The organism is Streptomyces sp. NPDC088733 (assembly GCF_044751185.1).
GTDB lineage: Bacteria > Actinomycetota > Actinomycetes > Streptomycetales > Streptomycetaceae > Actinacidiphila.
On record NZ_JBIVLH010000019.1, the window covers coordinates 1 to 57,671 of the forward strand.

Sequence of the window (57,671 nt, forward strand, 5' to 3'; positions counted from 1 at the left end):
AACCCGCTACGAGAAGACCGCCACCTCCTACGAAGCAGCGGTCACACTCGCGTCGTTCCTGCTTTGGGCAAGATCCGTTTGAAGACGGACCCTAGCGTCGGGGCGCCCGGACTTCCTGGGGCACACGGGCGGGAGGGCGGGGAGGAAACGCGGTACAGCGAAGCGCCGCGTTGGGTCACGGCCTCCGACGGCATCCGGTTGGCGGTGTACGAACACGGCGACCCCGCCGCCCCCACGGTCCTGTGCGTGCACGGCTTTCCCGACGACCACCGGGTGTGGGACGCCGTGGCGGCACGCCTGGCCGCACATGGTTTCCACGTGGTGACCTACGACGTGCGCGGCTCGGGCTCGTCCGGCGCGCCGCGCCGCACCCGCGCGTACCGGCTGCCGCAGCTCGCCGCCGACACCACGGCGGTGGCGGACGCAGTGAGCCCGCACGCGCCGGTGCACCTGCTGACGCACGACTGGGGGTCCGTGCAGAGCTGGCACACCGTCAGTACGCCGGAGCTGGCGCACCGTTACGCCTCGATGACGTCGATCTCGGGCCCGGATCTGGACCACACCGGCCGCTGGTACCGGGCCCAGGTGCGCCGGCCCACCCCCGCACGGCTGGGCAAGCTACTGCGCCAGGCGCTGGCCTCGCAGTATGTGGCCTTCTTCCATCTGCCCGGCGTCGCCGAACTGGCCTGCCGCAGCGGCTTACTGGACGGGGTGATCAAGGGCCTGCTCCGCCTGGAGACCGGTGAGCCCCCGCAGGGGTACGGGTCGGGGCGGGCCGCCCGCAACCGGGCCGGGCTGAAGCTCTACCGGGCCAATGTGCTGCCCCGTATGCTCCGCCCGCGGGTCCGGCACGCCGCCCTGCCGGCGCAGGTACTGGCCCCGTCCAAGGACGTGTTCGTGCTGCCGCCGTGGCAGACGGAGATCACCGACTGGGCCCCCGGTGCCGAGATCCACCACGTGGACGGCGGCCACTGGCTGCCCGGCTTCCGCCCCGTACTCGTCGCCGAGTACGTCGTGCGCCTGGTCGAGCGCGTCGGGAGGGAGGGGGCCGCCCGGTGACCGCCGGGCGCGGGCCGCGTGGGCCGTCACGGCAGTGCGGCGGCCCGCCGCCCGGGCGTTACGCCGACATCGAGTCCATCGGCATGGGCAGCACCTGCCCCTCCATCATCGCGCCGAGGCCGCGTACCGCGCAGACGTCCGGCCGGTCGGCGATCGTGACGGGCATCCCGGTCGCCTGGCGGAGCATCATGTCCAGGCCGGGCAGCAGCGCGCTGCCCCCGGCGAGCATGATGCCGCGGTCGGTGAGGTCGGCGACGAGGTCGGGCGGGCAGCGCCGCAGGACGGTGCCGATGCCGTCGATGAGGGCCCCCATCGGCATGCGGATGGCCCGGCGGACGCTCTCGATGTCGACGGTGACGGTGCGGGCGATGCCGCTGGCCACGTCCCGGCCCTGGACCTCCGTGCTCGGCGCGATGGGCCCGGGGGCGGACAGGATCTCGTGCAGCGGCCGCACCGACTGGGTGGGCAGCACCAGTTCGTGCGCGTTGCGGACGTGCTGCACCACCACGTGGTCGATGGCGTCGCCGCCGACGGGGATGGTCTCGGCCGCGACGATCGCGCCGAGCGACAGCACCGCGATCTGCGTCGTGCCGGCCCCGCTGAGCATGATCATCGTCGCTTCGGGCTGCTCGACCGGCAGTCCGCAGCCGACGGCGGCGGCGATGACGGAGTCGACGAGTTCGACCCGCCGGGAACCGAGCCCGTAGAGCGTCTCGATCGCCGCGCGCTGGGCCAGCGGCTTGCTGCTGTTGGGGGTGCACACCGCGGCGCGCAGCATGGGCTTGCGCCGCCACGCCTTGCGGAGCCGGCCGCCGAGCAGGTGCCGGAGCATGCGCTGGGCCATGTCGATGTCGACGACCATGCCGGCCTGGATGGGCCGGACGACGCGGATGTGGTCGGGGGTCCGTCCGGTCATCTGCTCGGCCAGTGACCCGACGGCGATGAGGGCCCCGCTGTGGGCGTTGACGGCGGCCACGCTGGGCTCGTCCACGACGAGTCCCTGTCCCTTGATGTAGACGCGGGTCCGTGAGGCGCCGAGGTCGACGGCTACGGAGCAACGGCGCAACTGCGCGAGGCTGACGGTCACGGCAGGTCCTCCCCGAGGGAGCCGGTTCCCGGGACCGCCCCGGTGGCAGTCCCGTATGATCATCGTGACGGTATTGCCCCGATTTCGCCCGTAGTGTTGCGCTGCCCGGGGGAGGCGTCCCTCCTGCGGCCTAGCGGACGATGCGCGCCGCGAGGACCGCGATGTCGTCGTCGGCGGGCTCGCAGACCAGCAGGGACAGGATCCGGTCGACCAGACCGCCCAGATCCCCGTCCGGGTGCAACCGCAACCTGGCGAGCCGGTCGAGGGACACGTCGATGTCCTCGCCGCGGCGTTCGACCAGGCCGTCGGTGTAGAGCAGCAGGACGTCGCCGCGCCCGCACGCGCCCGAGACGATCTCGTAGCCGCCGTGCCCGGTCCCCAGCGGCGGCCCGACCGGCACCTCGACGAGCTCGACGGAGCCGTCCGGGCGAATCATGGCGGGCGGCAGGTGCCCGGCGCTGGAGTACGCGCACTTGCCGCGCGTCGGGTCCACCAGCGCCAGCAGGCAGCTGGCCGGGCGCCCCGACTCCGTCTCCGAGATCAGGGTGTCCAGCCGGCGCAGGATGCGGTGCGGCGGCAGGTCGGCGCCGGCCACGAAGCGCAGCATCGAGCGGTACTGGCTCATGTCGACCGAGGCCTCCACCCCGTGCCCCATGACGTCGCCCATGGCCAGCAGGGTGCGCCCGAAGGACAGCCGCACGGTGTCGTACCAGTCGCCGCCCACCAGGGCACTGCTGCCGGCCGGCTGGTAGCGGAAGGCGGCCTCGACGGTGGGGTGCGGCGAGCCCGGCTCGGACATCAGCGCCCGCTGGAGTTCGAGGGTGATGCCGTGCTCATGGGTGTAGCGGCGGGCGTTGTCCAGGCTGATCGCCGCGCGGCCCACCACGTCCTGGGCGATCTCCACGTCCCGTTCGGTGAAGGCCGGCGACTCCCCGCCGCGGACCATGCTGACCGTCCCGATGGGGTGCCCGCGCGCGGTCAGCGGCACGACCAGCGCGGAGTGGATGCCGGCCGCCCGGTAGGCGGCGATCCGCTCCAGGCCGCTCGCGGAGCGAGCGAGCGCGCCGTCGTGGCACAGGTCCTCCAGCACCGGGCGGCCCGACTGGAGGCAGCGCGGGATGGTCGAACCCTCCTGGTAGTCCAGGTACTGCCCGGGCTCGCCGAAGATCCTCACCTGGTCCCGCAGATTGGGCAGTGCCGCCATCGCCGCGCGGCGCAGCCGCAGCAGGCCGCGGGTGTGCGCGGTCGTGCCCTCCGGGGGCAGGACGTCCACGCTGGCGATGTCGGCGAGCAGCGGAACGAGGAAACGGGCCAGCTCGGAGCAGGTGGCCTCCATCTCCAGCGTGGTGCCGATCAAGGTGGCCGCCCGGTCCAGCAGGGCCAGCCGCTCGCGGGCCCGCTCCAGTTCGTGCTGCTCGTGCCGGGAGCTGCTGACCTCCAGCGTGATGCCGACCAGGCCGACCGCCGTGCCGTCCGGGCCGCTCAGCCGGTGGTACGCGCCCTGCCAGTAGCGCCGGGTCAGCCCCGAGGGCGCCCGGGTGTGGCCGCTGGACGGCACCTCGCGGGACGTGCCGTCGGCCAGGACCTGCTGCATCGTGTCCTCGCCGGTGTCGTCGAGGTCGGGCAGCACCTCGGTGATCGTGCGGCCCACGTGGGCCGCGGCGGAGACGCCGTTCATCCGGGCCAGGGCGGGGTTGACGTAGACGTAGCGCAGCCGCGCGTCGAGGATGCTCACGCCCGCCGGTGTGCCGTCCAGCACCTGCCGCAGGACCTCGTGGTCCAGTGGTGACCAGTCGCCGGGCCCCCTGTCACCGCTCACCCGGGTCATCCTCCCGTCCGCCGAGTGCGCCCGTACCCATGATCTGGCGGTCGGCCGTTCGGCGCACGCCCGGATGCGATCACCCCGGCGGGTGGCTATGGGCCCCGGCGGGGCGTGTCGCCGGACCGCCGCACGCGGGCGGCCGTCACGATCGGCCCGATGCGATGCAAGGCGGTGGCCGTGGTGCTGTGCCTGCTGCTGGCGGTGCCCTTCGCGCTGCGGGGGACGGCGACGGCGGCGGTGGCGACGGCGGCCGGACCGCCCGCGGGCGGCCCCGGCGTGGAGCGGCTGTACGCGGAGGCCGAACGCGCCGTGGAGCGGTACCAGGCGGCGGAGCTGGCGGCCGGGCGCAAGCGGGCCGAGCTGCGCGCGTTGCGGGTGACGGCGGACGGGGAGCGGCGCCGGCTGCGCGTGCTGCGGGACCGGGTCGGCGCCATGGCGCGCACGGAGTACCGCAACGCGGGACTCAGCCCGTCGGCCCGGGTGCTGCTGTCGGGGCGCCCGGACCGCCTGCTGGAGGACGTGACCCTGGTCCGCCAGGGCGAGCACGCCGAGGCCGCGCTGCTGACCGCGCACCGGGTGGCGCAACGCCGGCTGGCCGCGGACACGGCGGCCGTGGACGCCGCGCTGGACGACCTGGACGACCGGGTACGGCGGCAGGCCGAGCTCCGGCGGGACATCGAGGAGAAGCTGCTGCGCGCCGGGGCCGGGCTCGCCGCCCGCTACCTCGCCCTGCTGGGCGGCGGCATCCCGGCCCGCTGCCCGCACGCCGACCCCGTCGACGGCCCTGCCCCCGGCGCCTTCCGCCGCGGCGCCCCGCACTGGGTGAGCCCGGTGGCCCGCTACCGGCTCTCCGCCGGTTTCGACGACGCCGGCTCCCACTGGGCGCACCGGCACACCGGCCAGGACTTCGCCGTCCCCTCCGGCACACCGGTCCGCGCGGTCGGCGACGGCACCGTGGTGGCGGCCGGCTGCGGCGACGGCTTCGGCAACCAGATCGTCCTCCGGCACGACGACGGCTACTGCACGCACTACGCGCATCTGTCCGTCATCGAGACCTCGCCGGGCCGCCGGGTGCGTGCCGGGCAGCGCATCGGGCTGTCCGGCAGCTCGGGCAACTCCACCGGCCCCCACCTGCACTTCGAGGTCCGCGTCACCCCGCAGATGGGCTCGGCCGTCCCCCCGCTCCCCTGGCTCGCCCGGCACGGCGTCCGCGTGGCCGACCCGGGCGACTGAGGCGCCGCGGCCCCACCCGTCACAGCTGTCGCACAGGTCCGTTACTGTTCGGCTTCCGGCGTGCGATCTTGCCGCCGCCGGCTTTTCTGACCTGTGGGGGGTCCTGCATGCGCATATCGCGCGCACCCAGACCTGCCGTTCTGCACGCGGCAGCCCTTCTTCTGACCATCACCGGCGTCGCGGCCTCGACCGCCGCGCCCGCCTTCGCCGACAGCGGTGCCACCGTGCAGCGGGTGACGACCGGCGACGACGGCACACTGGCCGTGGTGTTGGACGACCCGAGTGCGCTCTGGGTCAAGATCAGCGTCCGTGCCTCGACGGCGCCGGACGCGCCCGTGCTCGCCTCCACCGACGAGGTGGAGTACAGCGAGTCGCGCGGCTGGTACACCCGGCAGCCGGTGCGGCTGCCCGAGGGCACCGCGTACGGCGACTACCCGGTGGACGTCGACTACCGCATGCCCGGCGGCACCACGCAGCACTGGTCCGGGAACAGCCTCGACTACCGCAAGCACACGGTCGTCGCCACCGCGGCGTTCGACCGCGGCACCACCGACTACGACCACCGCACGCTCGGCGTCAGCGGCACGGTCACGACCTTCGACCCGGCCACCGGGACGACCGTCCCCGCCGCGCCCGGCGTGGCCGTCCTGGTCTACTGGCTGGAGCAGGACGGTTACCTGCGGTCCAAGGGACTCACCGCGACCACCGCCGCGGACGGCACCTTCCGTCAGTCGGTGACCGTCAACGGCGCCCTGTCCGAGGTCAGTACGTACGTCCGGGGCGGCCAGTCGGCCGACGCCGCGCCCGACAGCCCGATGCCCCTGCCGAACGTGCCCGCGGAGCAGTTGACCTACCGGATCAGTGCTGATCCGTCGGCCGCCCGGGTGCACAAAGGTGTGGCCTTCGGCATCAGGGGCACGGTCCAGCGGCTGACGGCGGACGGCTGGAAGCCCTTCGCCGGCGCGAGCGTCCTCACGGGCTCCCGGCCGGTGAACACCTCGTCGCACGTCCCTTCCGGCGTGATGGGCTCGGGCACCGCGAACGCCTCGGGGGCGTTCGCCTACAGCGCGACGGCGTCCGTGACCACGACGCACTACACGTACGTCAAGCCGAACGGCTACTTCAGCTCCTTCCCGCAGGTGCAGCACCAGCTCTCCGTGCCCACCTCGGGGTCGTTCTCCGGCATGAAGATGTCGATCGACGCGTACGGCAAGGTGAAGGCCACCGGCAGGCTGTCCGGGTCCTGTTCCGCCGAGAAGCTGGCGTTGCAGTACTCCAAGAACGGCAGCACCGGCTGGTCCACCTTCAAGACCGCCGCCGCGGCCCAGAAGTCCGGCAGTACCTGCTCCTTCTCGATCAGCGAGTACGGCTGGCTCGACGGCTACTACCGCGTCCACCACGACGAGTCGAACGCGATGCTCGCCGCCGACTCCGGCAAGTCGCGGCTGCGCCGCACCGACACCCGCTTCGCCGCCTTCGACATGACGCCCAACAGCCCGCGTCTGGGCGGGGCGCTCACGGCCAAGGGCACCGTGCAGTACAAGTCGGGCAGCACCTGGAAGGCGTACAAGGGCGCGAGGATCGTCATCGTCTTCAAGCCGAAGGGCGAGAGCACCTGGTACTGGGCGGTGAAGGGGAAGACCGACTCCTCGGGCCGCTTCAGCCTCAGGACCAAGGCGTACGGCGACGGCACGTGGGGCGCCTACCTGGAGGCCGACTCCACCCACTTCTACAGCGAGTCGAAGGACGAGTACGTCAATGCGCGTTGATTCCTCCCGGCGCGCCCTGGCGCTGATCGTCTCCGTCGCCGCCCTGTCGGGCGGACTGGCTGTCACCCCTGCCCTCGCCGACGGCGCCGGGCCGGTGGTCGTCGGCGTGGCCCGCACGGTCGACGCCCAGCGGGGCACTTTCACCGTGCCGGCCTGGACCGACGCCTCCGGCGCCGACCTCACCTCGGTCACGGCGACCGTGCGCGAGGGCGACACCGTCGTGGCGGACGATCTGGCGCTGGCCCCGTCCGGCGGACTCTGGGCCGTGCCGTCCGACGCACCGCTGAAGCTGACCGAGGACGGCGGCGTTGTGCCGCATCTGGGTCGCTACGCCATCGACGTCACCGCCACCGACGACCAGGGCCACAGCACGACCCGCGCCGATGCGGGCACGCTGGACTTCACCCTGCGGCCGGTGCTGCGGACCAAGGGCTTCACCACTCCGCTCCTGGACTTCGCCCACCCCACGACGGCTGCGACCGGCCGGATCGAGGGCATCCAGCCGGGCAGCGGTGACTTGGTCCCTGTCGAGGGCCGTAAGGTCACCGTCGCCATGGTGTACAACGCAGTGGAAACGGCGCCGCTGCAGACGCTGACGGCAACCACCGACGCCGAGGGCGACTTCACCACGCCGGACTTCACCGTTCCTGGCAGCCGCGGGTTCCTCACCACGTTCACCGAGGACGGCGACGAGGTCCACGGCTCGGTCCGGGAGTTCTCCGCTCCCGCCTCCCACGGGCTGTGGGTGAGGATCGCCGCGAAGGCGGACCGCACGCGGGCGCTGCCGGGCCAGAAGATCACCATCAGCGGCACGGTCAAGGACGACGCGACGGGGCTTCCGGTGCCCGGTGCCGAGGTCGTCCTGGGCCTGGACTCCGTGCCCGAGGGCCGGATCGTGGTGACCACCGACAGCACGGGGGCGTTCTCCGGAGCTGTCGCCGCCGTGCCGCGGCTGTGGACCAGTTGGTACGCCTCCACGGCCCCGAACGGTTACCTGGACGGCAACGCCGTCTCCGGGCCGATCGCGCTCCCCGAGGACGGGACCTTCACCAACGTCAGCGCCAGGATCGACGCGGAGACCGAGGTGACGGTCTCCGCGAAGCTGTGGGCGGCGTACAACCGCGAGCAGTCCCTCCCGGCGCAGTTCGTCCACCTGGAGTACTCCCCGGACGGCAGGACCGGCTGGAAGGACCTCGGCACTGGGTACGCGAGGTGGAACGGCGGCACGGTCACGATCACCAAGTACGGCCGCCTCGACGGCTGGTACCGGCTGCACCACTACACCTCGGACCAGCTGGCCGAGACCGCCACCAAGCCCGTCCGGCTGACCCGCACCAACGCCCGGCTGTACTCGATGAAGGCGTCGTCCACCAAGGTGAAGAAGGCGGCCACGGTCACCTTCACCGGCACCCTGAAGGAGTACGTGTCCGGCACCTGGCGGCCGTACAAGGGCGCGCATGTCGAGCTGTTCTTCCAGAAGAAGGGCTCGACGAAGTGGACGTACATCTCCTCGGGCACCACCGCCTCGACGGGCAAGGCCACGCTCAAGGGCAAGCCCACCGCGGACGGCAAGTGGCTGATCCAGTACTTCGGTGACGCGAAGCACTTCGACAGCGACGGCACCGCCGTCTTCGTCGACGTGCGCTAGCGCACGGCACCACCCGCACGACGTGCGAGGGCGGGGACCGGCCGGGCGACCGGTCAGCCCCCGCCCTCGCGGCGTGCGGCCTCCGTGCGCAGCGACTGCCGCAGTTCGTGTGCCTCGCGGCGGTCCTCCTCGCTCGCCTCGGTGACGTCCAGGAAGATCTGGTCCAGTTCGGGGAACTCCCCGGCGAGCGTGGTCTTGATCCGGACGGCGGCCTCCTCCACCGTCTCGCTGTCGATGCCCTCCGTCAGGTCCACCCGGGCGGCCAGCAGCACCGAGTCGACGCCGAGCCGCATCGTCAGCAGCGCCGTCACCGTGTCGATCTCCGGCTGCCGGGTGAGCAGTTCGTGCGCCCGCTGCCGCAGCCGCGGGTCGGCGGCCTCGCCGATGAGGGTGTCGCGGCAGTCCTTGCCGAGCCGGTACGCCACGAACATGAGCAGCCCGGCGATGGCCAGGGACGCCCATGCCTCCCACTGCCGCCCCCCGGTCGCCCAGTGCAGCCCCACGCCCGCCAGGGCCAGCAGGACGCCGAGGACCGCCGCGCTGTCCTCGCCGATGACCGTGCGCAAGGTGGGGTCCTCGCCCTCGCGCAGTTCGGTGCGGAAGGAGCGGCCGTGCTCGCGCGCCCCGCCCCGCACCTGGAGCAGCGCCTTGGCCAGGGAGGACCCCTCGGCGAGCAGGGAGACCACCAGGACGACGGTGGCGATCAGGAAGGCCTTGAGGGTGTGCGGCTCGTGCTCGTGGAAGGCGCTGATGCCCTGGTAGAAGGAGAAGCAGCCGCCCATGACGAAGATCCCGACGGCGGCGAGCAGTGACCAGAACCAGCGCTCCTTGCCGTAGCCGAAGGGGTGCCGGGCGTCGGGACTGCGCCGGCTGCGGCGCAGCGCGGCGAGCAGGAAGATCTCGTTGAGGGTGTCGGCGACCGAGTGCGCCGCCTCCGACAGCAGTGCCGGCGACGTGCTGAGCAGGCCCCCGACGGCCTTCGCCGCGGCGATCACCAGGTTCGCGGCGAGGGCGACGAAGACGGTGCCCTTGGTCTGAGTGTCCTTGCCCATGGGGTGCGTCTGCCCGGGGCGCGGCGGCTCAGTGGTGGAAGGCCGTGGGCGCCTCGCCGGGCGGGTGCAGCGGACGCTCCTGCTCGCGCAACTGGGGCAGGTAGCGATCCAGATCGGCCAGGAAGAGGTCCGCGAGGTCCTCGGAGAATCCGTTGCGGACCACGATCCTCAGCACCGCCAGGTCCTCGCGGTCGGCGGGGAAGGTGTAGGCGGGCACCTGCCAGCCGCGCTCGCGCATCCGCCGGGAGACGTCGAAGACGTCGAACGCGGTGACGTGGTCGGCGGTGGTGAAGGCGAACACCGGCAACTGGTCGCCCCGGGTGATCAGCCGGAAGTCGCCGTACTCCTCGATCCGACCGGCCAGGTAGACGGCCACGTCGCGGGCGGTCTGCTGGACCAGGCGGTAGCCCTCGCGGCCCAGCCGCAGGAAGGTGTAGTACTGCGCGGCGACCTGCGATCCGGGCCGGGAGAAGTTGAGGGCAAAGGTCGGCATGTCGCCGCCGAGGTAGTTGACCCGGAAGACCAGTTCCTGGGGCAGGGTCACGTCGTCGCGCCACAGGGCCCACCCGACGCCCGGGTAGACGAGCCCGTACTTGTGCCCGGAGGTGTTGATCGACGCCACGCGCGGCAGCCGGAAGTCCCAGACCAGGTCCTCGTCCAGGAAGGGCGCGATCATGCCGCCGGAGGCCCCGTCGACGTGGACGGGGATGTCGAGGCCGGTGCGCTCCTGGAGCCCGTCCAGGGCCGCGCAGATCTCGGCCACCGGTTCGTAGGAGCCGTCGAAGGTGGAGCCCAGGACGGCGACGACGCCGATGGTGTTCTCGTCGCACCGGGCGAGGGCGGACTCGGCGTCCAGGTGCAGCCGGTCGCCCTCGACCGGCACGGTGCGCGCCTCGATCTCCCAGAAGTTGCAGAACTTCTCCCAGCAGACCTGGACGTTGGCGCCCATGACCAGGTTGGGGCGGGCCTGGCCCGGGTAGCGGTCGCCCTGGCGCTTCATCCAGCGCCGCTTGAGCGCCATGCCGGCGAGCATGCAGGCCTCGGAGGAGCCGGTGGTGGAGCAGCCGACGGCCTTCTCCGGGTCGGGGGCGTTCCACAGCTTGGCGAGCATCGACACGCAGCGCCGCTCCAGTTCGGCGGTGCGCGGGTACTCGTCCTTGTCGATCATGTTCTTGTCGAAGCACTCGGCCATCAGCACCTGGGCCTCGCGCTCCATCCAGGTGGTGACGAAGGTGGCCAGGTTGAGCCGGGCGTTGCCGTCGAGCATCAGTTCGTCGTGGACCAGCTGGTACGCCGTCGAGGGCGGCATCGGCCCGTCGGGGAGCTGGTGCTTGGGCGGTGCGGTGCGCATGCCCGCGACCGGATCGGCCCCCGCGTAGAAGGGGTTGACGGCGAGTTTCGGCAGCCCCTCGGCACCCTTGTGCAGCGACATAGCGCTCACATTAAGTGCGATGCGGCGCCGCGGCAGGTCGAGCCGCCGGCCCGGGACCGGGCCGGCGCGTCAGACCGACGACGCCATCGACAGCTTCGCCGCGAAGCCGAGGAACAGCGCCGCCGCCCCCGAGGTCAGCCCGGCCGCGAGGCGCCTGCGGCGGCGGAACTGGCCGGCCAGGTAGGTGCCGCCGAATATCAGCAGGGTCAGGTAGCTGAAGCTGAAGACCTGCGCGATCGCGCCCAGCGCCAGGAAGGACAGGGCCGGATGGGCGTAGCCGGGGTCGACGAACTGCACGAAGAAGGAGATGAAGAACAGGATCGCCTTCGGGTTGAGCAGGCTGATCACCAGCGCCCGCCGGAACGGCTGCTCGGCCTGCGCCGGCCCGTCGGCGGCGGCCGGCGCGACCTCGGGCTCCGGTTCGGCCCGCCCCCGCCACATCCGCCACGCGGCCCGCGCCATGCCGAACGCGATCCAAGCCAGGTAGCCGGCACCCGCGTACTTCACGATGCCGAACAGGACGGGGTTCGTGGTGAGCAGGCCCGCCACCCCGGCCGCCGAGGCGGTCATCAGGACGGTGTCACCGAGGAAGACCCCCAGGGCCGCGCGGTAGGCGGTGCGGACCCCGCGCCGCGCCGCGACGGACAGGGTGTAGAGGGAGTTGGGTCCCGGCAGCAGCACGATGAGCACGGTGCCGAGCAGATAGGTCGGCAGGTCGGTGATACCCAGCATGGGCACCAATATGACACTTGCACCTCACGTGGCGTGAGGCCGGAGGGTGTGGTCATGAACACGAGCACGGGCTACCCGGTCGGGCAGGTGGCGGGTTTCGCCGGCGTGACCGTCCGCACGCTGCACCATTACGACGAGATCGGGCTGCTCTCGCCCAGTGGGCGCAGCCACGCGGGCCACCGCCGCTACAGCGACGCCGACCTCGACCGGCTGCAGCAGATCCTCTTCTACCGGGAGCTCGGCTTTCCCCTGGACGAGGTGGCGGTCCTCCTCGACGACCCGGCCGCGGACCCGCGGCAGCACCTGCGGCGCCAGCACGAGCTGCTGACCGCGCGGATCGGGAAGCTGACGGAGATGGCCGACGCCGTCCAACGAGCCATGGAGGCACGCACGATGGGCATCAACCTCACGCCCGAGGAGAAGTTCGAGGTCTTCGGCGACCACGACCCCGAGCAGCACGCCGAGGAGACCCGGCAGCGCTGGGGCAACACCGTCGCGTACGAGCAGTCGCAGCGCCGCGCCGCCTCCTACACCAAGGAGGACTGGCTGCGGATCAAGGCCGAGCAGGACGACTGGACCGCCCGCCTGGTCGCGCTGCGCGACTCGGGTGCCCCGGCCGACGGCGCGGCCGCGATGGAGCTGGCGGAGGAGCACCGGCGGTTCATCGTGGACCACTACTACGACTGCGGCTACGAGATCCACATCGGGCTCGCCGGGATGTACCTGGCCGATCCCCGCTTCAACGCCTACTACGAGGCGATCGCGCCGGGCATCGCCCAGTACGTGCACGACGCGATCGTCGCCAACGCTAGGCGGGCTCAGGGGTGATGACCGCCGCCGTGCCGTAGGCGCACACCTCGGTGCCGACGTCGGCGGCCTCGCTCACGTCGAAGCGCATCATCAGCACGGCGTTCGCGCCGCGTGCCCGCGCCTGCTCGACCAGCCGCTCCATCGCCTGGGTGCGGGTCTGCGCCAGGGTCTTGGTGAGTCCCTTCAGCTCGCCGCCGACCAGGGATTTCAGGCCCGCGCCGATCTGGCTGCCCAGATGGCGGGAGCGGACGGTGAGGCCGAAGACCTCGCCGATCACCCGCTCCACCCGGAAGCCGGGGATGTCGTTCGTGGTCACCACCAGGACGCCGGACCCCTGCCGCTGTCCGCCGCCGTACTCGTCGATATCCATGGGTGCATCGTGCGCGGCGACCGCCGTCCCGCGCGCGATGCACGCCGGGCCGCCGCGGAAATGGCGTGCTTTCCGCGGGTTCCACCGGAAGGCGGGGTTTCGGGAGCGGCGGGGGATGTGTGCGGGTGTGCGGTGGAACGTACGGGGGGAACCGTGGCCGGACGTTCGCGCACGGGGAACCGTCCGGTCCCGAGCGCGTTGATACTTTTGGCGCGTGACGACTATCGCCCTGGGCCCGCAATGGCTCGACCCCGATTACCTCATCTCGTCCGCGGGCCTGATCGGCCTGCTGGCGATCGTGTTCGCCGAGTCGGGTCTGCTCATCGGGTTCTTCCTGCCCGGTGACTCCCTGCTGTTCACCGGTGGCCTGCTGGTGGCCGGCGGCAAGCTGGACTGGCCGATCTGGGCCGTCTGCCTGCTCGTCGTGATCGCCGCCATCGCCGGTGACCAGGTCGGCTACCTCTTCGGCCGCAAGGTCGGCCCCTCGCTCTTCCGCCGCCCGGACTCCAAGCTCTTCAAGCAGGAGAACATCGAGAAGGCGCACGAGTTCTTCGAGAAGTACGGTGCCAAGTCGATCGTCCTGGCCCGTTTCGTGCCGATCGTGCGGACGTTCACGCCCATCGTGGCCGGTGTCAGCCGGATGAACTACCGCACCTTCGTCACCTACAACATCATCGGCGGCACCCTGTGGGGCGCGGGTGTGACGCTGCTCGGCTACTGGCTCGGGCAGATCGCCTTCGTGCGCGAGCACATCGAGCTGATGCTGGTCGCGATCGTGGTGCTCTCGGTCGTCCCGATCGCCATCGAGTTCCTGCGGGCCCGCTCGGCCGCGAAGAAGGCCCCGCCGCGGCCGGAGTCCCCGGCCGACGGCGCCGGGCCGGCGCAGCCGCCGGTCCAGAGCCCCACCGCCTCCGGCGGCGGGCGCCACCGCGCGAACCGGCGTTAGCGTCCGGCGGGCGACGGGCAGTCGAACCGCTGTGCCTGGGGGAGGGTGGTGACACCCTCCCCCTGCCGCACCCGGCGGGTGGGAACACCGAGAGGCTGAGTGGAGGAACGACCGTGACGCACCAGGAGGAGCCCGGGCAGCAGACCGGCGGCTCGGAGTTCACCCCGCCGCTCGGGGTCGAGCTGCCCCGGCCCGAACCGCAGGGTTCCGCTTTCACGCGCCCGAAGACCTCCCCGCAGTTGTCGCACCCGGCGTTCACGCCTCCCGAGGGCATCCCCGTGGTCAGCCTCTCCAAGGAGGCCCCCTGGCCTGACCGCATGCGGACGATGCTGCGCATGCCGCTCGGCGAGCGGCCGGCGCCGGAGCAGCCCGGTACGCAGCCGGAGGCCGGTGCCGGGCCGCCCGTGCCGCGCGTGCTCGACCTGACCTTGCGCATCGGGGAGCTGCTGCTCGCCGGCGGCGAGGCCGCGGAGGACGTCGAGGCCGCGATGCTGGGCGTGGCCCACGCGTACGGGCTCGGCCGCGTCGAGCCGAGCGTGACCTTCACGCTGCTGGGCATCTCGTACCAGCCCTCGCTGGTGGACGCGCCCGCCACCGCCAACCGCACGGTGCGCCGCCGGGCCACCGACTACACGCGCCTCGCGGCCGTCTTCCGGCTGATCAACGACATCACGGCGGCCGACCTCACCCTGGAGGACGCCTACCGCCGTCTCGCGCTGATCCGCCGCAACCGCCACCCCTACCCCGGCTGGCTGCTGACGGCGGCCGCCGGGCTGCTCGCGGGCGCGGCGAGCCTCCTGGTGGGCGGCGGCGGCCCGGTGGTCTTCGCGGTCGCGGCGCTCGGGGCGATGCTGGGCGACCGGCTGGCCTGGCTGTGCGCGGGGCGCGGGCTGCCGGAGTTCTACCAGTTCGTCGCCGCGGCCATGCCGGCCGCGGCGCTGGGCGTGCTCATCGCCCGCTACGGCCACGAGCTGCCCGGCACGGGCACGCTCCAGGCCTCCTCCGTCATCACCGGTGGCCTGTTCGCGCTGATCCCGGGTCGGGCCCTGGTGGCGGCCGTGCAGGACGGCCTGACCGGCTTCTACATCACCGCCTCGGCCCGGCTGCTGGAGGTGATGTACCTCTTCACCGGCATCGTCGTCGGCGTCACCCTGATCCTGTACGCCGGGGTCAGCCTGGGCGCGGAGCTGGACCCCGACCAGGCGCTGCGGGCGTACGAGAACCCGCCGCTGCAACTGGTGGCGGCGATGGTGCTGAGCCTGGCGTTCGCGGTGCTGCTCCAGTGCGAGCGCGGCGTGCTGCTGCCGGCGGCGCTCAACGGCGGAGTGGCCTGGACGGTCTACGCGGCGCTGCACCAGAAGTCGGCCGGCATCGGGATGTCGCCGGTGGCGGCGACCGCCGTCGCCGCGGGGCTGGTGGGCCTGTTCGGGCAGATGCTGTCCCGCTACCGCTTCGCCTCCGCGCTGCCGTACGTGACGGCGGCGATCGGGCCGCTGCTGCCCGGCTCCGCGACGTACTACGGACTCCTCGGACTGACCCGGGGCCATCTGGACCAGGGCTTCGCCTCGCTCACCAAGGCCGCCGCGCTGGCGCTCGCGGTGGCCATCGGAGTGAACCTCGGCGGTGAGACGGTGCGGCTCTTCCTGAGGCTGCCCGGTGGCGCTGACCAGGCACGACGCCGCGCGGCGGCGAAGCGGACGCGCGGATTCTGAGCGCTGCGGCCGCACGGACGGCCGTTCCTGATGATGCGTCGGGAAATCTGATGTTAACTGTCCGTATCGTGGTCGTAGTTGACTGTAATCATTCCCACGGGTTTCACTGCATACGTTGCTGTCCGATCCGGGGCAAAAGTGAACTTTTCGGAGGCGAGGAGCCTTGGCTGACGAGCTGTTGAGCCCACTGGATCTCGCCTTCTGGAACCTCGACTCACCGGGCCATCCCATGTACCTGGGTGCCGTCGCCGTCTTCGAGCGCGACCCGGAGCACCCGGTGGACGCCGAGGGCCTGGCGGCCCTGATCACCGCGCGCGCCGAGAACGCCCCGCGCATGCGCCAGCGCGTACGTGACGTCTGGTACGGCGTCGGCGGCGCCGCCTGGGCCCCCGACGAGCACTTCGACGTCCGGCGCCATGTGCACGCCGTCCGCCGCGCCGACACCTCCGCGGCCGTCGCCGAACTGATGTCCCGTCCGATGGACCGCGAGCACCCGCCGTGGGAGGTCTACGTCATCGAGGGCGCCCCCGACGCGCCCGTCTCCGTGCTCGTCAAGCTGCACCATGCGCTGGCCGACGGCCTGCGCGCGGTGGAGTTCGGGGCGGTCCTGCTCGACCAGGGCGCACGCCCGGCGCCCACGACGGCCCCGGCGCAGCGCGTCGACGGCGGGAACGCGCGCCCGGCGGCCGTCCCGGCGCCGCCCGCGCCCCGGCAGCCGGCCGGCCTCCATCTGCCCGCGCTGCCGGGCCTGCCGGGGCTTCCGGCGCTCCCCGACCCGCGCCAGGTGGTCGCCTCCCTGCCCTCACGGATGCGCGAGGCGGGCCGGGCGCTGGGCATCGGCTCCGCGGTGCTGCGGGCCTCGCTCGACCCCGGCGGCCCGGCCGCGCTCGGTGCCGCGCCGCGGCACGGCGGCGCGCCCCGCCGCTTCGCCGGGGCCTCGCTCGACATCGACGACATGCACCGGGTGCGCAAGACCAGCGGCGGCACCGTCAACGACGTGGTGATGGCCGTCGTCGCCGGGGCCCTGCGGCGCTGGATGGAGTCGCGCGGCGACGACCCGGACGGGCCGGGCCCGCGGGCGCTGATCCCCGTGGCGCGCCGCCGCCGCAAGGGCGTGCGCGGCGGACGGGGCAACCGCATCTCCGGCTACCTGCTGCGGCTGCCGGTCGGCGAGGCCGACCCGCTGGCCAGGCTGCGCGGCGTGCGCGAGGGCATGGACCGCAACAAGGCCGCCGGGCCCGACACCGGCCCCGGGGCGGTGGCGCTGCTCGCCGACAGCGTGCCGCCGCTCGCGCACCGCTTCGCGGCGCCGCTGCTGGCCGCCTCCGCGCGGCTGCTGTTCGACGTGCTGGTCACCAATGTGCCGATGCTGGACGTGCCGCTGACGCTCGACGGCTGCCGGATGACCGAGCTGCACCCGATCGCCCCGCTCGCCCGCGGCCAGTCGCTGGCCGTGGCCATCTCGACCTACCGCGGCCGGGTGCACATCGGGCTCTTCGCGGACGCCACCGCCGTGCCGGACACGGACGCGCTGGCCGCCGCGCTGCACGGCTCCCTGGCCGAACTGCTGGCGGCCTGCGGCGAGGGCGAGGACGGTCCGCGGCGGCAGCCCTGAGCACACACGAGGGCGGCGCGCCCCGGCAGGGAGCGCGCCGCCCTCGGCACGGGCACGGCGTCAGTGGCCGCCGTGCTCCTTCAGGCGCTTGTAGGACGCCTCGATCTCGGCCTCGGCCTCGGCGCGGCCGACCCAGTTGGCGCCCTCGACGGACTTGCCGGGCTCCAGGTCCTTGTAGACCTCGAAGAAGTGCTGGATCTCCAGGCGGTCGAACTCGGAGACGTGGTGGATGTCGCGCAGGTGCTCCACGCGCGGGTCGGAGGCCGGCACGCACAGCAGCTTGTCGTCGCCGCCGGCCTCGTCCGTCATGCGGAACATGCCGATGGCGCGGCAGCGCACCAGGACGCCGGGGAAGGTCGGCTCGTCCAGCAGGACGAGGGCGTCCAGCGGGTCGCCGTCCTCGCCGAGGGTGTTCTCCACGAAGCCGTAGTCCGCCGGGTAGACGGTCGAGGTGAACAGGTGCCTGTCGAGGCGGATACGACCGGTCTCGTGGTCCACTTCGTACTTGTTCCGGGAACCCTTCGGGATCTCGATCGTGACGTCGAACTCGAGCACAGCCTGTCCTCCATGATCAGCACATACTTCTGGTGATTAAGTGTCTCCCACGCTTGTGTGTGGTCGCGAAAGGGGCTGGTCCGGGGTGCCCGTCTCCAAGAACTGGCAGGTGGTGGCGGGGTCGACCGCCGCCGGCCTCGCCGTGGCGCTGACAGCGGTGGCCCTCGCGGGACCGTGGGAGTCAGGCCAGCGTACGGCCGAAAGGGTGAGAGCCGCCTCCCGGGAGGGAAAGCCCGGGGAGCGGGCCTCGGCCGGGCAGCCGCCTGGGAAGGCCGCGGGAGGCCGCAAGGGGGCCGCCGTGCCCGTCCCGGCGCCCGAGGTGCTGGCGGCCGCCGCGGGCACGCGGGGGGCGGTGCCGCCGGGCGGCGGGGGCCTCGCCGGCCGGCTCGCCCCGCTGCTCAAGGACCGGGCGCTCGGCCCGCTGACCACCGGGGCGGTCGTCGACGCGGCCACCGGTGAGGGGGTCTGGGGCCGGCGGGAGACCGCCGCGGCCGTGCCCGCGTCCACGACGAAGATCGCCACGGCGGTCGCCGCGCTGTCGCTGCTCGGACCCGACCACCGGCTCACCACCGGTGTCGTCGCGGACGGCGACGACCGCGTGGTCCTGGTCGGCGGCGGCGATCCCACCCTCACCGCGCGCAAGACCGCCGGTGGCGGCTACACGGCGGCGTCGCTGCGCACCCTCGCCGACGGCACCGCGAGCGCCCTCAAGGCCCGCGGCACGCGCACCGTGCGGCTGTCGTACGACACGTCGCTCTACAGCGGGCCCGCCCTGCACCCCATCGGCCACAACGACAACATCGCCCCGGTCGACGCCCTCATGGCGGACGAGGGCCGCGTCGACGGCAAGAGCTGGAAGGGCCCGGCGGCCCGCGTCTGGGACCCCGCGGCCAAGGCGGCGACGGCCTTCGCGGGGATGCTCCGCGACCGGGGCGTGAAGGTCACCGGGACGGTCGACCGGCGCTCGGCGCCCAAGGGGAGCGCCGCCGACCGGCTGGCCGTGGTGCGCTCGGCGCCGCTGTCGGACCTGGTCGAGCGGATGCTCACCAACAGCGACAACGACATCGCCGAGGCCCTGGCCCGGCACACCGCCCTCGCCGCCGGGCTGCCCGGCTCCTTCGGCGGCGGGGCGCAGGGCATCTCCTCCGCCCTGCGCGAGCTGGGGATCCCGCTCAAGGGGGCCCGGTTCACCGACGGCAGCGGTCTCAACCGGGCGGACCGGCTCACCGCCGACCAGCTCGCCCGGCTGCTGGTGCTGGCCGGCGACCCCGAGTACCCCGAGCTGCGGCCCACTCTGACGGGCCTGCCGGTCGCCCATTTCACCGGCTCGCTGAAGGAACGCTTCACCGCGGGCGACGCCGACGGCGGCATGGGCGTCATCCGCGCCAAGACCGGCACCCTCACCGGGGTCAACACCCTGGCCGGCACCGTCGTGAACGCCGACGGCCGGCTCGTCGCGTTCGCCTTCCTCACCAACGGGACCACCAGTCCCGCGTCGGCGCAGCGCGCCCTGGACCGGCTGGCCTCCGCGGTGGCCCGATGCGGTTGCCACGGCTGACCCGACACCCCGCGAACGCTCCCGGGCGCGGGGGACAGCACGTACCGTGAAGGAATGACGAGCATCGGTGGTGCGGAGATGGTCGACTGGAACCTCGCGGTCGCGACCGCGACCCGCTTCGTGCGGCCCGGGCCCGAGGTCAGCCGCGACGAGGCGCGTGCGGTGGTCGCGGAGCTGCGGCGGCACGCGAAGGAGTCGGAGGCCCACGTACGGGCGTTCACGCGGATGTTCGGGGACGAGGAGCCCGCGGACGCCGGGACGCCCGTGCTGATCGTGGACCGCCCTGGATGGATCAAGGCGAACGTGGCCGGCTTCCGCGAGGTGCTGAAGCCGCTGCTGGACAAGATGCAGGCCCGCAAGCCGGGTGGCCCCGGCGGCGCCGTGCTCGGCACCGTCGGCGGCAAGGTCACCGGGGTCGAGGTCGGGATGCTGCTGAGCTTCCTGGCCTCGCGCGTTCTCGGCCAGTACGAGACGTTCGCCCCGGCGTCGCGCGACATGCCCGCGGGACCCGCCGTGCCGGGGCCGGGCGAGCCGCGCACCGGCCGGCTGCTGCTGGTGGCCCCCAACATCGTCCACGTGGAACGCGAACTCGACGTGGACCCGCACGACTTCAGGCTCTGGGTCTGCCTGCACGAGGAGACCCACCGCACGCAGTTCACGGCCGTGCCGTGGCTGCGCGACCACATCGAGCAGGAGGTTCAGGCCTTCCTCGGCGAGACCGAGATCGACCCCTCGACGCTGATCGAGCGGCTGCGCGAGGCGTTCCAGTCCTTCTCCGGCGGCCGCCCCGAGGCCGAGGAGGAGGCGATCGACGCCGCGCCCGAGGACGGCCCCAGCCTGATCGACCTCGTGCAGACCCCGAACCAGCGGGAGATCCTGGGCCGGCTGACCGCCGTGATGTCGCTGCTGGAGGGGCACGCCGACTACGTGATGGACGGCGTCGGCCCGGACGTGGTGCCGTCGGTGGCCGAGATCCGCGAGAAGTTCCAGCGCCGCCGGCAGAGCGGCGCGGGCCGGCTGGACCAGGCGCTGCGCAAGCTGCTGGGGCTGGACGCCAAGCTGCGCCAGTACCGGGACGGCGAGCGCTTCGTGCGGGCGGTGGTCGACCAGGCGGGCATGGACGGCTTCAACCGGATCTGGACCTCGCCCAACACGCTGCCGACGAAGCTGGAGATCGCCAAACCGGCGGACTGGGTGTCGCGGGTGCACCGCAGGACCGAGACCTGATCCGCCCGGGGCGTCCGCGCCCCGGGCGCACCCGTTACCCCACCCCGGCCCCAGCCGTTGATCCAGCCGCCCCTTGCCCGTCTTTTCGCCAGCCCTTTCACCCGTCCGAGGGACCGTCGGCGCAGCGTAAGCGTGCAATGCTCGGGTATCGCACGCTGTCTGTCACCATCTAGCTACCCTGCGTCACTCCACCGTCTCCACTGCCTCCACTGCTCCGCCAGTGCTCTTCAGGAGGGAAACCGGACATGGGTCCCCACCCCGCGGTCGCGGCGATACGCCTCGCGGTCCGCCGCGTACTCCAGGACGTCCTGACCGACCACCAGGGCGGCAGCCCGCTGGTGCTCGCCGCCTGCAGCGGCGGCGCCGATTCCATGGCACTCGCCACCGCGCTCGCCTTCGAGGCCCCCCGGCTCGGCGTGCGCGCCGGCGGCGTGACCGTCGACCACGGTCTCCAGGACGGCTCGGACGTCCGCGCCGTGGACGTGGCCGCCCGCCTGCGCGGCCTGGGCCTGGACCCCGTGGACGCGGTCGCCGTGACCGTGGGCCGCCAGGGCGGCCCCGAGGCCGCGGCCCGCGACGCCCGCTACGCGGCCCTCGACGCCGCCGCAGAGCGCTCCGGGGCGTCCGCCGTGCTGCTCGGGCACACCCGCGACGACCAGGCCGAGACGGTGCTGCTGGGGCTGGCGCGCGGCTCCGGCATCCGGTCGCTGTCCGGGATGCCGTCGGTCAACGGCCGCTACCGCCGGCCGTTCCTGCTGCTCGACCGGGACACGGTCCGCAAGGCCTGCCTGGCGCAGGGCATCGATGTGTGGGAGGACCCGCACAACCACGACCCGGCCTACACCCGCTCCCGTGTCCGCCACGAGGCGCTGCCCGTGCTGGAGAAGTCCCTCGGCAAGGGCGTCGTCGAGGCGCTGGCGCGCACCGCCCAGCTCTCCCGCGACGACGCGGACGCGCTCGACCAGTGGGCCGCCGAGGCGGAACGGTCCGCCGCCGCTGCCGAGGGCGGCCTGGAGATCTCCCGTCTGCTCGTGCTCCCCCCCGCCGTTCGCCGCCGGGTCCTGCGCCGCGCGGCCGTCGCCGCCGGTTCCCCGCCCGGTTCGCTCTTCGCCCGCCACATCGAGGAGACCGACCGCCTGCTCACCGCCTGGCGCGGTCAGAAGCCGCTCAACCTGCCGGGCGGAGTCGCCGTCGGGCGGCGCAATGGCAGACTGTTCTTCCAGGCCTTGTAGACCGAGCCGGAAGTTGTACGGGTGAACGAGAACGACATGGGCACCGACCTCGAGAAGGTGCTCATCTCCAAGCAAGAGATCGACGCCAAGCTGGCGGAGCTGGCGGCGAAGATCGACCGGGACTACCAAGGCAAGGACCTGCTCATCGTCGGCGTCCTCAAGGGCGCGGTGATGGTCATGGCGGATCTCGCCCGCACCCTGTCCTCGCACGTGACGATGGACTGGATGGCCGTGTCCTCGTACGGCGCCGGCACCAAGTCGTCCGGTGTGGTGCGCATCCTCAAGGACCTGGACACCGACATCGCCGGCCGCGACGTCCTGATCGTCGAGGACATCATCGACTCCGGTCTGACCCTGTCCTGGCTGATCAGCAACCTCGGCTCGCGCCGTCCGGCCTCGCTGGAGGTCTGCACGCTGCTGCGGAAGCCGGACGCCGCCAAGGTCAAGATCGATGTGAAGTACGTCGGATTCGACATCCCGAACGAGTTCGTGGTCGGCTATGGCCTCGACTTCGCGGAGAAGTACCGGAACCTGCCGTTCATCGGCACACTTGCGCCGCACGTGTACGGCGGCTGAGGCCGGCGGGAACCCTCACGCCCTCCGCGGCGTTGGAGGGTGGTAACGCTGTTTGTTAACGGTCTCCGGCGACTTCGGGTGACAATGCTGGGGTACCGTCCGAAGGTCGGTTCATACACCGGATGCACCGGCGGCTCTCCGGCCGCTGTGCCTCACTGTGGCAGGAGGGACGGGGCGTGATCGCCCCGCATGGATGGACGTGAAGCGCTATTTCCGTGGGCCAGTCATGTGGATCGTGCTGGCTGTCCTCGCCGTGGTCGTATTGATGCAGGTCGTCGGCTCGTCCGGCGGCTACAAGACGGTGGACACCGGCCAGGTCATCGCGGCGATCGACACCAATCAGGCCAAGTCGGCAGAGCTGACCACAGGTGACGAGAGCACCATCAAGGTCCAGCTCAAGGACGGCGCCAAGGTCAACGGCAAGGACCTCGGCTCCTCGAAGATCAAGGCGAGCTACATCGGCGACCAGGGCGTCGACATCGCGAAGACGCTGCAGACGAAGTCGGAGAACGGCCAGCTCCCGCAGGGGTACACCGTCGCTCCCTCGAAGCAGAACGCCTTCGTCGGCATCCTGCTCTCGCTGCTGCCCTTCGTGCTGATCGTCGTCGTGTTCCTGTTCCTGATGAACCAGATGCAGGGCGGCGGCTCCCGGGTCATGAACTTCGGGAAGTCCAAGGCCAAGCTGATCACCAAGGACACCCCGAAGACCACCTTCGCCGACGTCGCGGGCGCGGACGAGGCGGTCGAGGAGCTCCAGGAGATCAAGGAGTTCCTCCAGGAGCCGGCCAAGTTCCAGGCCGTGGGTGCCAAGATCCCCAAGGGCGTACTGCTGTACGGCCCGCCCGGAACGGGCAAGACGCTGCTCGCGCGTGCTGTCGCGGGTGAGGCGGGCGTCCCGTTCTACTCGATCTCCGGTTCCGACTTCGTCGAGATGTTCGTCGGTGTCGGTGCCTCCCGGGTTCGCGACCTGTTCGAGCAGGCCAAGGCGAACGCCCCGGCCATCGTCTTCGTCGACGAGATCGACGCCGTCGGCCGGCACCGCGGCGCGGGCCTCGGCGGCGGTCACGACGAGCGCGAGCAGACGCTGAACCAGCTGCTGGTCGAGATGGACGGCTTCGACGTGAAGGGCGGCGTCATCCTGATCGCCGCCACGAACCGGCCCGACATCCTGGACCCGGCGCTGCTGCGTCCCGGCCGCTTCGACCGGCAGATCGCCGTCGACCGTCCGGACCTGCAGGGCCGCCTGGAGATCCTCCAGGTGCACCAGAAGGGCAAGCCGGTCGCGCCGGACGTCGACCTCAAGGCCGTCGCCCGCCGCACCCCCGGCTTCACCGGTGCGGACCTGGCCAACGTCCTCAACGAGGCGGCGCTGCTCACCGCGCGCAGCGACAAGAAGCTGGTCGACAACTCGATGCTGGACGAGGCCATCGACCGCGTCGTGGCCGGCCCGCAGAAGCGCACCCGGATCATGTCCGAGAAGGAGAAGAAGATCACCGCGTACCACGAGGGCGGACACGCCCTGGTCGCGGCGGCTTCTCCGAACAGCGACCCGGTCCACAAGATCACGATCCTGTCGCGCGGCCGTGCCCTGGGTTACACCATGGTGCTGCCGGACGAGGACAAGTACTCCACCACGCGCAACGAGATGCTCGACCGGCTGGCCATGACCATGGGCGGCCGCGCGGCGGAGGAGCTGGTCTTCCACGACCCGACCACCGGTGCCGCGGACGACATCGAGAAGGCCACCGCCACGGCCCGTGCGATGGTCACCCAGTACGGCATGACCGAGCGGCTGGGCGCGATCAAGTTCGGGACGAGCGACGGCGAGCCGTTCCTCGGCCGGGAGATGTCGCACCAGCGCGACTACTCGGAAGAGGTCGCCGGGCTGGTCGACGAAGAGGTCAAGAAGCTCATCGAGACCGCGCACAACGAGGCGTGGGAGATCCTGGTCGAGAACCGCGACGTCCTCGACAACCTTGTTCTGGCCCTCCTGGAGAAGGAGACGCTGAACAAGGAGGAGATCGCCGAGGTCTTCAAGCAGATCGTGAAGCGTCCGGCGCGTCCGGCCTGGACGGGCTCGTCGCGGCGTACGCCGTCGACCCGCCCGCCCGTGCTCTCGCCCAAGGAGCTCGCCCTGACCAACGGCACGCAGCCGTCGGCCAACGGCACGGCCACCGCGGCCGGCTCGCTGAGCAAGGCGACCGAGAGCGTCGAGCTCCCGGAGGAGCCCGGCACCGAGGGCTGACGCCCCCGGCGTGGGATCGCTCACGTTCACCGGAATGTCCGCCGCGCCCCCCAGGTTTCTATCCTGGGGGGCGCGGCTTTTCCCGCGTGGTACGGCGTACGAGGAACGAGGCACAGATGACCGACCCGGTGACCCTTGAGGGCGAGCGGAGCCCCATCGGCGAGTTCGACGAGAAACGTGCCGAGAACGCGATCCGCGAACTCCTCATCGCCGTGGGCGAGGACCCCGACCGTGAGGGTCTGCGGGAGACCCCGGCGCGGGTGGCCCGCTCGTACCGGGAGATCTTCGCCGGCCTCTACCAGGAGCCGGAGGACGTCCTGACGACGACCTTCGACCTCGGTCACGACGAGATGGTCCTGGTCAAGGACATCGAGGTGCTCTCCAGCTGCGAGCACCACCTGGTCCCGTTCGTCGGCGTCGCGCACGTGGGCTACATCCCGTCGGCGGACGGCAAGATCACCGGGCTGTCCAAGCTGGCGCGGCTGGTGGACGTCTTCGCCCGCCGCCCGCAGGTGCAGGAGCGGCTGACCACGCAGATCGCGGAGTCCCTGATGCGGATACTCGAACCGCGCGGTGTGATCGTGGTCATCGAGTGCGAGCACATGTGCATGACGATGCGGGGGGTCCGCAAGCCCGGCGCCAAGACCCTCACCTCGGCCGTGCGCGGGCAGCTGCGCGACCCCGCGACGCGGGCCGAGGCCATGAGCATGATCATGTCGCGCTGAGCTGAACCGAGCTGATCGCCGGCGGCGTCCGGCGGGCATCCCCCCGGACGGGAAGGTCTCCGGGGGGACACGGTTGTGCGACCGACGGAACCCGCGGGCGGGAGTTCACGTCCTACAGGGCGCACATCTCCGTACGCGAGTCGGGCGTACGGCACATTTCCGCAGCGCTGGAACTTGGTGGGGCCATGTCTGTCGTCGCAGAGGAAGAGCCCGGCGTCCGGGTTTCCCGGGGGGCCGGGCGGAGGCTTCCCTCGGTGCTGCCCGCGGCGGCGTCCCCTCGCGCGGTCGGGACGGCGTGCGCCCTCGTCGGGCTGATGGACCTGGCGGCCGGGATCTTCCCGCGGTTCCGGCACAGCCGGATGCACGTGCTGGCGGGGGTGGTCCCCGGGACCGTCACCTCGGTGGCCGCCGCGGCGGCCGTGGTGACGGGCATCCTCGTGCTGATGCTGGCGCACGGACTCAAGCGGGGGAAGAAGCGCGCCTGGCGGGCCGCGGTGGTGTTGCTGCCGATCGGCGGGGTGGCGCAGGTGCTGCACCGTCACTCCCTGGGCGGGGCGGTGCTGTCGGCGTTCCTGCTGGCCCTGCTGATCCGGTACCGGGCGGAGTTCTCGGCGCTCGGGGACCCGCGCACCCGGTGGCGGGCGGTGGCGGCGTTCACGGGGCTGAGCGGGCTGAGCGTGCTGCTCGGGCTGGTGATCGTCAGCGCGCACCCGGCGGCGGAGATGGGCGACCCGACGGTGGCGCAGCGCTTCACCGAGGTGCTGTACGGGCTGTTCGGCTTCGACGGACCCGTCAGCTACACCACCGACCAGGCGGCCGATGTCGTCGCGTACTCGCTGGGCGGGCTCGGCTTCCTGACCGCCGCGGTCACCGCGTACCTGGCGCTGCGCCCCGCCCACCCGGTCGCCGAACTGACCGAGGAGGACGAGGAGCGGCTGCGCTGCCTGCTGGCCCGGCACGGCGCCCGGGACTCCCTCGGGCACTTCGCGCTGCGCCGGGACAAGAGCGTGGTGTTCTCCCCGAGCGGCAAGGCGGCCGTCTGCTACCGCGTGGTGTCCGGGGTGATGCTGGCCAGCGGCGACCCGATCGGCGACGTCGAGGCCTGGCCGGGCGCGATACAGCGGTTCATGACGGAGGCCCGCGCGCACGCGTGGATCCCCGCGGTGATGGGGTGCAGCGAGACCGGCGGCGAGGTGTGGACCCGGGAGACCGGGCTGGACGCGCTGGAACTGGGCGACGAGGCCGTCGTGGAGACGGCGGCGTTCTCGCTGTCCGGGCGGGCCATGCGCAATGTGCGGCAGATGGTGAAGCGGATCGAGCGGGCCGGCTACGTGTGCAAGGTGCGCCGGGTGGGCGAGTTGGACGAGGACGAACGCGAGACGATCCGGCGCGCGGCCGACGCGTGGCGGGGCACCGAGACCGAGCGCGGCTTCTCGATGGCGCTGGGCCGCATCGGCGATCCGTCCGACGACGCGTGCGTGGTGGCGACGGCCTACGACACGGACGGCGAACTGCGGGCGGTGCTGCACTTCGTCCCCTGGGGGACCGACGGGATGTCCCTGGACCTCATGCGGCGCGACCGCGCCGCAGACCCGGGGCTGAACGAGCTGCTGATCGTCGCGGCGCTGCAACGGGCGCCGGAGATCGGGGTGCGGCGGGTCTCGCTGAACTTCGCGATGTTCCGTTCCGCGCTGGCGCGCGGGGAGCGGCTGGGCGCGGGGCCGGTGCTGCGCACCTGGCGCGGGCTGCTGGTCTTCCTGTCGCGCTGGTTCCAGATCGAGTCGCTGTACAAGTTCAACGCCAAGTTCCAGCCCGAGTGGGTGCCGCGCTTCCTGGTCTTCCGCGCCACGAAGGACCTCCCCCGGATCGGCCTGGCCGCGATGCAGGCCGAGGGGTTCGTCACGCTGGCCCTCCCCGCCTGGGCCTCCCGGCGTCTGCGGTGACCGCCCGTCCGGCCCGCCCCCTAGGCTGACCTCATGGGTACGATGCGCGGCCACGTGGCCGGATTGCCGTCCTGGGACCGGTGCGCGGTCATGGGCGTGGTGAACGTCACGCCGGACTCGTTCTCCGACGGCGGCGAGTGGTTCGACCCGGAGCTGGCCGTCAAGCACGGGCTGGACCTGGTGGCCGCCGGGGCCGATCTGGTGGACGTGGGCGGTGAGTCGACCCGTCCGGGCGCGGCGCGGGTGGACGAGGCGGAGGAGCTGCGCCGGGTCATCCCGGTGGTCAGGGAACTGGCCGCGGCCGGGGTCGTGGTGAGCGTCGACACGATGCGGGCCGCGGTCGCGGAGAAGGCCGTCGAGGCGGGCGCGGCACTGGTCAACGACGTGAGCGGCGGCCTCGCCGATCCGGCGATGATCCCGGTCGTGGCGGCCGCGGGCAGCCCGTTCGTCGTGATGCACTGGCGCGGCCAGAGCATCGACATGAACAACCGCGCGGTCTACGCCGACGTGGTCGGCGAGGTCACCGGCGAACTGCGGCGCAGCTTCGACGCCGCGGTGTCCGGCGGGATCGCCCCGGAGCGGATCGTGCTCGACCCGGGCCTGGGCTTCGCCAAGGACGCCGAGCACGACCTCGCGCTGATCGCGCACATGGAGGACCTGCGGACGCTGGGCCGCCCGCTGCTGATCGCGGCCTCGCGCAAGCGGTTCCTCGGCCGGGTGCTGGCCGGTGAGGGCGGCGATCCGCCGCCGGCGCGCCAGCGGGACGCGGCGACCGCGGCGGTGACGGCGATCGCCGCGAGCCGGGGGGCGTGGGCGGTGCGGGTGCACGAGGTGCACGACAGTGCGGACGCGGTCCGCGTGGCGCGGGCGATCGAGGGGGCGCGATGAGCGAGCGGCGGGAACAGGCCGGAGAAGGGCGGGGCCCTGTGGTGCGGGGGGTGTCGCGGTGACGCCGCGCACGGCCGAGGCGGCCCGGGTCGAGCAGGCGAACCAGGCGTTCTACGACGCGGTGGAGCGCTCGGACCTGGACGCGCTGGAGGAGCTGGTGCTGACCGGTCCGCTGGCGGAGACGGTGTCGGTGGTGCACCCGGGGTGGCCGGTGCTGCGCGGGCGCCGCGAGGTGATGCGCTCGTACGCGCTGATCATGGCGAACACCGACTACATCCAGTTCTTCCTCACGGACGTGGAGGTCGCCGTCGACGGGGACACCGCGCTCGTGACGTGCACCGAGAACATCCTCACCGGCGGTCCCGCCGAGGAGGAGGGCGACATGGGCTCGCTGGTGGGCGGTCTGGTGGTGGCCACGAATGTGTTCCGGCGCACACCGGAGGGCTGGCGGTTGTGGGTGCACCACGGTTCCCCGGTCATGGCGGGCGCGGGTGAGGACGACGCGGAGGACGGGGCCGGCGACGACGGCGCCGGGGAGGGCACGGCCTGAACACCGCCCGCCGCGCCAGCCGTTCGTGACCCGTTCGTGGCAAGAAGTCGGCGGAGGCGGAGTAGGTGCCTCCGGTACGGGGTAAGCGCGGGTCGTCCGGACCCCGGCCGGCCCGGTACCGCCCCGGTACCGGAGGGCTGTCGGTGGTCGCAGGTAGATTCGAGAAAGGGCGTACTGTTACGTTCCACGCCTCGTCAATTTCGTCCGTCCGTTCGACGACCAGCGGGAGTGCATCGTGGACCGAGTCGCGCTGCGGGGCCTGAGAGCCCGTGGACACCACGGCGTGTTCGAGCACGAGCGCCGCGAGGGCCAGGACTTCGTCGTGGACGTCGTCCTCGGACTGGACACCGCGCCCGCCGCGGCGACGGACGACCTGACGCGGACCGTGCACTACGGGATCGTCGCCGAGGAGGTCGTGGCCGTCGTGCAGGGCGAGCCGGTGGACCTCGTCGAGACCCTCGCCCAGCGGATCGCCGACCAGTGCCTCAAGCATGAACTGGTCGAGGAGGTGGAGGTGACCGTGCACAAGCCGCAGGCCCCGATCACCGTGCCCTTTGACGACGTGACCGTATCGATCATCCGGAGGCGCCCGTGAGCTACGACCCCACCGTGCAGCCCGTCCCGGCCTCCGTTGTCGCGCAGGTCGACGCGGCGGACTCCACGCTGCAGAACCCCAAGTTCGCCGTGATCTCCCTGGGGAGCAATCTCGGCAACCGCCTGGAGACCCTCCAGGGAGCGGTCGACGCGCTGGAGGACACTCCGGGCGTCCGTGTGAAGAGGGTCTCGCCGGTGTACGAGACCGAGCCCTGGGGCGTCGAGCCGGGCTCGCAGCCGAACTACTTCAACGCCGTGGTGCTCATCAAGACCACCCTGCCGCCCTCCTCGCTGCTGGAGCGCGGCCGGGCCATCGAGGACGCCTTCGCCAGGACCCGCACCGAGCGGTGGGGGGCCCGGACCATCGACGTCGACATCGTCGCCTACCAGGGTGTGGTCTCCGAGGATCCGGAGCTCACCCTGCCGCACCCGCGGGCGCACCAGCGGGCGTTCGTGCTCGCGCCGTGGCACGACATCGACCCGGCGGCGGAGTTGCCGGGCGCGGGCCCGGTGGCCGGGCTGCTGGCGGGTGTGGGCCGCGAGTCGGTCTGGTCGCGCGGTGACGTGGAACTCAGACTGCCCGAGTAATCGTTGACGACTTCGTCGTTGTGTCCGTCGATGTGGGGAGCGAGAACTCGGTGAAGGCGCTGCGTGTCAGGACCCTGGTGGGTCTCTTCGTGGTGGCCGGGGTCCTTTCCTGGGCCGGCGCCAAGCTCTGGGACTCGGTGGGCACGCTGCCCAGCGTGCCCGTGGCCGCCCCCATTGTGCTGGCGCTGATCGCGGTCGTGCTGGCCGCCACCGCGCTGTCGCTGCGGTCCCGGCTGCGGGCCCAGCGCGAGCGGCGCCCCGGCGCCAAGGGAGTGGACCCGCTGCTGGCCGCCCGCGCGGTCGTCTTCGGCCAGGCGAGTGCGCTGGTGGCCGCTCTGGTCGCGGGCATGTACGGCGGCGCGGTCGTCTTCCTGATCATGTACGAGCTCGACAACCAGCCCCGTCGCGACCAGGCGATCTACGGCGGCGCGGCGGTGCTCGCGGGCGTCGCGGTGTGTGCCGCCGCGCTCTTCCTGGAACGGGTCTGCCGGCTCCCCGAGGACGAGGACGACCACCGCAACGGCGTCATGGGCGACCGCGCGTAGCCGGGCCCGCACGGCTCGCGGCACGGCTCGCCCCTCAGTCCGTCAGTAGCCGCGCCTGACGTTCTCCGCGTGGGCGTCCTCCTGCCGCCGCGCGCGGCGCCGGCGTTCGGCGGACAGTTCGCCCACCGCGTTGTCGACGGCGGCGAGCACGCCCGCCGCCGGATCGCCGGCCGGCGGCGCGCCGTCCCGCAGTCCGACCGCCGCCCCGAGGCCGGCCAGGACGGGTTCCTCCGCCGCCCAGCGCGCCGCCGCACGGCGGCGGGCAGTGGTGTCGCCCGGCACGATCGACGTCGTGTGCAGGACCACCCAGCGGCGCTGCCGCTTCTCCACCAGTTCGCCCTCCGCCTCCATCGCGGCCAAGTAGACCGATGTGAGGTCCCGGCCCCGGCGCCACAGCCAGTCGGCGACCGTCTCGTACGGCGCCTGGCGGTTCAGCGCCGCCGCCGCACCGTCCAGCAGCGGGTCCGTCAGGGGGGACCGCTCGCCGGGCACCAGGCGGCCGTCCGCCAGCGTCACGGCTCCGGCGGCCAGGAGGTCGACCGCCTCGGCCCCGGCGAGCGCGAGCGAGAGATCGCCCTGCTCGACGGAGCGGCCGGACGCCGGCTCCGAGGCGGTGATCAGCAAATCCCGCGGTGTGGTCATCTCACGGCTCCCCGCCGGGACGCCGTCCGGCGGCCCTCCCGCCGATTGTCACGCGGCCGCCGTCCGCCCGCCAGTGATCTTCCCGGGCGGACGCCGATCGGAACGTCCGGCTAATCGCGATCAGCGCCGCACCCTGGCCCCGCCGAATTTCCCGGGGCGCCCGTCCCGCCCGCCCCGCGGGGCCGAAACAGCAGGTCGAAGCGGAGTCCGCGGAATTCCCCGGGGCCGGGGCGCGCCGCGGCGATGAGCAAGATCGGAATTCATTCGGGGCGGGCATTCGCGCCACGCATTGTGCCGGGGCGGCTGCCCTCCGTATTTGTCGTTGTATGTTCAGTGAGAAATCGGATGGCGGGGCCCCATGCGACTCACGGGCACGCTAAGTTCCTTGGCATGCCACGTGGACGCCACCGTCATTCCCAACCGCTGCACAGGCTTTTGCCGCCCGTGACGGTCGCCGGCTCCGCCGCGGCCCTCGCGCTCGGTGGTCTGGCGATCGGTGATCCGGCGCTGCTCCATGTGTTCGTGTTCGGCGCCGCGGCGTCCGCCGGTGCCGGTGCCTTCCTGCTGCGCAGCTGGGACCGTTCGGCCGGCAAGCAGGTCGCCGACCTCAAGACCGCCCGCGTGCGCGACGAGTGGCGTGCCGACGAGCGCATCGCGGAGCTGGAGGTCGACCTCGAGGACTCCCGCGACCTGCGCGGCAAGCTGGAGAACAAGCTGCGCGGCAAGCGCGCCGAACTGGCCCGGCTGCGCACCGAGCACGCCGATCTGCTGCGCCGCTACGCCACGGCCGAGTCCGAGCGCGCCCGCGCGCTGGAGGACGGCCGCGTCCTGGCCGTCCAGGCCGCCGGTTCCGCCCTGGCGGTGCCGGCGAACGCCCTCGGCCCCACCGCGTACCTGCAGGCCGCCGCGGCGCTCAAGGACCTGTCGCGCAACGCCGCCCGCCAGCAGGCCGCCGCCACCGTCCAGGAGGCCCGCCGCCGCGACGTGGCGGACTCCGACGAGCAGCACGGCCGGCACGCCGCCGCGGACGGTGCCACAGCCACCCGTGGCGTCCTGGAGCGCCCCGCGGGCAACCCGGCCCTGCCGGTGCGGCAGCCCAAGGCGCTGCCCGCCGTCGCCGCGGCCGTCCTTCCGTACGCCAAGCCGCACAAGCAGGCCTCCCGGACCCAGGGCGGGTTCGACTTCTTCGGCACGGCCAAGAACGCCAAGGGCCAGCCGAAGGAGCTGCCGCCGGGGACGGACGGGGCCGCCGGGGCGGACCTCGCCGACGTCGTCGGGGACGAGGCGGTCGCGGCCCGCGCCGCGCTGCAGTCCGACGCCGCGGCCGAGGCGGGCGCCGAGGTCATCGACCTCACCGCGCACGACGAGACCGAGCAGCTCGACCTCAGCGAGCTGCGCGCCCAGTCCTCGTAGCGCCGCGCCCCGGAGCCGGCGCCGGGGGCGGCGTCACTTGTCGATGTCGCCCACGACGAAGAACATCGAGCCGAGGATCGCCACCATGTCTGCGACCAGCGTGCCCGGCAGCAGCACGGCCAGCGCCTGGATGTTGTTGTAGGACGCCGAGCGCAGCTTCAGCCGGTACGGCGTCTTCTCGCCCTTGGACACCAGGTAGTAGCCGTTGAGCCCGAGCGGGTTCTCCGTCCAGGCGTAGGTGTGGCCCTCCGGGGCCTTGAGCACCTTGGGCAGCCGCTGGTTGACCGGGCCCGGGGGCAGTTCGGCGATGCGGTCGAGGCAGGCGTCCGCGAGGTCCAGCGCGTTGTGCGTCTGGTGCAGCAGCATCTCGAAGCGGGCCAGGCAGTCGCCCTCGGAGCGGGTCGCCACCTCCAGGGTGTCCTGCAACTGCCCGTAGGCCAGGTACGGTTCGTCGCGCCGCAGGTCGAAGTCGACGCCCGAGGCGCGCGCGATCGGGCCGCTGACGCCGTACGCGTGGACGTCGGCCGCCGCCAGCACCCCGACGCCGCGGGTGCGGCCGCGGAAGATCTCGTTGCCCAGCACCAGGTCGTCGAACGTCCCCATGCGGGAGCGCACTTGGGCCACGGCGGCGCGGGCGCGTCCGTGCCAGCCGTTGGGCAGGTCCTCCTTGAGGCCGCCGACGCGGTTGAACATGTAGTGCATGCGGCCGCCGGAGACCTCCTCCATGACCGCCTGGAGGTCCTCGCGCTCGCGGAAGGCGTAGAAGATCGGCGTGATCCCGCCCAGTTCCAGCGGGTACGAGCCGAGGAACATCAGGTGGTTGAGCACCCGGTTCAGCTCCGCGAGCAGGGTGCGGGTCCACACCGCGCGCTCCGGCACCTCCATGCCGAGCATGCGCTCCACGGCGAGGACGACGCCCAGTTCGTTGGAGAAGGCGGAGAGCCAGTCGTGGCGGTTGGCCAGCATGATGATCTGCCGGTAGTCGCGGGCCTCGAAGAGCTTCTCCGCTCCCCGGTGCATGTAGCCGACGATCGGCTCGGCCTCGCTGATCCGCTCCCCGTCCAGCTTCAGCCGCAACCGCAGCACGCCGTGCGTCGAGGGGTGCTGCGGGCCGATGTTCAGCACCATGTCCGTGCCCTCGGCGGCGCCGCCGATCCCGATCGTGGTCTCCGTCATGCGCCTAGTTTCCCACCCGTACCGGCCGCTTGTGCGGCCCGGCCCGGAGGGACGGCCAGGCTCAGCCAGAGGAACGCGCCGAGGCCGGTGGGGGCGGTGAGTTCGGCGGCCTGGCCCGCTCCGGCCAGGGCGCGGACGTAGCCGGCCGGGTCGGTGGACGCCAGCGCGAGCGGGGGGCGGGCGCCCGTGACGCCGAGGGCGTGCAGGGCCTCGCGCTGGGTGGTGAGGACGGCGCCGGGGGCGGCGCAGGCGTCCATGGCCACGTGCGCGGTGATGTCGCTGGAGCCGTCGGGGACGGCGGGGGAGATCTCGCGGCCCTCGCGGAAGGCGGTGAGCGTCCCGTACGGCGGCCGGGCGCCCGCCGTGTGCCCGTAGTCGACCGCGACCGCGAGCCCCGCGTCGAGGCAGGCGGTCGCGTCCGCCCAGGCGGCATCCCGCCACCGGCCGATTTCCGCCCGCGTCCCCTCCTCCGCGCCCGTCAGCGGCCACCAGCGGTCGAGCCACGCGGCGTCGGCGCCGTCCACCGGGCCGCCCAGCCGCTCGGCCCCGTCTCGGGCACGGACCAGGACGTAACGGGCGACGCCGTGCGCGTCCGTCTGCGCGACATCGACCGGTACGTTGTCCAGCCACTCGTTGGCGAAGAGCAGTCCGCGCACCCCCCGCGGCGGCTCCGCGCACCACTGGACGCGCGCGTCGAGCCCGGCCGGCCGCGGCGCTTTTTCGACCGCGAAGACCCGCAGCCGCGGGTCGCCGAAGGCCTCCAGAACCCCGCTGACCAGCTCTCCGGCGCCCGCGCCGATGTCGACGAGGGCGAGCTCCCCCGGGTGCCCGAGGTCGGCGTCGACGCGCCGCAGCAGTTCCGCGACGGCGCCGGCGAAGAGCGGCGAGGCGTGCACGGAGGTGCGGAAGTGGGCGGCGGGACGCTCGCGCCGGAAGAAGCCGCCGGGCCCGTACAGCGCCCGCTCGGTGGCCGCCCGCCACCCCGTCCACTCGTCCGCTTCCCGGGGCGCGCCCCGGGTTGTGTCTTCGGTCACGGCTCCACCGTATGGGCGCATCTCGGAGGGTTCGCGGCCCGCGGCCGCTCAGTGCGGACAGGTAGGGTACCCGGGGCAGGGATGTGTCCGCCCGCGACAGCCGCGGATGAATCGATCATGAACATTGGCCATCCGGAGAGCGCACTCCCTTATGCCGGGTCTCCCGGCACTGATAGGGCTGTGCAAGCGATAGGCAGTGGAAGGTGAAGAGCGGATGACGGCCGGCAACAACGGCGCCCCCGAGCCCGGGAACGACGACCCCTTCGGGTACCTGTACCGGCAGGACGGCGAGGACGCGGGTCAGACGTCCGTCGCGCAGCCGGGTGTGCCCCGCACGTCGTACAACCAGGTCCAGCGTGTCGGCGAGCGCCGCCAGCAGCAGCAGCCTCCCGCCTACGGCTACCCGCAGGGCCAGCAGCAGCAGCGGCCCCAGCAGCCCGGTTACGGCCAGCAGCCCCCGCAGCAGCCCGGTTACGGGCAGCAGCCGCAGGCGACCCAGGCCATGCCGCAGCCCGCTCCCGCCGGTCCCGGCGGCGGCCGCCGCGCCGCGGCCTCCCGCTCCACCGGCCCCAACAGCAAGGGCCTGCTGATCGGCGCCGTCGCCGTGGTCGCGGCGGTCGCGATCGGCATCGGTGTCGCCATGGCCAACGGCTCCGGCGACGACGCGCAGGCGGGCGGCACCCCGTCGCCCACCGCGACCGCCGGCACCGGTGGCGACACGCCGCAGCCCTCCTCCAGCGACGCGGCGGGCGGCGAGCTGCCAGGCAAGACCGACGTGGCCGGTCTGCCCCTGTCGGGCGGTGCCTTCATCACGTCGGACGTGCCCGGTGCCAAGGCCGCGGACGGCAAGTACGTCGCCGGGATGGACAAGGCGGGCGCCACCGTCACGTGGAAGTTCACCGCGCCCGACGACGGCGCGTACACCGTCTTCGTGGACTACAGCGTCCCCGGCGCCGACGGCAACGCGACCATAACGGTCAACGGCTCGAAGCAGGCGCGGCCCATCAGCCTGAAGAACTTCGCGAACGCCAAGCCGGGCGACTACGAGCACGGCTGGACCAACTCGTTCAGCTACATCGCCCTGAACAAGGGCGAGAACACGCTGACGCTCTCCTGCGAGGCGGGCAACCAGTGCAACTTCTACCTCGACCGGATGTGGCTGGAAGAGGGCCAGCACAAGAGCTGACCCGCCGGGGAGGGGTCGGCTCGGCTCGGCTCGGCTAGCACGCTTCGTCCTCCGCGCCGACCTCGATCCGCCCGAGCAGGTCCGCGTAGGTCGCGCGGTCGAACTCGCCCGCCACCGGCGCGGCGACGGTCGCCGCCGACAGCGCCACGGCGCGGGCGAGCCGGCGCGGCCAGTCCAGTCCCTCCACGAGACCGGACAGCAGGCCGGCGACCGCGGAGTCGCCCGCGCCGGCCGGGTTGCCGGCGACGGGCGCCGGTGGGCGGGCGCGCAGCACGGAGCCGTCCTCGGTGAGGACGAGGAGGCCGTCGGGGCCGAGCGAGGCCGCGACGGCGCGGGCACCGCGGCGCCGGGCGTCGCGGGCGGCCCGCAGGGGTTCCAACGCCCCGGTGAGTCCGGCCAGTTCGCCCGCGTTGGGCTTGACGAGGTCGGGCCGGGCGGCGAGTCCGCGCCGCAGCGGTTCACCGCTGGTGTCGAGCAGGACGGGTATGCCCGCGGCCCGCGCGTCCCGTACGAGGTCGGCGTAGCAGCCGACGGGCAGTCCGGGCGGCAGGCTGCCGCACAGCGCGACGGCCCGCGCGCCGTCGTCCAGGAGCTTGCGGTAGACGCCGAGGAAGGCCGTCCACTCCTCCGAAGTGATCGTGGGGCCGGGCTCGTTGAACATCGTCGTGCCGCCGCCCGATGCGTCCACGACGCCGACCGTGCGCCGGGTGGTGCCGGAGATGGGGACGAGCGCGTCGGTGACGCCGTCCACGGCGGCGAGGCGGTCCCGCAGCAGGGCGCCGGCGGGGCCGCCCGCGAAGCCGGTCGCCACGGTCTCGTGGCCGAGCGCGGCCAGGACGCGGGCGACGTTCAGGCCCTTGCCGCCGGGGCGTTCGGCGGTCTCCGACACCCGGTTGGTGGTGTGCGGCCGCAGCCGGGGGACGCGGTAGGTCACGTCGATGGCGGCGTTCAACGTGACGGTGACGATCACGCGTGATCCCTTCGAACAGCGGGTGCGATGGGAAGGGATCATGCCAAAGGAACGGTCGCGGGCACAGACCCCCGGCTGCCGCCGGACCGCCTTTGTCCCGGTCGGAGGGCCCGCCGTCCGGCGCCGGGCGCGACGCCGCCCCGCGAGCATGCCAAGCTTGGCCGGGTGGTGGTGCGCTTCCAGATCCTCGGGCCGGTCCGTTCCTGGCGGGACGGGGCCGAGGTGAAGCTGGGCCCACCGAAGCAGCGGGCCCTGTTCGCCCTGTTGCTGGCCCAGAGCGGGCAACCGGTGCCATTGCACGCCATTTTGGACGCCCTGTGGGGCCAAGAGCCCCCCGAGACCGCCGTGAATGTGGTCCATCGGCACATCGGCGGGCTGCGCCGGCTGCTCGAACCCGGGCTGCCGACCGGCTCCGCGTCGCGCCGGCTGGTCCGTGACGCGGGCGGCTACCGGCTGGAGGTGGAGCCGGCGGAGCTGGACCTGCTGCAGTTCCGGGCGCTGCGGGTGCAGGCGCGGAACCTGGCGCAGCGCGGCGACCGGGTCCGCGCCACCGGGCTGCTGGTCGACGCGCTGGGGCTGTGGCGGGGCCCGACGGCCTCCGGCATCGCGCCCGAGGTGCGGGCGCACCCGGTCTTCGCCGCCGTGGACAACGAGCACCTGGTCGCCGTGAAGGAGGCCGCCGGGTATGCGCCGGCCGCGGGGGACGCGCTGACGGAGCGGGTGCTGATCACCCTGCGGCAGGCCGCCGCCCACCACCCGCTGGACGAGGTGCTCCAGGCCCGGCTGATCGACCTGCTGGCCGCGACCGGGCACCAGGCGGAGGCGCTGGAGGTCTACCAGGGAGTACGGCTGCGGATCGCCGACGAGCTCGGGCTCGACCCGGGTCCGGAGCTGCGGGAGGCGCAGTACCGGGTGCTGGACGGCACGGCCGTGGACCGCGCGGCGCCGGCGGAGGCGGTACCGGCACCCGCGCGCCCCGTCGTGAATCCAGCGAACCCAGCGAACCCAGCGAACCCAACGAACGCAGCGGACACAGCAGACACAGCAGACGCAGGGGACGCAGCGCCCCCGGCGGGTGACGCGGCGGACGACGTCCCCGGCGGCGCGGCCCAGCTGCGCCCCGCGCAGCTGCCCCGGGACCTCGCCGCCTTCTCCGGGCGGCGTTCGGAGCTGGAGCTGTCCGGGACGCTGCTGCCCGTCCCCGCGGAACCGGCGCAGGCCGTGGTGATCAGCGGCATGGCGGGCGTGGGCAAGACCACCCTGGCCGTGCACTGGGCCCATCAGGTCGCCGACCGCTTCCCGGACGGCCAGCTCTATCTCGATCTGCGCGGCTTCCACCTCACGGGCGCCGCCATGGGCACGGCCGAGGCGCTGCGCGCGCTGCTCGACGCCTTCGGGATACCGGTCGGCCGCATCCCCGCGGGGCTGGAGGCGCAGGCCGCGCTGTACCGCAGCCTGCTGGCGGGCCGCCGCGTGCTGGTCGTGCTGGACAACGCCCGCGACTCCGAGCAGGTCCGCCCGCTGCTGCCGTCCGCGCCCGGCTGCCTGGCGGTCGTCACCAGCCGCCATCAGCTCCAGGGGCTGGTGACGGCCGAGGGCGCGCGCTCCCTGACCCTGGACCTGCTCGGCGAGGACGACGCGGAGGAACTGCTGGCGCTGCGGCTGGGCGCGGAGCGGGTCGCCCGGGAACCGCTGGCGACCGCGGAGATCGTGGCGCTGTGCGGGCGGCTCCCGCTGGCGCTGGCCATCGTCAGCGCCCGCGCGGCCCTGAACCCGGGCTTCCCGCTGTCCGCGATCGCCGACGAGCTGCGGGAGAGCCACGGCAGCCTCGACGCCTTCACCGGTGAGCCGCCGCTGGGCGACGCGCGCAGCGTCTTCTCCTGGTCGTACCAGGCGCTGAGCCCGGAGGCGGCCCGGCTGTTCCGGCTGCTGGCCGTGCATCCCGGGCCGGACTGCTCGGCGGCCGCCGCGGCGAGTCTGGCGGCCCGGCGCACCGGGCAGACGCGCGCGCTGCTCGCGGAGCTGGTCCGGGCGCAGCTGCTCTTCGAGAACGCGCCGGGCCGGTTCTCCTCGCACGGGCTGCTGCGGGCGTACGCGACGGAACTGACCGGCGAGCACGACGACCCGGGGGAGGCGGCCGCGGCCGGGGTCCGGCTGCTCGACCACTACCTGCACAGTGCGCACACCGCCGTCGCCGCGCTCGCCCCGCACCGTGAACGGCTCGCGCTGCGCCGCCCTGCGGCGCACACCGTGCCCGAGCGCTTCACCGACCAGCGCGCGGCGGCCGACTGGCTCGACGCCGAACGGTCCGTGCTGCTGGCCGCCATCGAGCAGGACGGCCGGCACGGGGACGGGTCGCACAGCTGGCGGCTGGCCGTGGTGCTGGAGCTGTACCTGGACCGCAACGGCCGCTGGCAGGAGCAGCGGACCGCGCAGACCACGGCCACCACGGCGGCGCAGCGGCAGGGCGACGTCCTCGGCCAGGCGCACGCGCACCGGGCGCTCGGTTTCGCGCTGGGGCGGCTGGACCGCTGGGAGGGTGCACGCGAACACCTGCTGCGCGCCCTGCAGTTGTTCGGGGAGGTCGGCGAGCCCTGCGGCCAGGCCCGGGTCCACCGCTACTGGGCCTTCCTGTCCAACCGGCACGGGCGGCACGACGACGCGCTGCGCCACTACGGGCTCGCCGGCGACTTGTACCGCGCGGCCGGGCAGCTCAACGGCGAGGCAAGCGTGCACAACGAGGTCGGCTGGACGCACATGCTGCTCGGCGAGTACGACAAGGCCGTGGAGGAGTGCCGCCGTTCGCTGGCCATCCACCAGGAGACCGGCGACCTCAACGGGGAGGCCGCCGCGTGGGACAGCCTGGGCTGTGCCTACCACCAACTGCGCGGTTACGAACAGGCGCTGGACTGCTTCCGGCGGGCGCTGCGGATGTACCGGGAGATCCGGGACGGGTACCTGGAGGCCGACACCCTCGTCCACATCGCCGACACCCACATCGCCGCCGGTGCCGTCAACGGCGCGGCCGGCGCCCTGCGTCAGGCGCTGGCGATCCTGGAGGGCATCGGTCATCCCGACGCCCGGGGGGTGCGCGAAAAATTGCACGGCACCGGGTTGAACCCAGTGGTGCCACGGGTCCGTGTATAGCGGCGTAGCTCCGGCCCGGAGCGGACGTCTGGTGGACCTGAGGAAGTGCGATGAACAAGAACGCGCGGAACGCCCTGTTCCTGACCGGTACGGCGCTGGCGCTGACGGCTGTCACCGCCTGCGGTCAGCAGACCGGCACGGGCGCAGCACCCGCGGCGGTGCAGCAGCCGGTGGTGAACGCGGTGTCCGGCTATCCCAACGTGGGCGACACGGAGTCGGCCCCGCCGGTGACGGAGGCGGCGTCCGGGCTGGCGGTGCGCACCGACACCCAGCTCAAGACGATCGTCGTGGACGGCAAGGGCAGGACCGTCTACGTCTTCAGCAAGGACACCACGCCCGGTGTGTCGAGCTGCGAGGGCGACTGCGCGGCGCAGTGGCCGCCGGTCCCCGCGGACGACACGCAGACCGCGAAGGGCCTGAACCAGGACCTGCTCGGCTCCATCACCCGCACCGACGGCTCCAAGCAGCTCACCCTCGCGGGCAAGCCGCTGTACTACTTCGCCAAGGACACGCAGCCCGGTGACACCAACGGCCAGGGCGTCAAGGGCGTGTGGTACGCCGCGGAGCCCGACGGCTGGAAGGCCGGTGTGGAGCGCCCGGCCCTCGGCGTGCTGAACGACCCGAAGCTCGGGAAGATCCTCCAGGACAAGAACGGCCGGACGCTGTACCTGTTCACCAAGGACGAGCCGTGGCCGATGAAGACCGCGTGCGACGCGACCTGCCTGCAGAAGTGGACCCCCACCGCCCCGGTGACCGCCGCCGACGCCAAGAAGGCGGGCCTCGACCCCAAGGCGCTGTTCACCTTCAACACGCCGAACGGCACCGCGCAGGAGGCCTTCAACTGCTGGCCGGGTTACACCTTCAAGGGCGACAGCCAGCCCGGCGACACCAACGGCCAGAACGTCAAGGGCGTGTGGTTCGCGATCAAGAAGGACATCACGGTCGACCGCGGCAAGACCGTTCCGGCGGCCAAGGGCTGACCGTCCCGGCCCGGGCGGCGCGACCGCGCCGGCCCGGGGGTCCGGTCGACGGCCCGCGCGGGGCATGCGATGCCCCGGCGGGCCGTTGCCATGCCCGGGCCCGGGGGGCGCGGCGCGGATGGTCAGAATTGCGTCAGTTTTTCGGCATCGGTGCCTGCTTACGATCACGCCACGCGCTGCTTCCGCCAGGAACATCGCCGAAGCAGGCACGAACCTTCGTGCCCGTCGGCCGGCGGGCCCCACACCCGGCCCGGCCGCCGCCCGCCCTGCCCCGTCCTTCGGCGATCCGCGCACCGCTCCGGCGGTGCGGTGGTGCCGGTGCGGAAGCCGGGAGCGCCGACGGGGACGAGCTGTGCCTTCCAGGACCGACCATGACTTTCGCCGCCGCCCCGGGCGTCCGCCCCGCGGCACGCTCCGGACATCTGCTGACCCTTCTGGTGGCCGACCACGGCAAGCCGCTGCTGGCCTACGCCGAGCGGCTGCTGCGGGACCGCCACATGGCGGAGGACGTCGTCCAGGAGACGCTGATCCGGGCCTGGCACCACACCGACCGGCTGTACGGCAGTGAGGGGTCCGTCCGGGGCTGGCTGCTCACGGTGGCCCGCAACCTGGCCATCGACCGCATCCGCAGTGCCCGCTCCCGTCACGAGACGGTGGGCGCGGACCATGACGACGTGATCCAGCCCGACCACGCCGACGCCGTCCTGGCCTCGGTCGACGCGCGGGCCCTGCTGCGGCACCTGTCGCACGAGCACCGCGAGGTGCTCGTGCACACATACCTGTTCGGCAGGACCGTGCAGGAGACGGCCAGGATCCTCGGGGTACCGGCGGGCACGGTGAAGTCCCGGCAGCACTACGCGCTCAGCAATCTGCGCAGCCGGGTCGGCTCCGCGGCCCGCTGACCGCGGAGTCGACGCCGTTCAGGCGCTTCACGCGCTTCAGGCCGGGACCGTCAGCCGCAGTCCGAGCACGGGGATGTCGACCTCGCCGTTCGCGTCGGCCGTCCAGCGCCAGTGGGCGCCGCCGACGTCGCCGCAGACCAGTCCGGTCCAGCCGGCCCCGCCGGGGCCGCACAGCTCGGCCAGTTCGGCGGCCTCCGACCCCGTGGGCGTGCCGGCGATGACGACCAGGCCCAGGACCGGGCGGCGGGCGGCTGCTCCGCGCACCGTGCCGTGGGCCTCGGGTGCCGAGGAGGCCGGTGCCGCCGCGCCCGCCTCGATGCGGACGACCTGCCGCAGCCCGGCGGGCAGCGTCAGCTGCGACGTGTCCTCGGGCCCGCGCAGGACGGTCACCGGGGTGCCGGGCCGGCTGCGGGCGACCTCTTCGAGCAGGCCGTTCACCACGTCGCGGGCGACGTCGCGGTCGCCGGTGACGCTGAGCACCCCGTCGAGCCGGCTGAGGTCGTAGAAGACCGGTTCCCCGTCCGCCTCGACGCCGACCCGCACCAGGCAGGCCCGGTCGTCCGGGACCCGGGAGGTGCCGGTGCCGGCGGTGGTGCGCCACCGGGTGCCCTCCGGTCCGTCGAGTGCCGTCCAGGGGGCGCCCGGTGCGTCACCGGGGGTCAGCCACGCGGTCACCCCGGTGCTGTCCACGCGCAGGGCGTGCACCGGACGCTCCGGGGCGGCGCCGGGGCCGGACAGTTCGGCGGCGGCCGCGTAGGCGCGGCGCGCGGAGCCCGCGTCGGCGGCGAAGCGCCGGCCCACGGTGCGGCGCAGCGCCAGGCGGCGGCGCCGGGCGACGGGATCGCCGAGCCGTCGCACGGCGCGGCCCAGCGCGGCCCACGCGGCGCGCACATGGCGGCGTCCGACGATGCCCGCGGTCACCAGGGCGAGCAGGACGGCGCCGAGCACGGCGATCGCGGCGGGCAGCGGGATGGTGAACGCGGTACCGCCACCCGTGCTCGTGGCCGTGGTCGCGCCGTCGGCGGCCGGGGGCGCGGAGGCGTTCTGGGCGGCGTTGTCGCGGGCCAGTTGGACGTCGGGGCCCGAGGCGTCCGGCGGCAGCCGCAGGATCCAGCCGGGGTGCAGTTGCTCGTCCGGGCTGGTGAGGGCGGAGCCGTCGGTCTGCGCCTGCCCGCGGTTGAGGTCGAAGATCTCCCCGGCGCGGGCCGGGTCGCCGAGGGTGCTCGCCGCGACGGACGCCAGCGTCGCGGGGGCGCCCCCGGCCGCCGCGGTGTCCTGGACCACGAAGACCTTCACCAGCTGGTCGTCCGCGCTCGCCGGGGCGGCGCCCGCCGCGAACAGGGCCCAGAGCGCGAGCAGTACCGCGGCCGCGGCGCGGCGCACGGCCGTCCCGCGGGCGGGTGCGGGCGTACCGGCACCCGGCCGGTGCCGCCCTGTGGCGCTGACGCCGTCTCTCATCGTCTCCACCCAAGTCGTCGTGTGCGTGCCGGGCCGTCGTCCCGGGTTCCGGGTTCCGTCACCCCCTACACGGGGCGCCCCGGGAAAAAGGTTCGAAAGAGATCTGAACCAAGTCCCGGTGGGCGCCGTGTGGCAAGCGACAACGAACACGGAGCTGGGAGGGGCAAGGATGGGACGCCGGCATGCGAGCGACGAGGACTTCCGTCTCGTCGGGCTCGACCGGGACCCGACGCCGGGTGACCCCGAACTGATCCGCGGGATCGTCAAGCGGTACCAGGACGTCGGTGACGCCGCCGAGAAGGCGCTCAACATCCTCAAGAAGGACGGCACCATCTCCCTCGGCCGCGGTTCGGCCATGGACCAGCTCAAGGAGAAGATCGGTGACGACCTTCCCGACAAGCTGAACAAGACGGCGACCTCGTACCACGACGCGGCCCGCGCCTACACCGACTACATCCCCCGCCTCCAGGAGGCCCAGGACACCTTCGACCGCGCCGTCGACCAGGCCCGTTCGGCCGCCGCCAAGGCCGGCCAGACGCCCAAGACGCTCGGCGAGAACCCCACCGACGAGGAGAAGTCGCAGGCCCGCGCGGTCCAGGACGAGATCGACGCGGGCAACAACGAGCTCGGTGCCGCCAAGGGCCTGGCCCAGCAGGCCAAGCAGATGCGGGAGTCCGCGCAGCGCACCTGCGCCGATGTCCTGGACCAGGCGGCGTCGGAGGCGATTCCCGAGCGCAACGTCTTCCAGAAGATCGCCGACTTCTTCAAGGACTTCCCGTTCGTCCAGATCCTGCTGGCCGCGCTGATCGCCGTGGTGGCCGTGTTCTTCCCGGTGGTGGGTGCGCTGCTCGGCGGGGCGTTGTTCGTCTTCAACCAAGTGGTGGCGAGTCAGACAGGGGGCATCAAGGCCGGTGACTTCGTCGCCGGGCTGATCGGCATCATCCCCGGTGCCTCCCTGTTCAAGCTGGGCAGCAAGGCGGTCCAGGCGATCGCCCCGGCCGCGGTCGCCGCGATCAAGAACTCCGGGACCATCGCGAAGGTCTCCGGGACGATCACCAAGGTCAGTGACTCCGTCACCGCCAACAAGGCGGTCGGCGCGGTGCTGGCCAACCCGGTGGGCAAGACGGCCGTGGACGTCAGCGGCAAGTTCCTGACCAACTCCGCGCTGGAGGCGGCCGCCAAGGCCGCCAACCACGACAAGATCACCGCGGCCGGTGTCTTCGCGGGCGCCGCCGCCGGCGCGGTCGCCGGGACGGCGTTCAAGGGCGGGATCGGCAAGATCGGTTCCGCGCGCGGCAACGCGCCGGTACCGCCCGGGGGCGGCGGCCGGTTCGGCGACACCACCGATCCCGCGCTGGGCGACTCGATCGGCAAGCGGGCCTCGGACCAGGTCGGCGGCTTCGTCGAGGAGGGCTCGACCCTCGGCGCGAAGATCGGTGTCGGGGTGGCCCAGGGCGGCGACCCGAACGAGGTCGCGGCCGGGGAGATCGCCAACTCGGCGCCCAAGCTGGGCTCCGGGCCGGTCGGTGTCGCGGGGCTCGGACGCAAGATCGACGGTGTCGCCGACGGCATCCCCATCAAGGGCTCCACCGGCCCGTCGACCACGACCCCGGCTCCGCCCGCGGGCACCGGCCCGGCGCACACGGTGGACCCGGCGGACATACCCCTGCCGCCATCGCCGACCTCGCCGACTTCCCCGACCGCGCCCGCTTCCCCGACCGCGCCCACGGGTCCGGCCGCACCCACGGCTCCGGCCGCGCCCACGGCTCCGGCCGCGCCCGCGGGCACCGGCCCGGCGCACACGGTGAACCCGGCGGACGTGCCGCTGCCGCCGTCGCCCACGACCGGGCGGCCGCCGCTCACCCCGCTGGACATCCCGCCGCAGAGCCCGGCGGCCCCGCCGGGCGGCGGCGCCTCGCCGGCCGGTTCCGGCAGCGACGGCTTCACCACCGCACCCACCAGCCCCGCCGGAGGCGACGGCTTCACCACCGCGCCGACCAGCCCCGCCGGAGGCGACGGGACGACGGGGACCGACGGCCGCTAGCGCCGCGCGGGACCCGCACCCCACAGACCTCCGTCCCTCCCAGGGACGGATTCTTCACCCGATCACGCAAGGAGTACCGACATGCCCGACTACCGCGTCAACTCTGACGAGACCGCTTCCACCTCGCAGGCGCTGCTCAACGACTTCTCGCAGCTCCAGGACAAGCTGAGCGAGGTCAAGGGCAAGATCTCCAACCTGCTCGCCAACGGCTACAGCACCCCGGCCGCCCAGCAGAAGTTCTCGCCGTTCTTCGACGAGTTCGCCAAGGGCTTCGACCAGGTCAACCAGGGTCTGCAGGGCATCGGGCAGTACGTCCGCTCCGTCGGCGACGCCTTCTCGCAGACCGACGACCAGCTCGGCTCGAACCTCGGCTGAGCCCGCTTCCCCCGTCCCGCCCCTCCGTGAGAAAGACGATGCATCGTGCGTTTGAACGTCAGCGTCCGTGACCCCCGGGTCGAGGGGGTGTCCACCACCGTCGTCGTCGAGACCGAGCCGACCGCACGGGCCGGCACTCTCGCGGCGGAACTCGCGCGGGCCGTCGACCACGAGGGGGCCGGCGGGGCGGGGGGGCCCGCCCTGTTCACCGGGGCGGGGGAGATCGACCCGGACGCCACCCTCCAGGCGGCCGGGGTCCGGGACGGCATGGACCTCGGGCTCGGTTCCGCCCTGCCGGCGGAGTCCGAGCCCGAGGGCCGCACCGAGATCCGGCTGGTGTCGGGGCGGGGCGCGGGCACGGTCTTCCGGCTGGTGCCCGGCGAGTACGACCTCGGCAGCGACCGCACCTGCCGTATCCGGCTGGCCGAGGACGCCCCGGCGTTCGCGGCCCGGATCCGGGTGCGGCTCGACGGTGGTGCGGAACTGCTGTCCGCGGCCGACGCGTTGCTCGACGGCAGGACCCCGGCGCCCGGTGCGGCCTGGCGCGAGGGCAGTCAGCTCGCCGTCGGCGACACCCTGCTGGAGCTGGCGTCGCGCGAGGCGGCGACCGCGCCGCTGACCCCGGCCGCCGACGGCCTGGGCCTGGAGTTCAACCGGCCGCCGCGCTTCCTGCCCGCCCGCGCGGGTGGCAAGTTCCGGCTGCCGACGCCGCCCGTGCGGCCCGACAAGCGGCCCGTCCCGCTGCTGCCGATCCTGCTGCTGCCCGCGGGCAGCGCGGCGATCGCCATCTTCGTCACCAAGAGCTGGGTCTTCGTCTTCATCGCCCTGCTCTCGCCGCTCGCCGCGCTGTTCACCCAGTTCGGCGGGCGCAAGCAGGCGATGCTGAAGTACCTGGAGAAGAAGGAGGAGTACGAGGGCGCGCTGCGACGGGTCGAGGCGGACGTGGAGTCCGCCGTCCTGGAGGAGCAGCGCGGGCTGCGGCTGTCGCTGCCCGATCCGGCCTCCCTGCTCCAGATGGCCGTGCGGCCGTCCGAGCGGCTGTGGGAACGGCGCTGGCAGGACCCGGACTTCCTCTCCGTCCGGGTGGGGACGGCCGATCTGCCCTCGTCGCTGAGCGTCGAGGACCCCACGCAGGACGAGCACCGGCGCATCACCGTGCCGCTCCTGGGCCAGGTGCCGGTCTCCGTGCCGCTGCGGAGGGCGGGGGTGGCGGGGCTCGCCGGTCCCGGCGCCCAGCGGCTCGCCGGGTGGATGACGGCCCAGGCCGCCGCCCTGCACAGTCCGGCGGACCTGCGGATCGTCGTGCTCGCCGGGCCCGAGGGGGAGGCGGCGTGGTCGTGGGCCCGCTGGCTGCCGCACGCGCAGGCCCAGGGCGAGGACGCCTACGCGCTGGTGGGCAGCACCACCGAGTCGCTGGCCCGCCGCATCGGCGAACTGGGCCAGATCGTCACGTCCCGTATGGCGGCCGGACCGGATCTGGTCCGGGGCGGCGTCAACGGTTACCCGGACATCCTCGTCGTGCTGGAGCAGGCCCGCAGGGCCCGTTCGCTGCCGGGCGTCATCGCCCTGCTGCGCGACGGGCCGTCGGTGGGTGTCCACACCCTGTGCATCGACCGCGAGGAGCGGCTGCTGCCCGAGGAGTGCGGCGCGGTCGTCGTCACCGGGGACACCGCGCAGGGTGTCTCGCGGGTCCGCACCGGAACCGGCTCCGCCCTGGAGGGCGTGCGCACCGACTCGCCGGAGCCCGCCTGGTACGAGCGCTTCGGCCGGGCGCTGGCGCCGCTGCGCGGCGTCGGCGACAGCGACGAGAGCGCCCTGCCCGGATCGGTCCGGCTGCTGGACCTGCTGGGCCTCGAACCGCCCACCGCGGAGGCGGTGGTGGCGGGCTGGTCGCTCGGCGGCCGCAGCACGCGGGCGGTCCTGGGCACCGGCTACGACGGGGACTTCTCGGTCGACCTGGTCCGCGACGGGCCGCACGCGCTGATCGCGGGCACCACCGGTTCGGGCAAGTCCGAACTGCTGCAGACGCTGGTCGCCACGCTCGCGGTGGTGAACCGGCCGGACGAGATGACCTTCGTGCTCATCGACTACAAGGGCGGCAGCGCCTTCGCCGAGTGCGCCGACCTGCCGCACACCGTCGGCCTCGTCACCGACCTGGACACGCACCTGGTGGAGCGCGCCCTGGTCTCGCTGGGCGCCGAACTGCGCCGCCGGGAGACCCAGTTGGCGCAGGCCGGGGCCAAGGACATCGAGGACTACCTCGACAAGCGGTCCCGCGGCGGCGACGTGCTGCCGCCGCTGCCCCGGCTGCTCCTGGTCGTCGACGAGTTCGCGTCCATGGTGCGCGAACTGCCCGACTTCATCTCGGGCCTGGTCAACATCGCCCAGCGCGGGCGTTCGCTGGGCATCCACATGGTGCTGGCGACCCAGCGTCCCGGCGGCGCGGTGACCCCGGACATCCGGGCCAACACCAACCTGCGGATCGCGCTGCGCACCACCGACACCACCGAGAGCCGCGACATCATCGACGCCCCCGACTCCGGGGAGATCTCGCCCGCCAATCCGGGACGCGCCTACGCGCGCCTGGGCCCGTCGGCGCTGCTGCCGTTCCAGTCCGGGCGCGTCGGCGGCCGGCGGCCCGGCGGCGCGGTCGCCGAGGGCACGGAAGTGCCGGTCCGGGCCCACGCGGTGACCTGGCGGGAGCTCGGCGGGCCGCTGCCCACCGGCGGTTCCCGCGGCGCCCGCAGGGGCCTGGCGCAGGCGGAGGCGGTCACGGACCTCGCGGTGCTCACCGCGTCCGTCGCCCAGGCCGCGCGGCTGGCCGGGGTTCCCCGGCAGCCGAGCCCCTGGCTGCCCGCGCTGCCCGAGGTGCTGGAGTGGACGGCGCCGCCCGCGCCCAAGCCGGCCGGCGAACGGGAGGCCGAACTGCCGCCCGTGGCCTACGGCATGGTGGACCTGCCCGCGCGGCAGACCCGCGCCGCGCTGGAGTTCGACATCGACCGGGCGGGCCACCTGCACCTCATCGGCTCGCCCCGCAGCGGCCGTTCCCAGTCGCTGCGCACCCTCGCCGCCGCCCTGGCGCAGGCGCACGGCGCGGACGACGTCCATCTGTACGGGATCGACTGCGGCAACGGCGCGCTCAACGCGCTCACCGCGCTTCCGCACTGCGGCGCGGTCGTGGACCGCAACCAGGTGGAGCGCCTGGGCCGGCTGCTGGACCGGCTGAACGCCGAACTCACCGCCCGGCAGGGCGTGCTGGGCACCCGCGGCGCCGCCGACCTCGCCGAGCTGCGCCGCACCCAGGCCGCGGGGGAGCGGCTGCCGCACATCGTGCTCCTGGTGGACCGCTTCGAGGTCTTCGAGCGCGAGTTCACCGCGTACGACAACGGCAGCCTCATGGAGCGCATGATCAGGCTGCTGCGGGACGGCGCGGGCGTCGGCATCCACCTCGTGCTCGCGGGCGACCGGGTGCTGGGCTCCAGCCGGTTCTCCGGCACCACCGAGGACAAGATCGTCCTCAAGCTCAACGACCGCCAGGACTACTCGTCGGTCGGCGTCCCGTCCAAGTCGGCGCCGAGCGACCCGGCTCCGGGCCGCGGCATCCGCACCCTGGACCTGGCGGAGGCCCAGATCGCGGTCCTGACCGGCGACCTCTCCGGCGCGGCGCAGGGCCAGTTCCTCACCGCGCTCGGCACGGCGCTCGCCGAGCGCGAGGCCGGTGTGCCGGCGGAGCGCGGGCCGCTGCGCCTGGACGTCCTGCCGGACCGGATCGCCTACCGCGACGCGCTGGCCCTGCACACCCGGCGCGGGCCGATGCGGCCGCTGGTCGCGGTCGGCGGCGACACCCTCGCCTCGCTGGGCCCGGACCTCGCCGACGTCCCCACGTTCGTCGTCGCCGGGCCGCCGCGGACCGGCCGCAGCACGGTGCTGCTCACCGCGGCGCACTCGCTGCTGGCGGAGGGCACGGGCCTGGTGCTGCTGGCGCCGCGCCGCTCACCGCTGCGCGAACTGGAGGGCAGGCCCGGGGTGGCGGCCGTGATCACGGACGCGCAGGTGACGGTCGAGGAGTTCCGGGGGGTGCTCGGCGCCATTCCGCAGGACAACGCGGTGGTGGTCGTGGACGACGCCGAGCTGTTCATGGGCTCCGACATCGACGCCGACCTGGCGCTGCTCGCCCGGGGCGGCGCGGGCAACGGCTGGGGCGTGCTGGCGGCCGGCAACGCCGAGTCGCTGGCGCTGAGCCTGGCCGGCTGGATGGGCCAGGTGAAGCGGAACCGCACCGGCATGCTGCTGTCGCCGCAGGGCCTGGCCGACGGCGAGGTCATCGGCGTCAAGCTGACCCGCGGCGTGGTCGGCCAGGCGCCGCAGCCAGGCCGCGGCCTGATCCACCTCGGCGACGGGTCGCTGCGGGCGGTGCAGGTGCCGCTGTCCGGCACGGAGGTCTGACGCCGACGGCATGCACGAAGGGCGGCCGGGACGCGATGTCCCGGCCGCCCTTCGGTTGCGGACCCGGTCTCAGGAGGCGCGGGCGACGGGCGCCGGCGGCTCGCCCTCCTCGGTGAGGAAGCGGAAGGTGCCGGTGATGGCGTCGAAGAGGTCGTACACCTCGTTCTTCAGCGGCAGGTTGGGGCTGGCGAGGGTGACGACGAGGAAGTCGTCGGCGCGGCCGGGGACGGGCATCATCGTGTGCATCGTCAGCAGCTCCACGTCGATGTCGCTGGTCAGCCGGGTGGTCTCGGTGCCGGTCACCCGGGCCACGGTGCCCACGTGGGGCACCTTCACGGAGGTGATCACCCGGTCCTTGGGCGCCGTCCCGTTCGCGGAGGAGATCCCCAGCTGCGCGGAGAGCACCGGGAGCGTCAGCTCCGAGCCCTCGGGCGTGGTGACGGCGAAGACCATGCCGTAGGCCATGAACAGGTCGTCGCCGTAGAGGGTCGCGGTGCCGGCGGCCAGCAGGGCGCCGTGCCGCCGCGCGGCCCGGCTCACTTCGCGCCCCTGCCGGAACATGTCGTTGATCCGGGCCTTCTCGCGGGGGTCGTCGGTGGTGGCGAGCGCCTTGGCGCGGGTCCTGGACAGCTCCTCCCCGCTGAGGTCGACGGTGTCCCACAGATCGGGGATGTCGAGCAGGAAACGGTGCGCGGTGCTCATTGGCCACTCTTTCCGTCGTCGAGGTTGGAGGCGGCGTCCTGGTCGGTCTTGTCGAAGGAGTCGAGGATGCTGCCGATGGCGTCCCGGATGCCCTTGACCTGCTTCTGGAGCTGCTTCTTGCCGTCCTCCCACTTGTTCTCGAAGTGCTGCGCCGAGCCGTGGGAGAGCTCGGGGCCGAACGCCGCGTCGAAGTCGAACGTGTGGTGTCCGATGTCGATGAAGTCGTGGACGAAGTCCAGCATCTGCTGGGCCTCCCGCAGCTCGTTCCCCGGTATGTTGATGTCCTGGGCCATGCCGATCCCCTCGTGCTCGGCCGCTTGCGGCCTCACGGGTCACACGGGCGGGACGGCCCACTGGGTTCAATCGGCTTCCGGCGACGCCCGCGAAGAACCCGAGGAACGCGAAGAAGCCGAGGAACCCGAAGATGGGGTGAACCGTTCCGGGCGCGGCCTCGTGTACCGGCCGTGACCTCTCTTCACCACTTCTCCGGCGCCGCCCCGCGCGCCCGCGTACGCCGCGCGGCCGTCGCCGGCGTGGTCGCCCTGTGCGGCGTGGCGGGCCTGGCCGGGTGCGGCAAGACCATCACCATCGGCGACGCCTCCGCCCCTGCCGCCCCGGCCGCATCGGCGCCCGCCGCCCCGCCCGCGGCGCCCCCCGCCGCGTCGCAGCCCGTGGGCAACACCGCGCTCCAGGTCGTCGACCGCACGGCCGCGCAGGCCGGGCTGACCGGCAACGGCGGCACGGTTGTGGGGGCGGCCGTCCAGGAGGCCCCGCCGCGCTGGGTGCAGCTGTCCGCGGTGACCTCGCCGCCGGTGACCGCCCCGCATCTGATCAACATCAACCAGGCCGCGCTGTACCGCTTCGACCCGGACAGCGCCGACCCGTCGCAGTCGCACTGCAACGACGCCTGCGCCGTCCAGTGGCCCGCGGTCACCATCCAGCAGGGCGGCAACGTCTACCTGGCGGGCGTGGACCGCGACCAGGTGGGTGCGATCCGCCGCCAGGACGGCCAGGTGCAGCTGACGGTGGGCGGCATGCCGGTCTACCGCTTCGCGGGGGACACCAAGCCCGGTGACCTCAACGGCCAGGGTGTCGGCGGGACATGGTTCGCCGTCGGGCCGAAGGGCGAGAAGGCCGGGCAGTAACGCCCGCCTCGTATGACAGGGCGGACCTCCGGCACCGGACGGCTACGGCCGGAGGTCCGCCCGATCCACTACGGCTCGACGACCCACTGCCCCTTGCGCATGACGCCGACCAGGTCGTACGCCTCGTTCAGCACCACCAGGTCCGCGTCCTTGCCGGGCTCCAGCGAGCCGATGCGGTCGTACGCGCCCAGCAGCCGCGCCGGGTTGGCGCTCAGCGCGCGTACGGCGTCGGTGACGGCGATGCCGTCCACGGTGACGGCCCGCTTGAAGGCGGTGTCCAGGGTCAGGGTGGAACCGGCGATCGAGCCGCCCTCGACCAGCCGGGCGACGCCGTCGGTGACGTCGACCTCCATGGGGCCCAGCAGGTAGCGGCCGTCGCCGAAGCCGGCCGCGTCCATGGCGTCGGTGATGAAGGCCACCCGGTCGGCGCCCGCGCTGCGGAAGGCCAGTTCGAGGACGGCCGGATGCAGGTGGACGCCGTCGTTGATCAGCTCGACGGTGACCCGCTCGTCCTCCAGCAGCGCGGCGATGGGGCCGGGCTGCCGGTGCAGCAGGGTGGGCATCGCGTTGAACAGGTGCGTGGCGACGGTGGCACCGGCGTCGATGGCCTCCAAGGTGGCCTCGTAGGCGGCGTCGGTGTGGCCGACGGCGGCGATGACGCCGTGCTCGGCCAGCAGCCGTACGGAGTCGAGCCCGCCGGGGAGTTCCGGCGCGAGGGTCACCATGCGCGCGGCGCCGCGGGCGGCGTCGACGAGCTTGCGGACGTCCGCGGGGTCCGGGTCGCGCAGCAGCGACGGCTTGTGGGCCCCGCAGCGGTGCGGGGAGATGAAGGGCCCCTCGAAGTGGATGCCCGCGAGGTCGCCCTGCTCGACCAGTTCGGACAGCAGCGCGGCCTGCCGGGCGAGGTCGTCCAGCTCGCCGGTGACCGTGGAGGCGACCATGGTGGTGGTGCCGTGCCGGCGGTGGGTGCCGACGCCGGTGAGGACGTCCTCCGCGCGGGCGGCCGAGAAGGACGCGCCGCCGCCGCCGTGCACATGGATGTCCACGAAGCCGGGGACGATCCAGTGCCCGGTCAGATCGCGGGCGGCCGCGGGCCGGCGCGGGTCGTCCGCGACGATCGTGCGGCCTTCGACCGTGATCCGGCCGCCGTCGACGACACCGTCCGGCAGTACGACGCGGGCACCGGTCAGCACGGTTGGTTCCGCAGTCAAGCGGTCACCTCCAGGGAGAGAAGATCCCAGGCCAGCAGCCCTGCGCCCAGGCATCCGGCGGTGTCCCCGAGGGCCGCCGGCACGATGAGGGGGAGTTTCTGGAACGTCAGCCGCTCCTCGACGGCCGCGCGCAGCGGCGCGAAGAGCGTGTCACCGGCCTCGGCCAGCCCGCCGCCGACGATCAGCGTCTCCGGCGTGAGCAGGGTGATCCCGGTGACCAGGCCGTCCGCGAGGGCGGCGACCACCTCGTCCCACACGGCGACGGCGCGCGGGTCGCCCGCCGCGACGGCGGCGGCGCACTCGGCGGCCTCGGCGCCGAAGGCGCGGGCCACACCGGAGGCGGAGGCGATGGTCTCCAGGCAGCCGTGCTGGCCGCAGCCGCACGCCGCGCCGCCGGGGCGGACGACGATGTGCCCGAGTTCGGTGGCCTCGACGCGCCCCTCGATGCCGATGGCACCGGCGATGCCGGTGCCCAGGGCGACGAAGAGGAAGCGTTCCGCGCCGCGCCCGGTGCCGAGCCGGCCCTCGGCCAGGCCTCCGGAGCGCACGTCGTGGCCGAGGGCCACGGGCGTGCCGTCCAGGCGGCGGGAGAGCAGGTCGCGCAGCGGGAGGTCGCGCCAGCCGAGGTTCGCGGAGAACACCGCGACGCCCGCCCGCTCGTCGACCAGCCCCGGCACGGCCACCCCGGCCGCGGCGGCGGGCTCGCCGTACGTGTCCGCCCCGTACGCCCGCAGGTCCGCGGCGAAGTCCAGCACGGACGCGACGACGGCCTCGGTCCCGCGGTCCCGGCCGGTCGCGCGGCGTGCCTCGTGGAGCAGCGTGCCGTCCGCCGCGACCAGTGCGGCTTTCATGCCGGTGCCGCCCACATCGAGGGCGATGACGTGTCTCACGGAGGACAGTCTCCCGTGAGACAGCACAAAAGGTCTAGTCCACTCGTCGAAAGAGATCCCGTTCCGCCGCCCGCCAGGTGATTCGGCGAGGCGGCACAAGGGGAAGCCGGTGTGGTGCAGACCTCATGGGGCCCTCGCCACACGGGCTATCGTGACGAGGTGACCCTCACCGACCAGGACCGTGCCGTCCTCGACATCGCGGGCCGTTCGTGGGCGGGCCCCGGCGCGAAGGAACGGGCGATACGGGAGCGGCTCGGGATCTCGCCGACGCGGTTCTACCAGCTTCTGAACGCGCTGCTCGACGACCCCGAGGCACTCGCGCACGCCCCCGTCACCGTCAACCGCCTGCGCCGGATGCGCGACGCTCACCGCACCACCCGGTAGGCGGTGGCGGTGGGCGTCGTGTTCGGCGGGTTCGGCGCGTGAGCCGAGGGGGCCGGTGCGCCCCGGAGGCGAACCGAGCCACAAAAGGGGGCTAGTCCAGGGCGCGGCGGCCCATCCGGCTGTGGGAGCGGGTGAGCAGGGCCGCGAGCAGCGTCGCCCCCAGCGGCACCAGGACCAGCAGCATGCCGATGGTCGCCCACGGCACCACCACGGGCACCTCGACGTGTGCGACGAGGGCGCCGCGGCCCTGTTCCAGCATCTGCCGGGCGAGGTCCCGCTGCTGCTGCCGGTCGACGCGCCGCAGCGCGACCGCGGGCAGGATGCCTGCCGCCGTCCCCAGCAGTACGCCCATCGCCGCGACGACCCCGCACTGGAACCCGGAGAGCGTGCGCCGCACCCGGCCCGGGGCCCCGACGGCGGCCAGGGTCCTGAGGTCCGCCTCGGCGTCGGCCTGGGCCAGACCCGTCGCGACACCTGCGGCGCCGATCGTCACCAGGCCCGCGAAGAGGGTCAGCGCCACCAGGACGACGCCGTACCTGCCGGTGTAGCCGTGCTCCAGGTAGACGTCGGACCGGACGCCCAGTTTGGCGATGTCCTGGGCCAGCGCCTGCTGTTCGGCGTCGGTGGGCATGCGCGTGGTGGTGAAGAGCGAGCCCAGCGGCACCGTGCGCAGCCCGGCGGAGGCGGCGGCCGGCTCCGGCACGACGGCCCGCACCCCGTACGCGTGGGCGGTGCTCAGCCGCATGGGCAGCCTCTTCACCGTGCTTGTCTCCTGCTTCGACATGTCCGGGGTCACCCGGAGCCGCAGGGAGCCGTGGTCGGCGCAGGTGCGGTCGAACAGCACGGTCGTCCCGCGGGCCAGTGCCCCCCGCGCGGCGGGGTCGTGGATCCCGAGGACGTCCAGCACCTGCGGTCCGCCGACCAGGACGCTGCCCTCCGCCCAGATCGCCGGTGTGGTGCCGTCCTGCCGGCACCGCCAGTCCTTCGCGAAGGCCCGCAACTGGGCCGGGGTGAACGTCCCGGAGGTGCCCTCGGCGTCGGGCGGGCACTGGTTGGCGTCGGGCTGCACCGGCATGACGTCGCCGCAGCCGGGCTGCGCGGTGTACGGGTCGCAGATCCGGGTCCCGGTCACGAGCCGTGACACGTCCGCCCGCCGGCCGACCGGGAGGCGCTTGTCCACGCTCTGCCGCATCGCGTCCATGCCGCGGCCGCCTTCCGAGGGGAGGCCGACCGCGAGCACACCGCGCGGTGCCCTGGCGACGTACGCGTCCCGGTTCTGCTGCTCCTGGCTGGCCGCGTACGTGGCGACGGCGACCGTACCCGCCACGGCCGCCAGCACCGCGGCCACGGCGGGCGCGGTGCGGCCGCGGTGGCGCACCGCGTCCCGCAGCGCCAGCCGCGGGGCGAACGGCAGCCACCGGCCGAACCGGCCGAAGCCCGCGACGAGCAGCGGGGTGAGGGCGACCAGGCCCAGTTCGGCGAGGGCGGAGCCGCCGGCCACCACGTAGGTGTCGGTGGTGCGCGCAGATCCGTAGACCGCGATCAGCGCGCCCAGGCAGAGTGCCGTGAGACCCGCCAAGGGCAGCAGCCGTCCGGCCTTCCGCGTCGCGCGCCGGCCGGTGAGCGAGGCGAGCACGCTCTGCCGCGAGGCGGTGAACGCGGGCACGGCCGCGGCGAGCAGCCCGGTGACGACCGCGAGCGCGCCGATGCCCAGCAACTCGGCGGGCCGCAGGGTGAATCCGCCGAAGCGGCTGCCGGTGTAGTCCTCGATCGCGGGACGCAGCAGCAGTGTCAGCGCGATGCCGGTCACCGTGCCCACGACCGCGGCCGCGCCGCCGATGACCAGGCCGCCGGAGAGCACGATCGCCCGGATGTGCCGGCGGTCGCCGCCGTTGGCGCCGACCAGTCCGAGTTGGCGCCGCGAACGCCGTGCGCCGACCGCGAACGCGGGGCCCGCCAGCAGGCAGACCTCCAGCAGCGCCATGCCCGCGACGGTCGCCCCGGCGGTCAGCGCGGCGCGGTCCTGGGGCGCGGCGGGCTTGCCGGAGTCCGGCAGCCGGTAGAAGGGCACCTGGGAGTCGGCGGGCGGATCGAGCGTCACCGTCCGCGAATGGACCAGCACCCCGGCGGTGTTGGCGCGCCGCACCATGTCCCAGGTGAAGCCGCCGTCCACCGCGACCAGGTACGACGGCGCGGGTGCGCCCGCGTCCGAGCCGGCCGCCTTGCGTGCGGCGACGTACCGGTCGACGAACGCGCCCGGGTGGAAGTCCAGTTGGGCGGTGCCGAGCCTGCTCGGCAGGTCGTAGGCGCCGACGACGCGGTAGGCGTGGTCCAGTCCCTGGGCCCGGACCTCGGACCCGACGCGCAGTCCGCTGCGCGCCAGGAACGCGTTGGTGGCGGTCACCTCGTCGGGCGAGGCGGCGAAGCGCCCGCGGGTCAGGTCCATGATCCCGGCGGCGAGGGGGTCGGCCCCGTCCAGTTCCCTGACCTCGGTGCCCATGATGCCGGACGTGGTCATGACGTCGGCGTACGCGATCGTGTCGGGGATGCTCCTGGCCCCCGCGGGCGCCGCCGTCCTGGGGTCGACGCCGGGCGGCACGGCCGTCTCGCCGGGCTTCTCCTGCCGCGCCAAAGCGAAGCTGTCGCCCTGCGGCGTCTGGAGGATCGCGGTGCCTCCCTGGCCGGCGTCCTCCAGGCGGGCGTCGGCCGCCCCGATGTCGCGGGTGACGGTCTGCTGCGGGGTCAGCCGGGAGCTGCGGATGGTGACGTCGGCGGCGCTGACCCCGACGACCGGTACCGCGATCATCGCCAGCACCATCAGGCTGCGGCCCTTGGCGCGCCAGGCGTCGCGGCGGGCGATCCGGACCGCGACCCGCCAGCTGCGGAACGGCGAGGTCACTGGGCCGTCCCCCCGGTCAGCAGCGGATCCGCGGACGGCCGCAGGGTGATGTCCACCACCGAGCCGTCGCGCACGGAGACCACCCGGTCCGCCCAGGAGGCGAACCGCGCCTCGTGCGTGACCAGCACACAGGCCGCGCCCGCGTCGCACCGGT

48 protein-coding genes (1 of these 48 running past the window's edge) are annotated in these 57,671 nt (G+C 73.4%); 30 read left to right on the forward strand and 18 right to left on the reverse strand.

From position 1 onward, the window contains the following. Window positions 1–204 precede the first annotated feature (204 nt). Window positions 205–1,059, forward strand: coding sequence for an alpha/beta fold hydrolase (locus ACIP64_RS28905; RefSeq protein WP_401592573.1), 855 nt, complete (start codon window positions 205–207; stop codon window positions 1,057–1,059). A 58-nt stretch (window positions 1,060–1,117) separates the two neighbouring features. Here the strand turns inward: ACIP64_RS28905 and ACIP64_RS28910 are convergent, their stop codons facing one another. Further along, the gene (locus ACIP64_RS28910) at window positions 1,118–2,146 is read right to left on the reverse strand and encodes a rod shape-determining protein (RefSeq protein ID WP_401592319.1); all 1,029 of its coding nucleotides are present in this window, start codon (window positions 2,144–2,146) and stop codon (window positions 1,118–1,120) included. A gap of 130 nt (window positions 2,147–2,276) precedes the next feature. Beyond that, entirely contained in the window at window positions 2,277–3,965 is a 1,689-nt protein-coding gene (locus ACIP64_RS28915; RefSeq protein ID WP_401592321.1) for a SpoIIE family protein phosphatase, read from the reverse strand. Window positions 3,966–4,124: 159 nt separating this feature from the next. Between ACIP64_RS28915 and ACIP64_RS28920 the strand changes: the two genes are divergently transcribed. From ACIP64_RS28920 to ACIP64_RS28930, 3 genes are all read left to right on the forward strand, one after another. After that, window positions 4,125–5,201, forward strand: a complete 1,077-nt coding sequence (locus ACIP64_RS28920) for a M23 family metallopeptidase (protein ID WP_401592323.1) — start codon at window positions 4,125–4,127, stop codon at window positions 5,199–5,201. Window positions 5,202–5,308: 107 nt separating this feature from the next. Beyond that, window positions 5,309–6,970: a hypothetical protein gene (locus ACIP64_RS28925; RefSeq protein WP_401592325.1), complete on the forward strand. Its 1,662-nt coding sequence runs from the start codon at window positions 5,309–5,311 to the stop codon at window positions 6,968–6,970. Beyond that, window positions 6,960–8,618, forward strand: coding sequence for a hypothetical protein (locus ACIP64_RS28930; protein WP_401592327.1), 1,659 nt, complete (start codon window positions 6,960–6,962; stop codon window positions 8,616–8,618). Before ACIP64_RS28925 ends, ACIP64_RS28930 begins: the two co-directional genes overlap by 11 nt. 53 nt (window positions 8,619–8,671) lie before the next feature. On the opposite strand, the gene ACIP64_RS28935 is transcribed toward ACIP64_RS28930, so the two are convergent. From ACIP64_RS28935 to leuE, 3 genes are all read right to left on the reverse strand, one after another. Further along, a complete protein-coding gene (locus tag ACIP64_RS28935; RefSeq protein WP_401592329.1) occupies window positions 8,672–9,670 on the reverse strand; it encodes a cation diffusion facilitator family transporter in 999 nt (332 codons plus the stop codon). A gap of 28 nt (window positions 9,671–9,698) precedes the next feature. Beyond that, window positions 9,699–11,102 (reverse strand): glutamate decarboxylase, encoded by a 1,404-nt coding sequence (locus ACIP64_RS28940; RefSeq protein WP_401592331.1) that lies wholly within the window; start codon window positions 11,100–11,102, stop codon window positions 9,699–9,701. Between the two features lie 69 nt (window positions 11,103–11,171). Next, entirely contained in the window at window positions 11,172–11,834 is a 663-nt protein-coding gene (gene leuE / locus ACIP64_RS28945) for a leucine efflux protein LeuE (protein ID WP_401592333.1), read from the reverse strand. A gap of 54 nt (window positions 11,835–11,888) precedes the next feature. On the opposite strand from leuE, the gene ACIP64_RS28950 reads away from it, so the two are divergent. Further along, a complete protein-coding gene (locus tag ACIP64_RS28950; protein WP_401592335.1) occupies window positions 11,889–12,662 on the forward strand; it encodes a MerR family transcriptional regulator in 774 nt (257 codons plus the stop codon). Here ACIP64_RS28950 and ACIP64_RS28955 read toward each other — a convergent pair. Then, window positions 12,643–13,014, reverse strand: coding sequence for a YbjQ family protein (locus ACIP64_RS28955; protein WP_401592337.1), 372 nt, complete (start codon window positions 13,012–13,014; stop codon window positions 12,643–12,645). The genes ACIP64_RS28950 and ACIP64_RS28955 overlap by 20 nt on opposite strands. 214 nt (window positions 13,015–13,228) lie before the next feature. Here ACIP64_RS28955 and ACIP64_RS28960 point away from each other — a divergent pair, with 214 nt between their 5' ends. The 3 genes from ACIP64_RS28960 (at window position 13,229) to ACIP64_RS28970 (ending at window position 17,287) form a co-directional block, all read left to right on the forward strand. After that, complete coding sequence (locus tag ACIP64_RS28960) at window positions 13,229–13,960, forward strand: DedA family protein (RefSeq protein ID WP_401592339.1); 732 nt, start codon at window positions 13,229–13,231, stop codon at window positions 13,958–13,960. Window positions 13,961–14,073: 113 nt separating this feature from the next. Next, entirely contained in the window at window positions 14,074–15,672 is a 1,599-nt protein-coding gene (locus tag ACIP64_RS28965; RefSeq protein ID WP_401592341.1) for a threonine/serine exporter family protein, read from the forward strand. Between the two features lie 163 nt (window positions 15,673–15,835). Next, the gene (locus ACIP64_RS28970; protein ID WP_401592343.1) at window positions 15,836–17,287 is read left to right on the forward strand and encodes a wax ester/triacylglycerol synthase family O-acyltransferase; all 1,452 of its coding nucleotides are present in this window, start codon (window positions 15,836–15,838) and stop codon (window positions 17,285–17,287) included. A 60-nt stretch (window positions 17,288–17,347) separates the two neighbouring features. Here the strand turns inward: ACIP64_RS28970 and ACIP64_RS28975 are convergent, their stop codons facing one another. Further along, a complete protein-coding gene (locus ACIP64_RS28975; RefSeq protein ID WP_319139054.1) occupies window positions 17,348–17,842 on the reverse strand; it encodes an inorganic diphosphatase in 495 nt (164 codons plus the stop codon). A 298-nt stretch (window positions 17,843–18,140) separates the two neighbouring features. On the opposite strand from ACIP64_RS28975, the gene dacB reads away from it, so the two are divergent. The 12 genes from dacB (at window position 18,141) to ACIP64_RS29035 (ending at window position 30,513) form a co-directional block, all read left to right on the forward strand. Continuing rightward, the gene (gene dacB / locus ACIP64_RS28980) at window positions 18,141–19,400 is read left to right on the forward strand and encodes a D-alanyl-D-alanine carboxypeptidase/D-alanyl-D-alanine-endopeptidase (RefSeq protein WP_401592346.1); all 1,260 of its coding nucleotides are present in this window, start codon (window positions 18,141–18,143) and stop codon (window positions 19,398–19,400) included. A 54-nt stretch (window positions 19,401–19,454) separates the two neighbouring features. Beyond that, window positions 19,455–20,627, forward strand: a complete 1,173-nt coding sequence (locus tag ACIP64_RS28985) for a zinc-dependent metalloprotease (RefSeq protein ID WP_401592348.1) — start codon at window positions 19,455–19,457, stop codon at window positions 20,625–20,627. A 245-nt stretch (window positions 20,628–20,872) separates the two neighbouring features. After that, window positions 20,873–21,859: a tRNA lysidine(34) synthetase TilS gene (tilS, locus tag ACIP64_RS28990; RefSeq protein ID WP_401592350.1), complete on the forward strand. Its 987-nt coding sequence runs from the start codon at window positions 20,873–20,875 to the stop codon at window positions 21,857–21,859. Between the two features lie 36 nt (window positions 21,860–21,895). Beyond that, entirely contained in the window at window positions 21,896–22,435 is a 540-nt protein-coding gene (gene hpt, locus ACIP64_RS28995) for a hypoxanthine phosphoribosyltransferase (RefSeq protein WP_401592575.1), read from the forward strand. A gap of 193 nt (window positions 22,436–22,628) precedes the next feature. After that, a complete protein-coding gene (ftsH, locus tag ACIP64_RS29000) occupies window positions 22,629–24,680 on the forward strand; it encodes an ATP-dependent zinc metalloprotease FtsH (protein WP_401592352.1) in 2,052 nt (683 codons plus the stop codon). A gap of 116 nt (window positions 24,681–24,796) precedes the next feature. Continuing rightward, window positions 24,797–25,405: a GTP cyclohydrolase I FolE gene (gene folE, locus ACIP64_RS29005; protein ID WP_401592354.1), complete on the forward strand. Its 609-nt coding sequence runs from the start codon at window positions 24,797–24,799 to the stop codon at window positions 25,403–25,405. A gap of 314 nt (window positions 25,406–25,719) precedes the next feature. Beyond that, window positions 25,720–27,348 (forward strand): phosphatidylglycerol lysyltransferase domain-containing protein, encoded by a 1,629-nt coding sequence (locus tag ACIP64_RS29010; RefSeq protein ID WP_401592577.1) that lies wholly within the window; start codon window positions 25,720–25,722, stop codon window positions 27,346–27,348. A 33-nt stretch (window positions 27,349–27,381) separates the two neighbouring features. Continuing rightward, window positions 27,382–28,236, forward strand: coding sequence for a dihydropteroate synthase (gene folP / locus ACIP64_RS29015; RefSeq protein WP_401592356.1), 855 nt, complete (start codon window positions 27,382–27,384; stop codon window positions 28,234–28,236). Window positions 28,237–28,294: 58 nt separating this feature from the next. After that, the gene (locus ACIP64_RS29020) at window positions 28,295–28,786 is read left to right on the forward strand and encodes a nuclear transport factor 2 family protein (RefSeq protein WP_401592358.1); all 492 of its coding nucleotides are present in this window, start codon (window positions 28,295–28,297) and stop codon (window positions 28,784–28,786) included. 235 nt (window positions 28,787–29,021) lie between these two features. Further along, on the forward strand, window positions 29,022–29,381 hold the full coding sequence (gene folB / locus ACIP64_RS29025; RefSeq protein ID WP_401592360.1) for a dihydroneopterin aldolase: 360 nt from the start codon (window positions 29,022–29,024) through the stop codon (window positions 29,379–29,381). Then, on the forward strand, window positions 29,378–29,968 hold the full coding sequence (folK, locus tag ACIP64_RS29030) for a 2-amino-4-hydroxy-6-hydroxymethyldihydropteridine diphosphokinase (protein ID WP_401592362.1): 591 nt from the start codon (window positions 29,378–29,380) through the stop codon (window positions 29,966–29,968). Before folB ends, folK begins: the two co-directional genes overlap by 4 nt. Window positions 29,969–30,018: 50 nt before the next feature. Beyond that, on the forward strand, window positions 30,019–30,513 hold the full coding sequence (locus ACIP64_RS29035) for a DUF3180 domain-containing protein (protein ID WP_401592579.1): 495 nt from the start codon (window positions 30,019–30,021) through the stop codon (window positions 30,511–30,513). Between the two features lie 42 nt (window positions 30,514–30,555). Here ACIP64_RS29035 and ACIP64_RS29040 read toward each other — a convergent pair whose 3' ends face one another. Beyond that, window positions 30,556–31,155, reverse strand: coding sequence for a GPP34 family phosphoprotein (locus ACIP64_RS29040; RefSeq protein ID WP_401592364.1), 600 nt, complete (start codon window positions 31,153–31,155; stop codon window positions 30,556–30,558). A gap of 444 nt (window positions 31,156–31,599) precedes the next feature. On the opposite strand from ACIP64_RS29040, the gene ACIP64_RS29045 reads away from it, so the two are divergent. Next, complete coding sequence (locus tag ACIP64_RS29045) at window positions 31,600–32,568, forward strand: hypothetical protein (protein ID WP_401592366.1); 969 nt, start codon at window positions 31,600–31,602, stop codon at window positions 32,566–32,568. 33 nt (window positions 32,569–32,601) lie between these two features. Here ACIP64_RS29045 and ACIP64_RS29050 read toward each other — a convergent pair whose 3' ends face one another. Continuing rightward, a complete protein-coding gene (locus ACIP64_RS29050) occupies window positions 32,602–33,744 on the reverse strand; it encodes an NADH-quinone oxidoreductase subunit D (RefSeq protein WP_401592368.1) in 1,143 nt (380 codons plus the stop codon). Further along, complete coding sequence (locus ACIP64_RS29055; protein WP_401592370.1) at window positions 33,741–34,778, reverse strand: SAM-dependent methyltransferase; 1,038 nt, start codon at window positions 34,776–34,778, stop codon at window positions 33,741–33,743. The genes ACIP64_RS29050 and ACIP64_RS29055 overlap by 4 nt, the downstream gene beginning before the upstream one ends. A 214-nt stretch (window positions 34,779–34,992) precedes the next feature. Here ACIP64_RS29055 and ACIP64_RS29060 point away from each other — a divergent pair, with 214 nt between their 5' ends. Beyond that, window positions 34,993–35,964, forward strand: coding sequence for a carbohydrate-binding protein (locus ACIP64_RS29060; RefSeq protein ID WP_401592372.1), 972 nt, complete (start codon window positions 34,993–34,995; stop codon window positions 35,962–35,964). Between the two features lie 34 nt (window positions 35,965–35,998). Here ACIP64_RS29060 and ACIP64_RS29065 read toward each other — a convergent pair whose 3' ends face one another. Then, window positions 35,999–36,934, reverse strand: a complete 936-nt coding sequence (locus tag ACIP64_RS29065; RefSeq protein ID WP_401592374.1) for a 1-phosphofructokinase family hexose kinase — start codon at window positions 36,932–36,934, stop codon at window positions 35,999–36,001. A gap of 165 nt (window positions 36,935–37,099) precedes the next feature. On the opposite strand from ACIP64_RS29065, the gene ACIP64_RS29070 reads away from it, so the two are divergent. From ACIP64_RS29070 to ACIP64_RS29080, 3 genes are all read left to right on the forward strand, one after another. Continuing rightward, window positions 37,100–40,081, forward strand: coding sequence for an AfsR/SARP family transcriptional regulator (locus ACIP64_RS29070; RefSeq protein WP_401592376.1), 2,982 nt, complete (start codon window positions 37,100–37,102; stop codon window positions 40,079–40,081). Between the two features lie 50 nt (window positions 40,082–40,131). Next, on the forward strand, window positions 40,132–41,061 hold the full coding sequence (locus ACIP64_RS29075; protein WP_401592378.1) for an SCO0930 family lipoprotein: 930 nt from the start codon (window positions 40,132–40,134) through the stop codon (window positions 41,059–41,061). Between the two features lie 371 nt (window positions 41,062–41,432). Further along, on the forward strand, window positions 41,433–41,963 hold the full coding sequence (locus tag ACIP64_RS29080) for a sigma-70 family RNA polymerase sigma factor (RefSeq protein WP_401592380.1): 531 nt from the start codon (window positions 41,433–41,435) through the stop codon (window positions 41,961–41,963). Window positions 41,964–41,999: 36 nt separating this feature from the next. Here the strand turns inward: ACIP64_RS29080 and ACIP64_RS29085 are convergent, their stop codons facing one another. Beyond that, complete coding sequence (locus ACIP64_RS29085; RefSeq protein ID WP_401592382.1) at window positions 42,000–43,430, reverse strand: hypothetical protein; 1,431 nt, start codon at window positions 43,428–43,430, stop codon at window positions 42,000–42,002. A gap of 160 nt (window positions 43,431–43,590) precedes the next feature. Between ACIP64_RS29085 and ACIP64_RS29090 the strand changes: the two genes are divergently transcribed. The 3 genes from ACIP64_RS29090 (at window position 43,591) to ACIP64_RS29100 (ending at window position 50,286) form a co-directional block, all read left to right on the forward strand. Next, window positions 43,591–45,465, forward strand: coding sequence for a hypothetical protein (locus tag ACIP64_RS29090; RefSeq protein ID WP_401592384.1), 1,875 nt, complete (start codon window positions 43,591–43,593; stop codon window positions 45,463–45,465). Between the two features lie 81 nt (window positions 45,466–45,546). Next, a complete protein-coding gene (locus tag ACIP64_RS29095; RefSeq protein ID WP_319662927.1) occupies window positions 45,547–45,840 on the forward strand; it encodes a WXG100 family type VII secretion target in 294 nt (97 codons plus the stop codon). A gap of 45 nt (window positions 45,841–45,885) precedes the next feature. Then, window positions 45,886–50,286 carry an FtsK/SpoIIIE domain-containing protein gene (locus tag ACIP64_RS29100; RefSeq protein ID WP_401592386.1) on the forward strand — a complete coding sequence of 1,467 codons (4,401 nt, stop codon included), beginning with the start codon at window positions 45,886–45,888 and terminating at the stop codon, window positions 50,284–50,286. A 69-nt stretch (window positions 50,287–50,355) separates the two neighbouring features. On the opposite strand, the gene ACIP64_RS29105 is transcribed toward ACIP64_RS29100, so the two are convergent. Both ACIP64_RS29105 and ACIP64_RS29110 read right to left on the reverse strand, forming a co-directional pair. Continuing rightward, window positions 50,356–50,988, reverse strand: a complete 633-nt coding sequence (locus tag ACIP64_RS29105) for a hypothetical protein (RefSeq protein WP_401592388.1) — start codon at window positions 50,986–50,988, stop codon at window positions 50,356–50,358. Further along, window positions 50,985–51,317, reverse strand: a complete 333-nt coding sequence (locus ACIP64_RS29110) for a hypothetical protein (RefSeq protein ID WP_401592389.1) — start codon at window positions 51,315–51,317, stop codon at window positions 50,985–50,987. The genes ACIP64_RS29105 and ACIP64_RS29110 overlap by 4 nt, the downstream gene beginning before the upstream one ends. Before the next feature lie 135 nt (window positions 51,318–51,452). On the opposite strand from ACIP64_RS29110, the gene ACIP64_RS29115 reads away from it, so the two are divergent. Then, on the forward strand, window positions 51,453–52,133 hold the full coding sequence (locus ACIP64_RS29115) for a hypothetical protein (RefSeq protein ID WP_401592390.1): 681 nt from the start codon (window positions 51,453–51,455) through the stop codon (window positions 52,131–52,133). 68 nt (window positions 52,134–52,201) lie between these two features. On the opposite strand, the gene nagA is transcribed toward ACIP64_RS29115, so the two are convergent. Both nagA and ACIP64_RS29125 read right to left on the reverse strand, forming a co-directional pair. Next, complete coding sequence (gene nagA / locus ACIP64_RS29120) at window positions 52,202–53,398, reverse strand: N-acetylglucosamine-6-phosphate deacetylase (RefSeq protein WP_401592392.1); 1,197 nt, start codon at window positions 53,396–53,398, stop codon at window positions 52,202–52,204. Continuing rightward, complete coding sequence (locus ACIP64_RS29125) at window positions 53,341–54,234, reverse strand: ROK family protein (protein WP_401592394.1); 894 nt, start codon at window positions 54,232–54,234, stop codon at window positions 53,341–53,343. Before ACIP64_RS29125 ends, nagA begins: the two co-directional genes overlap by 58 nt. A gap of 114 nt (window positions 54,235–54,348) precedes the next feature. Between ACIP64_RS29125 and ACIP64_RS29130 the strand changes: the two genes are divergently transcribed. Continuing rightward, window positions 54,349–54,618: a DUF3263 domain-containing protein gene (locus tag ACIP64_RS29130; protein ID WP_401592581.1), complete on the forward strand. Its 270-nt coding sequence runs from the start codon at window positions 54,349–54,351 to the stop codon at window positions 54,616–54,618. Between the two features lie 91 nt (window positions 54,619–54,709). On the opposite strand, the gene ACIP64_RS29135 is transcribed toward ACIP64_RS29130, so the two are convergent. Together ACIP64_RS29135 and ACIP64_RS29140 are read right to left on the reverse strand one after the other, a co-directional pair. Then, window positions 54,710–57,517, reverse strand: coding sequence for an FtsX-like permease family protein (locus ACIP64_RS29135; RefSeq protein ID WP_401592396.1), 2,808 nt, complete (start codon window positions 57,515–57,517; stop codon window positions 54,710–54,712). Continuing rightward, window positions 57,514–57,671, reverse strand: partial view of an ABC transporter ATP-binding protein gene (locus tag ACIP64_RS29140; RefSeq protein WP_401592398.1) — the end only. The gene runs 604 nt beyond the window's last position; 158 of the gene's 762 nt are visible here — the last part of the coding sequence; the start codon falls outside the window, past its right edge — the gene reads right to left on this strand; it ends in the stop codon at window positions 57,514–57,516. The genes ACIP64_RS29135 and ACIP64_RS29140 overlap by 4 nt, the downstream gene beginning before the upstream one ends.

Coding starts and splice junctions, on each gene's coding strand:
- ACIP64_RS28920 (WP_401592323.1), top strand. CDS start 4,125: ATGCGATGCAAGGCGGTGGCCGTGGTGCTGTGCCTGCTGCTGGCGGTG.
- ACIP64_RS28925 (WP_401592325.1), top strand. CDS start 5,309: ATGCGCATATCGCGCGCACCCAGACCTGCCGTTCTGCACGCGGCAGCC.
- ACIP64_RS28930 (WP_401592327.1), top strand. CDS start 6,960: ATGCGCGTTGATTCCTCCCGGCGCGCCCTGGCGCTGATCGTCTCCGTC.
- ACIP64_RS28935 (WP_401592329.1), bottom strand. CDS start 9,670: ATGGGCAAGGACACTCAGACCAAGGGCACCGTCTTCGTCGCCCTCGCC.
- ACIP64_RS28940 (WP_401592331.1), bottom strand. CDS start 11,102: ATGTCGCTGCACAAGGGTGCCGAGGGGCTGCCGAAACTCGCCGTCAAC.
- leuE (WP_401592333.1), bottom strand. CDS start 11,834: ATGCTGGGTATCACCGACCTGCCGACCTATCTGCTCGGCACCGTGCTC.
- ACIP64_RS28950 (WP_401592335.1), top strand. CDS start 11,889: ATGAACACGAGCACGGGCTACCCGGTCGGGCAGGTGGCGGGTTTCGCC.
- ACIP64_RS28955 (WP_401592337.1), bottom strand. CDS start 13,014: ATGGATATCGACGAGTACGGCGGCGGACAGCGGCAGGGGTCCGGCGTC.
- ACIP64_RS28985 (WP_401592348.1), top strand. CDS start 19,455: ATGACGAGCATCGGTGGTGCGGAGATGGTCGACTGGAACCTCGCGGTC.
- tilS (WP_401592350.1), top strand. CDS start 20,873: ATGGGTCCCCACCCCGCGGTCGCGGCGATACGCCTCGCGGTCCGCCGC.
- hpt (WP_401592575.1), top strand. CDS start 21,896: ATGGGCACCGACCTCGAGAAGGTGCTCATCTCCAAGCAAGAGATCGAC.
- ftsH (WP_401592352.1), top strand. CDS start 22,629: ATGGACGTGAAGCGCTATTTCCGTGGGCCAGTCATGTGGATCGTGCTG.
- folE (WP_401592354.1), top strand. CDS start 24,797: ATGACCGACCCGGTGACCCTTGAGGGCGAGCGGAGCCCCATCGGCGAG.
- ACIP64_RS29010 (WP_401592577.1), top strand. CDS start 25,720: ATGGACCTGGCGGCCGGGATCTTCCCGCGGTTCCGGCACAGCCGGATG.
- folP (WP_401592356.1), top strand. CDS start 27,382: ATGGGTACGATGCGCGGCCACGTGGCCGGATTGCCGTCCTGGGACCGG.
- ACIP64_RS29040 (WP_401592364.1), bottom strand. CDS start 31,155: ATGACCACACCGCGGGATTTGCTGATCACCGCCTCGGAGCCGGCGTCC.
- ACIP64_RS29050 (WP_401592368.1), bottom strand. CDS start 33,744: ATGACGGAGACCACGATCGGGATCGGCGGCGCCGCCGAGGGCACGGAC.
- ACIP64_RS29060 (WP_401592372.1), top strand. CDS start 34,993: ATGACGGCCGGCAACAACGGCGCCCCCGAGCCCGGGAACGACGACCCC.
- ACIP64_RS29075 (WP_401592378.1), top strand. CDS start 40,132: ATGAACAAGAACGCGCGGAACGCCCTGTTCCTGACCGGTACGGCGCTG.
- ACIP64_RS29080 (WP_401592380.1), top strand. CDS start 41,433: ATGACTTTCGCCGCCGCCCCGGGCGTCCGCCCCGCGGCACGCTCCGGA.
- ACIP64_RS29090 (WP_401592384.1), top strand. CDS start 43,591: ATGGGACGCCGGCATGCGAGCGACGAGGACTTCCGTCTCGTCGGGCTC.
- ACIP64_RS29095 (WP_319662927.1), top strand. CDS start 45,547: ATGCCCGACTACCGCGTCAACTCTGACGAGACCGCTTCCACCTCGCAG.
- ACIP64_RS29105 (WP_401592388.1), bottom strand. CDS start 50,988: ATGAGCACCGCGCACCGTTTCCTGCTCGACATCCCCGATCTGTGGGAC.
- nagA (WP_401592392.1), bottom strand. CDS start 53,398: ATGCCTGGGCGCAGGGCTGCTGGCCTGGGATCTTCTCTCCCTGGAGGT.